This is a genomic window from Streptomyces flaveolus (assembly GCF_044765825.1).
GTDB lineage: Bacteria > Actinomycetota > Actinomycetes > Streptomycetales > Streptomycetaceae > Streptomyces > Streptomyces flaveolus.
In genome coordinates this window covers 1-57,019 of the sequence record NZ_JBIWKU010000014.1, presented here as the reverse complement: position 1 = coordinate 57,019, position 57,019 = coordinate 1, and the positions used below count along the sequence as shown (strand labels likewise).

At 74.6% G+C, this 57,019-nt stretch carries 48 protein-coding genes and 1 pseudogene (1 of these 49 cut by a window edge); 30 read left to right on the top strand and 19 right to left on the bottom strand.

The annotated features are described in order from the left end of the window. The 3 genes from ACIRG6_RS32680 to ACIRG6_RS32670 all read left to right on the top strand — a co-directional run. A protein-coding gene (locus ACIRG6_RS32680) for a protein phosphatase 2C domain-containing protein (RefSeq protein ID WP_403325274.1) crosses the window boundary here: on the top strand, positions 1-1,838 show its 3' portion. 85 nt of this gene lie to the left of the window's left edge; the window shows 1,838 of its 1,923 coding nt (coding positions 86-1,923); its start codon lies beyond the left edge, outside the window; the stop codon is at positions 1,836-1,838. A 27-nt stretch (positions 1,839-1,865) separates the two neighbouring features. Further along, entirely contained in the window at positions 1,866-3,608 is a 1,743-nt protein-coding gene (locus ACIRG6_RS32675) for a pyruvate dehydrogenase (RefSeq protein ID WP_350715616.1), read from the top strand. 174 nt (positions 3,609-3,782) lie between these two features. Then, positions 3,783-4,181 (top strand): ATP-binding protein, encoded by a 399-nt coding sequence (locus tag ACIRG6_RS32670; protein ID WP_381688732.1) that lies wholly within the window; start codon positions 3,783-3,785, stop codon positions 4,179-4,181. Between the two features lie 71 nt (positions 4,182-4,252). Here the strand turns inward: ACIRG6_RS32670 and ACIRG6_RS32665 are convergent, their stop codons facing one another. Further along, positions 4,253-5,305 (bottom strand): DUF2637 domain-containing protein, encoded by a 1,053-nt coding sequence (locus tag ACIRG6_RS32665; protein WP_350715611.1) that lies wholly within the window; start codon positions 5,303-5,305, stop codon positions 4,253-4,255. A 305-nt stretch (positions 5,306-5,610) separates the two neighbouring features. Beyond that, the gene (locus tag ACIRG6_RS32660) at positions 5,611-6,456 is read right to left on the bottom strand and encodes a (2Fe-2S)-binding protein (RefSeq protein ID WP_364678872.1); all 846 of its coding nucleotides are present in this window, start codon (positions 6,454-6,456) and stop codon (positions 5,611-5,613) included. Between the two features lie 169 nt (positions 6,457-6,625). On the opposite strand from ACIRG6_RS32660, the gene ACIRG6_RS32655 reads away from it, so the two are divergent. After that, entirely contained in the window at positions 6,626-7,444 is an 819-nt protein-coding gene (locus ACIRG6_RS32655; protein WP_364678875.1) for a GntR family transcriptional regulator, read from the top strand. Positions 7,445-7,490: 46 nt separating this feature from the next. Here ACIRG6_RS32655 and secD read toward each other — a convergent pair whose 3' ends face one another. The 4 genes from secD to ACIRG6_RS32635 form a co-directional block, all read right to left on the bottom strand. Continuing rightward, on the bottom strand, positions 7,491-9,866 hold the full coding sequence (gene secD, locus ACIRG6_RS32650) for a protein translocase subunit SecD (protein WP_403325270.1): 2,376 nt from the start codon (positions 9,864-9,866) through the stop codon (positions 7,491-7,493). Positions 9,867-9,941: 75 nt separating this feature from the next. Beyond that, positions 9,942-10,382: a hypothetical protein gene (locus ACIRG6_RS32645; RefSeq protein ID WP_365022529.1), complete on the bottom strand. Its 441-nt coding sequence runs from the start codon at positions 10,380-10,382 to the stop codon at positions 9,942-9,944. A gap of 456 nt (positions 10,383-10,838) precedes the next feature. Beyond that, positions 10,839-11,573 carry a response regulator gene (locus ACIRG6_RS32640; protein ID WP_225637335.1) on the bottom strand — a complete coding sequence of 245 codons (735 nt, stop codon included), beginning with the start codon at positions 11,571-11,573 and terminating at the stop codon, positions 10,839-10,841. A 2-nt stretch (positions 11,574-11,575) separates the two neighbouring features. Then, positions 11,576-12,535, bottom strand: coding sequence for a HAMP domain-containing sensor histidine kinase (locus tag ACIRG6_RS32635; protein ID WP_350715599.1), 960 nt, complete (start codon positions 12,533-12,535; stop codon positions 11,576-11,578). A 348-nt stretch (positions 12,536-12,883) separates the two neighbouring features. Here ACIRG6_RS32635 and ACIRG6_RS32630 point away from each other — a divergent pair, with 348 nt between their 5' ends. From ACIRG6_RS32630 to ACIRG6_RS32615, 4 genes are all read left to right on the top strand, one after another. Then, the gene (locus tag ACIRG6_RS32630) at positions 12,884-13,207 is read left to right on the top strand and encodes a TraR/DksA C4-type zinc finger protein (RefSeq protein WP_239764211.1); all 324 of its coding nucleotides are present in this window, start codon (positions 12,884-12,886) and stop codon (positions 13,205-13,207) included. 44 nt (positions 13,208-13,251) lie between these two features. After that, positions 13,252-13,620 carry a TraR/DksA family transcriptional regulator gene (locus ACIRG6_RS32625; RefSeq protein ID WP_364678885.1) on the top strand — a complete coding sequence of 123 codons (369 nt, stop codon included), beginning with the start codon at positions 13,252-13,254 and terminating at the stop codon, positions 13,618-13,620. Continuing rightward, complete coding sequence (locus ACIRG6_RS32620) at positions 13,617-14,453, top strand: rod shape-determining protein (protein WP_364678888.1); 837 nt, start codon at positions 13,617-13,619, stop codon at positions 14,451-14,453. Before ACIRG6_RS32625 ends, ACIRG6_RS32620 begins: the two co-directional genes overlap by 4 nt. Before the next feature lie 123 nt (positions 14,454-14,576). Then, positions 14,577-15,212, top strand: a complete 636-nt coding sequence (locus ACIRG6_RS32615) for an Rv1733c family protein (RefSeq protein ID WP_318214974.1) — start codon at positions 14,577-14,579, stop codon at positions 15,210-15,212. Positions 15,213-15,249: 37 nt separating this feature from the next. Here ACIRG6_RS32615 and ACIRG6_RS32610 read toward each other — a convergent pair whose 3' ends face one another. Both ACIRG6_RS32610 and ACIRG6_RS32605 read right to left on the bottom strand, forming a co-directional pair. Continuing rightward, entirely contained in the window at positions 15,250-16,038 is a 789-nt protein-coding gene (locus tag ACIRG6_RS32610; RefSeq protein ID WP_350715592.1) for a hypothetical protein, read from the bottom strand. 150 nt (positions 16,039-16,188) lie between these two features. Beyond that, the gene (locus tag ACIRG6_RS32605) at positions 16,189-17,859 is read right to left on the bottom strand and encodes a PucR family transcriptional regulator (protein WP_364678891.1); all 1,671 of its coding nucleotides are present in this window, start codon (positions 17,857-17,859) and stop codon (positions 16,189-16,191) included. 364 nt (positions 17,860-18,223) lie between these two features. On the opposite strand from ACIRG6_RS32605, the gene ACIRG6_RS32600 reads away from it, so the two are divergent. From ACIRG6_RS32600 to ACIRG6_RS32580, 5 genes are all read left to right on the top strand, one after another. After that, on the top strand, positions 18,224-19,114 hold the full coding sequence (locus tag ACIRG6_RS32600; protein ID WP_364678894.1) for an FAD binding domain-containing protein: 891 nt from the start codon (positions 18,224-18,226) through the stop codon (positions 19,112-19,114). Further along, on the top strand, positions 19,114-19,701 hold the full coding sequence (locus ACIRG6_RS32595; RefSeq protein ID WP_318214978.1) for a (2Fe-2S)-binding protein: 588 nt from the start codon (positions 19,114-19,116) through the stop codon (positions 19,699-19,701). Before ACIRG6_RS32600 ends, ACIRG6_RS32595 begins: the two co-directional genes overlap by 1 nt. A gap of 2 nt (positions 19,702-19,703) precedes the next feature. Next, positions 19,704-22,088, top strand: coding sequence for a xanthine dehydrogenase family protein molybdopterin-binding subunit (locus ACIRG6_RS32590; RefSeq protein ID WP_403325265.1), 2,385 nt, complete (start codon positions 19,704-19,706; stop codon positions 22,086-22,088). A 202-nt stretch (positions 22,089-22,290) separates the two neighbouring features. Then, the gene (locus tag ACIRG6_RS32585; RefSeq protein ID WP_239764222.1) at positions 22,291-23,748 is read left to right on the top strand and encodes an NCS2 family permease; all 1,458 of its coding nucleotides are present in this window, start codon (positions 22,291-22,293) and stop codon (positions 23,746-23,748) included. Positions 23,749-23,798: 50 nt separating this feature from the next. Next, entirely contained in the window at positions 23,799-24,980 is a 1,182-nt protein-coding gene (locus ACIRG6_RS32580; protein WP_365022533.1) for an XdhC family protein, read from the top strand. On the opposite strand, the gene ACIRG6_RS32575 is transcribed toward ACIRG6_RS32580, so the two are convergent. Both ACIRG6_RS32575 and ACIRG6_RS32570 read right to left on the bottom strand, forming a co-directional pair. Continuing rightward, entirely contained in the window at positions 24,967-25,407 is a 441-nt protein-coding gene (locus ACIRG6_RS32575) for an SRPBCC family protein (protein WP_364678901.1), read from the bottom strand. The genes ACIRG6_RS32580 and ACIRG6_RS32575 overlap by 14 nt on opposite strands. A gap of 56 nt (positions 25,408-25,463) precedes the next feature. Beyond that, positions 25,464-26,252, bottom strand: a complete 789-nt coding sequence (locus ACIRG6_RS32570; RefSeq protein WP_403325262.1) for a polysaccharide deacetylase family protein — start codon at positions 26,250-26,252, stop codon at positions 25,464-25,466. A 129-nt stretch (positions 26,253-26,381) separates the two neighbouring features. Here ACIRG6_RS32570 and ACIRG6_RS32565 point away from each other — a divergent pair, with 129 nt between their 5' ends. The 12 genes and pseudogenes from ACIRG6_RS32565 to ACIRG6_RS32510 all read left to right on the top strand — a co-directional run bounded on the left by ACIRG6_RS32565 (position 26,382) and on the right by ACIRG6_RS32510 (position 39,365). Then, entirely contained in the window at positions 26,382-27,359 is a 978-nt protein-coding gene (locus ACIRG6_RS32565) for a UDP-glucuronic acid decarboxylase family protein (RefSeq protein ID WP_318214983.1), read from the top strand. Positions 27,360-27,513: 154 nt separating this feature from the next. Next, on the top strand, positions 27,514-29,154 hold the full coding sequence (locus tag ACIRG6_RS32560; protein ID WP_364678910.1) for a carbamoyltransferase family protein: 1,641 nt from the start codon (positions 27,514-27,516) through the stop codon (positions 29,152-29,154). Continuing rightward, positions 29,151-30,170, top strand: a complete 1,020-nt coding sequence (locus tag ACIRG6_RS32555; protein WP_364678913.1) for a glycosyltransferase — start codon at positions 29,151-29,153, stop codon at positions 30,168-30,170. The genes ACIRG6_RS32560 and ACIRG6_RS32555 overlap by 4 nt, the downstream gene beginning before the upstream one ends. Further along, positions 30,167-30,688, top strand: a pseudogene (locus ACIRG6_RS32550) (D-glycero-alpha-D-manno-heptose-1,7-bisphosphate 7-phosphatase); the annotation flags it as partial. The gene ACIRG6_RS32555 and the pseudogene ACIRG6_RS32550, both read left to right, overlap by 4 nt. A gap of 365 nt (positions 30,689-31,053) precedes the next feature. After that, positions 31,054-32,043, top strand: a complete 990-nt coding sequence (locus ACIRG6_RS32545; RefSeq protein WP_364678916.1) for a glycosyltransferase family 9 protein — start codon at positions 31,054-31,056, stop codon at positions 32,041-32,043. Continuing rightward, positions 32,040-32,990 carry a glycosyltransferase gene (locus tag ACIRG6_RS32540; protein WP_364678918.1) on the top strand — a complete coding sequence of 317 codons (951 nt, stop codon included), beginning with the start codon at positions 32,040-32,042 and terminating at the stop codon, positions 32,988-32,990. The genes ACIRG6_RS32545 and ACIRG6_RS32540 overlap by 4 nt, the downstream gene beginning before the upstream one ends. Then, on the top strand, positions 32,987-34,204 hold the full coding sequence (locus ACIRG6_RS32535) for a glycosyltransferase (protein ID WP_318214988.1): 1,218 nt from the start codon (positions 32,987-32,989) through the stop codon (positions 34,202-34,204). The genes ACIRG6_RS32540 and ACIRG6_RS32535 overlap by 4 nt, the downstream gene beginning before the upstream one ends. Beyond that, on the top strand, positions 34,204-34,803 hold the full coding sequence (locus ACIRG6_RS32530) for a D-sedoheptulose-7-phosphate isomerase (protein ID WP_364678921.1): 600 nt from the start codon (positions 34,204-34,206) through the stop codon (positions 34,801-34,803). The genes ACIRG6_RS32535 and ACIRG6_RS32530 overlap by 1 nt, the downstream gene beginning before the upstream one ends. Before the next feature lie 8 nt (positions 34,804-34,811). Continuing rightward, the gene (gene rfaE2, locus ACIRG6_RS32525; protein WP_364678924.1) at positions 34,812-36,179 is read left to right on the top strand and encodes a D-glycero-beta-D-manno-heptose 1-phosphate adenylyltransferase; all 1,368 of its coding nucleotides are present in this window, start codon (positions 34,812-34,814) and stop codon (positions 36,177-36,179) included. A 320-nt stretch (positions 36,180-36,499) separates the two neighbouring features. Next, the gene (locus ACIRG6_RS32520) at positions 36,500-37,471 is read left to right on the top strand and encodes a glycosyltransferase family 9 protein (protein ID WP_364821061.1); all 972 of its coding nucleotides are present in this window, start codon (positions 36,500-36,502) and stop codon (positions 37,469-37,471) included. Then, on the top strand, positions 37,468-38,472 hold the full coding sequence (locus ACIRG6_RS32515) for a glycosyltransferase family 2 protein (RefSeq protein WP_403325257.1): 1,005 nt from the start codon (positions 37,468-37,470) through the stop codon (positions 38,470-38,472). The genes ACIRG6_RS32520 and ACIRG6_RS32515 overlap by 4 nt, the downstream gene beginning before the upstream one ends. Then, positions 38,469-39,365, top strand: coding sequence for a glycosyltransferase family 2 protein (locus ACIRG6_RS32510; RefSeq protein WP_403325255.1), 897 nt, complete (start codon positions 38,469-38,471; stop codon positions 39,363-39,365). Before ACIRG6_RS32515 ends, ACIRG6_RS32510 begins: the two co-directional genes overlap by 4 nt. 77 nt (positions 39,366-39,442) lie before the next feature. Here ACIRG6_RS32510 and ACIRG6_RS32505 read toward each other — a convergent pair whose 3' ends face one another. Genes ACIRG6_RS32505 through ACIRG6_RS32495 form a run of 3 tightly spaced genes read right to left on the bottom strand, consistent with a single transcriptional unit; the run spans position 39,443 to position 41,538 of the window. Beyond that, positions 39,443-39,751: a DUF3040 domain-containing protein gene (locus tag ACIRG6_RS32505; protein ID WP_318214993.1), complete on the bottom strand. Its 309-nt coding sequence runs from the start codon at positions 39,749-39,751 to the stop codon at positions 39,443-39,445. Between the two features lie 56 nt (positions 39,752-39,807). Beyond that, positions 39,808-40,755 (bottom strand): polysaccharide pyruvyl transferase family protein, encoded by a 948-nt coding sequence (locus ACIRG6_RS32500; RefSeq protein ID WP_365023397.1) that lies wholly within the window; start codon positions 40,753-40,755, stop codon positions 39,808-39,810. A 54-nt stretch (positions 40,756-40,809) separates the two neighbouring features. Next, positions 40,810-41,538, bottom strand: coding sequence for an MgtC/SapB family protein (locus tag ACIRG6_RS32495; protein ID WP_364678936.1), 729 nt, complete (start codon positions 41,536-41,538; stop codon positions 40,810-40,812). 283 nt (positions 41,539-41,821) lie between these two features. On the opposite strand from ACIRG6_RS32495, the gene ACIRG6_RS32490 reads away from it, so the two are divergent. Further along, positions 41,822-42,928: a winged helix DNA-binding domain-containing protein gene (locus ACIRG6_RS32490; protein ID WP_403325252.1), complete on the top strand. Its 1,107-nt coding sequence runs from the start codon at positions 41,822-41,824 to the stop codon at positions 42,926-42,928. Positions 42,929-43,053: 125 nt separating this feature from the next. Here the strand turns inward: ACIRG6_RS32490 and ACIRG6_RS32485 are convergent, their stop codons facing one another. Then, entirely contained in the window at positions 43,054-43,842 is a 789-nt protein-coding gene (locus tag ACIRG6_RS32485; RefSeq protein WP_365023402.1) for a S1 family peptidase, read from the bottom strand. Positions 43,843-44,161: 319 nt separating this feature from the next. On the opposite strand from ACIRG6_RS32485, the gene ACIRG6_RS32480 reads away from it, so the two are divergent. Continuing rightward, positions 44,162-44,998, top strand: a complete 837-nt coding sequence (locus tag ACIRG6_RS32480) for an alpha/beta fold hydrolase (protein ID WP_364820980.1) — start codon at positions 44,162-44,164, stop codon at positions 44,996-44,998. A 412-nt stretch (positions 44,999-45,410) separates the two neighbouring features. On the opposite strand, the gene ACIRG6_RS32475 is transcribed toward ACIRG6_RS32480, so the two are convergent. Beyond that, positions 45,411-48,221 carry an AAA family ATPase gene (locus tag ACIRG6_RS32475; RefSeq protein WP_403325249.1) on the bottom strand — a complete coding sequence of 937 codons (2,811 nt, stop codon included), beginning with the start codon at positions 48,219-48,221 and terminating at the stop codon, positions 45,411-45,413. 399 nt (positions 48,222-48,620) lie between these two features. Beyond that, entirely contained in the window at positions 48,621-49,457 is an 837-nt protein-coding gene (locus tag ACIRG6_RS32470) for a helix-turn-helix transcriptional regulator (protein ID WP_239764243.1), read from the bottom strand. Between the two features lie 124 nt (positions 49,458-49,581). Here ACIRG6_RS32470 and ACIRG6_RS32465 point away from each other — a divergent pair, with 124 nt between their 5' ends. Together ACIRG6_RS32465 and ACIRG6_RS32460 are read left to right on the top strand one after the other, a co-directional pair. Next, positions 49,582-51,255, top strand: a complete 1,674-nt coding sequence (locus ACIRG6_RS32465) for an AMP-binding protein (RefSeq protein WP_403325247.1) — start codon at positions 49,582-49,584, stop codon at positions 51,253-51,255. Next, positions 51,252-52,859 (top strand): AMP-binding protein, encoded by a 1,608-nt coding sequence (locus tag ACIRG6_RS32460; RefSeq protein WP_364678948.1) that lies wholly within the window; start codon positions 51,252-51,254, stop codon positions 52,857-52,859. Before ACIRG6_RS32465 ends, ACIRG6_RS32460 begins: the two co-directional genes overlap by 4 nt. An 18-nt stretch (positions 52,860-52,877) precedes the next feature. Here the strand turns inward: ACIRG6_RS32460 and ACIRG6_RS32455 are convergent, their stop codons facing one another. Continuing rightward, positions 52,878-53,564: a hypothetical protein gene (locus ACIRG6_RS32455; RefSeq protein ID WP_364678950.1), complete on the bottom strand. Its 687-nt coding sequence runs from the start codon at positions 53,562-53,564 to the stop codon at positions 52,878-52,880. A 185-nt stretch (positions 53,565-53,749) separates the two neighbouring features. On the opposite strand from ACIRG6_RS32455, the gene gcl reads away from it, so the two are divergent. Then, the gene (gcl, locus tag ACIRG6_RS32450) at positions 53,750-55,534 is read left to right on the top strand and encodes a glyoxylate carboligase (protein ID WP_364820967.1); all 1,785 of its coding nucleotides are present in this window, start codon (positions 53,750-53,752) and stop codon (positions 55,532-55,534) included. A gap of 94 nt (positions 55,535-55,628) precedes the next feature. On the opposite strand, the gene ACIRG6_RS32445 is transcribed toward gcl, so the two are convergent. Together ACIRG6_RS32445 and ACIRG6_RS32440 are read right to left on the bottom strand one after the other, a co-directional pair. After that, positions 55,629-56,264 (bottom strand): TIGR04222 domain-containing membrane protein, encoded by a 636-nt coding sequence (locus ACIRG6_RS32445; protein WP_403325244.1) that lies wholly within the window; start codon positions 56,262-56,264, stop codon positions 55,629-55,631. Between the two features lie 101 nt (positions 56,265-56,365). Next, positions 56,366-56,611 (bottom strand): hypothetical protein, encoded by a 246-nt coding sequence (locus ACIRG6_RS32440; RefSeq protein ID WP_318215005.1) that lies wholly within the window; start codon positions 56,609-56,611, stop codon positions 56,366-56,368. Positions 56,612-57,019: the final 408 nt, after the last annotated feature.

Below are 57,019 nucleotides of genomic sequence, written 5' to 3'. Positions count from 1 at the left end.
CCACGGCCGCGCCCGATTCCCTGGACGACCGGTTCGCGTCGGCGGCGGGGACGGTGGGCGGCCCGGACGAGGCCCCGGACGGCAAGCCGCCACCCGACGAGGGGCCTCCCTGGTGGGCGACGCCCGAGCCGTCGGCCTTCCCGGGACAACGCGGCCACCGCGAGCAACGGGGCGTCCCCGGCCCGCGCACCGGCGACGTGCCCCGGCCGGCCGGGGCGGACGGCGGCGGTACGGCGTCCCCTCCCGTCGAGGGACCCCGCTCCGCGCGAACGCCGCAAGACCCGCCCGACGCGGAGATCCGGCCCGACGGCGGGTCGGACACGCAGACCCCGTGGGACGTGCGGAAGCCGCGAGCGCCTCAGCGTCCACCAGGACCGTGGGAGGCGCAGGGCCCCTCGGAGAGCTCACCGGACGCGCAGGGCCCCTGGGACGCGAAGGACCCGCTGACGGCGCAGGGCTCACCGGCCCCGCCGGATGGGCAGGACCCGTCCGGCGTACCGGCCTCGCCGGAGGCGCAGGTCCCCGGACGATCCGGGGCGCGCCTGCCGCGTGCCCCCTGGGAGCCGCCGTCCGGTGCGCCCACCGGGCCGGTGACCTTCCCGCCCGGCGGGACGCGGCGGACCGCCGGGACCGGGCAGCGGGCCCGCACGGAACCGCCCGCCCGGCCGATACCCCCCGATCCGGCCCCACCCACGCCCCCGCCCTCCGCCTCGCCTCCACCGCCGCCCCCGCCTCCGGCTGTCGCCTCCGCCCTGCCGCCCCCTCCACCGCCGTTCCTCCCCTCGCTGCCGCCGCAGCCGCAACCGCAGTCACCGCCGCCCCGCGACGACGTCGCCGACGGCACCCGGCCCGTCGCCGACGCGCCCGCTCCCGGTCCTGACTACGTCGGTTCTCGACCGCCCACCTACGACGCCGAGCCGACCGCCCTGCCGCCCGCCGACCCCGACGCGCTGGACGGTCTGGTCGCGGACACCGTGCTGGAGGGCGCCCGGTACGGGGCCTGCACGCTGCGCGCCGTCTCCGTGCGGGGCGACTCCGCGCGCTACCGGGGCGACCCGCGCCGCGACGCCCTGCTCGTCGCCCGGTTCGGCGCGGGGGACCAGGCCCTGGTCCTGGTGGCGATGGCGACCGGCGCCCGCGGGACGGCCGGGACGCACCGTGCCGCCGCCCAGGTCTGCCGGTGGATCGGCCGGGCCGTGGGCCGCAGCCACGCCCGCCTCGCGGAGGACCTGCGGGCCGCCCGCCGCGGCGACCTCAAGTCCGGCCTGCACCGTCTCACCGACCGCAGCCTCGGCCGGCTCCGGGCCGAAGCCGCCGAACAGGGCCTCGCCCCGCACGAGTACACGGCCACCCTGCGCTGCCTGCTCCTGCCCGCCGCCCCCGAGTGCCGCACGCGTGTGTTCTTCGGCGTCGGCGCGGGCGGACTGTTCCGGCTGCGGGACGGTGCCTGGCAGGACATCGAACCGCGCTCCGGCGACGTCACCGGCGAACCCGTCGTCGGCTTCGGCTCACCGCCGAGCGAGACGCCCGAGGACGACCGGCTCACCATGGACCTGGGCATCACCACGCCGCCCGGCCCGTACGCCGGACCGCCCGACGAGCCGTCCCACGAGCCGTTCCGCTTCCGCGCCTCCGTAGCCCGCCCGGGTGACGTGCTGCTGATGTGCAGCGCGGGCCTGGCCGAGCCGTTGCTCGGCGAGCGCGAGCTGGGCGAACTCCTCGCGCGGCGATGGGCCGGCGCCGGGCCACCCGGCCTCGCCGGGTTCCTCGCCGACAGCGGCGTCCGGGTCAAGGGCTACGCCGACGACCGTACGGCCGCCGCCGTTTGGGAGGCGTGACGCCGCGCGCTGTGCCTCCATGGACCCATGGCCAAACAGAACGTCGCGGAACAGTTCGTCGACATCCTCACCCGTGCCGGAGTGAAACGCCTCTACGGAGTCGTGGGCGACAGCCTCAACCCGATCGTGGACGCGGTGCGCCGCCACTCCGGCATCGACTGGGTGCACGTGCGGCACGAGGAGACCGCCGCCTTCGCCGCCGGCGCGGAGGCCCAGATCACCGGGAAGCTGACCGCCTGCGCCGGCTCCTGCGGCCCCGGAAACCTCCACCTCATCAACGGGCTGTACGACGCCCACCGCTCCATGGCCCCGGTCCTCGCCCTCGCCTCGCAGATCCCGTCCAGCGAGATCGGCCTCGGCTACTTCCAGGAGACCCACCCCGAACAGCTGTTCCGCGAGTGCAGTCACTACTGCGAGCTGATCTCCAGTCCCCAGCAGATGCCCCGGCTGCTCAACACCGCCGTCCAGCACGCGATCGGCCGCTCCGGCGTCAGCGTGGTCTCCCTGCCCGGCGACATCGCCGGACAGCCCGCCCCGGAGAAGGCCGCCGAGACCGCCCTGGTCACCTCCCGGCCGACCGTCCGCCCCGGCGACGAGGAGATCGACCGGCTGGTGCGGCTGATCGACGACGCCGACAAGGTCACCCTGTTCTGCGGCAGCGGCACGGCCGGCGCGCACGCCGAGGTCATGGAGTTCGCCGGGAAGATCAAGTCGCCGGTGGGCCACGCGCTGCGCGGCAAGGAGTGGATCCAGTACGACAACCCGTACGACGTCGGCATGAGCGGACTGCTCGGCTACGGCGCCGCCTACGAGGCCACCCACGAGTGCGACCTGCTGATCCTGCTCGGCACCGACTTCCCGTACAACGCCTTCCTGCCCGACGACGTGCGGATCGCCCAGATCGACGTCCGGCCCGAGCACCTCGGCCGGCGGTCCAAGCTGGACCTCGCCGTGTGGGGCGACGCGAAGGAGACCCTGCGCTGCCTGATCCCCCGGGTGCAGGAGAAGAAGAGCCGCCGCTTCCTCGACCGGATGCTGAAGAAGCACGCGGACGCGCTGGAGGGCGTCGTCAAGGCGTACACCCGCAAGGTCGACAAGCACGTGCCGATCCATCCCGAGTACGTCGCCGCCGTGCTGGACGAAGTCGCCGACGACGACGCGGTGTTCACCGTCGACACCGGCATGTGCAACGTCTGGGCGGCCCGCTACATCACGCCCAACGGCCGCCGCCGCATCATCGGTTCCTTCTCGCACGGTTCGATGGCCAACGCCCTGCCGATGGCGATCGGCGCCCAGCTCCCCGACCGGCGCCGGCAGGTCGTCTCGGTGTCCGGTGACGGCGGGTTCACCATGCTGATGGGCGACTTCCTCACCCTCGTCCAGCAGGACCTGCCGGTGAAGGTCGTCCTGTTCAACAACTCCTCCCTCGGCATGGTCGAGCTGGAGATGCTGGTGGCGGGCCTGCCCTCGCACGGCGTGGCCAACCGCAACCCCGACTTCGCCGCCGTCGCCGAGGCCTGCGGTGCCTTCGGGGTGCGGGTGGAGAAGCCGAAGGAGCTGGCCGGGGCGCTGAAGGCGGCCTTCAAGCACAAGGGGCCGGCCCTGGTCGACGTCGTCACCGATCCCAACGCCCTGTCCATCCCGCCGAAGATCAGCGCCGACATGGTCACCGGCTTCGCCCTGTCCGCCTCGAAGATCGTCCTGGACGGCGGGGTGGGCCGGATGCTCCAGATGGCCCGGTCGAACCTGCGCAACGTGCCGCGGCCGTAGCCGCGGCGCCGTACCGGGCCGGGGCGGAATTCGGCCGGTTCGACCGCCCGTGTGGCCGAACGGGCGTTGGTTGACCATTCGACATGACTGTCCCGGGTCCTATCGGGCAAGGATTCCCCCGTGAACGTGTTCGAGGAGTAGAAGGGAACCGACATCGGCACGCGGACGGGGGACATGGAGAGGCAGGCGGTGCCACAGCTCAGGCGCAGACTGGGCCGGGCGGATCTGCGGGCGGTGCCCGAGGCCCGCCGGGCGCTGCGCGAGCTGCTGCGGCACTGGGGCAGACCGGAACGGTCGGAGATCGCGGAACTGCTCACCAGCGAGCTCGTCACCAACGCGCTGGTCCACACCGACGACGACGCCGAGCTGACCGCCACGGTCTCGGAGCGCGGGCTGCGGGTGGAGGTACGGGACCGCGTCGCCCGGCTGCCCCGGCAGCGCGCCCCGGAACCGGACGAGAGTACCCACGGCAGGGGCCTGGTCCTGGTGCAGTCCCTGGCGGACGCCTGGGGCGTGCGGTCGCACGACGTGGGCAAGTCGGTCTGGTTCGAGCTGGGTGCCGGGGCCGCGTGAACGCCGGAGGGGCGTGACACGCGGGTCACGCCCCTCCGGCGGTGCGGGCCGGCCGTTCCGGCCGTGCCGTCCTAGCCGAACTGCTGCTCCAGGTCCTTGAGCTTGCGCTCCAGGGAGTCCAGGCGCGGCAGGGCCTGGGTGTCGTCCTCCGCGGTGAGGTCGACGGTGCGCTGGTCAGCTCCGCTGCGCACGGGCTGCAGCGAGGGAAGCTGGCGTACGGGCAGCTGCTCCGGGGTGGATATGGCAGGCTCCGCGGCGGCCCGGTCCGAACCGCGTTCCACCTGCTGCACGTCCACCTCGACCTGACGGCCGCCGCGGCCGGGGAAGCCCCGGCCGCCGTGGCCCCGGCTGATCGCCTTCAACTGGGCCCGCTCCAGTCGTTCCTGCTCGCGACGGCGCTGGCGGGTCTGCTCCTTCTGGCGCTTGTCGTCGCGCACCTCCTCGACCGCCTCGTCGAGGCTGCGCACACCCTCCAGGAGCATCAGCGACCAGGCGCGGTAGGTCTCCCGGGGGGCCCGCAGCCAGCGGACCATGCGGATCTGCGGCAGCGGACGCGGCACCAGGCCCTGCTCGCGCAGTGCGGCCCGGCGGGTCTGCTTCAGGGCCCGGTCGAACAGCACCGCGGCCGACAGGGACATGCCCGCGAAGAAGTGCGGGGCGCCCGCGTGGCCGATGCCCCGGGGGGCGTGCACCCAGTTGAACCAGGCGGCCGCGAACGCGAAGGTCCACACGAGTATCCGGGAACCGAGCGCCGCGTCACCGTGGCTGGCCTCGCGCACCGCGAGCACGGAGCAGAACATCGCCGCACCGTCGAGCCCGAACGGGACCAGGTACTGCCAGCCGTCGCTCAGGCCGAGGTTCTGCTCGCCGAAGCCGACCAGTCCGTGGAAGGAGAGGGCCGCGGCGACCGCGGCACAGCAGAAGAGCAGCACGTAGGAGAAGGTGCCGTAGAGGGCTTCCTTGCGCCTGCGGCGCTCCTCGGCACGCTCCCACGAGTCGTCCGCGCCCGCGTCCTTCCCCGAGGATCGCTTTCCGCGCGCGAGCACCGCCACCGCCGCCAGCATGCCCAGGAGCAGTACGGCGCCCGGAAGCAGCCAGTTCAGCGATATGTCGGTCAATCTCATCTGGGGGTCCCTTGCCTTGGGATAGGGCGTAACGCCCGCCATGGTGGCCCAAACCCGGCAGCCCTCAGGGGGTTTCGGGGCAAGAGGCCGCCAAGGGAGTGCGGGGGGATGCCCGGGGACGGCGATTTGCTCGAACTGCCGCTTGAGGGACGGGAGTTGAGTTCGAATAAGAATACCCGTACGGGTGGTTCCGCGGAAAGTTCCCGCGACGCGTGGGGAAGTTGTGAAACGTCGAGCGGGCGTCGCGTGATCCCGGCCCGGACGATCTTAGCGGGTGCCGCCGGACGGCCGGACCCGCAGGTGGCTCAACCGGCGGTGGCGAGCAACTTGTTGACACGGTCCGCGTCGCAGGTGCGCGGGCAGGTGGCGCACGTGTCCTCGGGGCGCAGCGTGTAGAACATGCAGCAGCTCGCCCGGTCCCGGGTGTGCAGCGGCTCGCCGTCCGGCCCGGTCAGCTCCCGGAACGCGGCCTTGCCGACGTACGGCCTGGTCGCCCCCGGCAACAGCAGCTCCAGCTCCTGCCGCGCCCGCTCCTGCTCGCCGAACAGATGGGCGACGTACCACAGCCCCTCCACGACCTCGTCGGTCGCCATGCCCCACAGGGCCCGTCCGCGCCGGCGCATGCGCGGCCCGAACCCCGCCAGCACCGGTTCCAGATGCTCGGCGACCGCGGCCCGCACCTCGGCCCGCAGTGCCTCCTCGTCGGCGACCACCCGGGCGCCGGGCAGCGCGGCGGCGGGATCGCCGGGCAGGCAGGCGAAGCCGGCGGGCCGCGCGGCCATGCGGCCCAGCGGCAGTCCCGCGGCGGTGCGGTCGTAGGCGACATGCGCGGCCGGGTAGCGGGGCACCCTGCGGTGCAGGAACCACGGCACCGTGATCAGCAGGCAGGCCGGCCAGGCGTACCGGTGCAGACCGAAGCTCGCGATCACGTCGGGCCGGGCCCGCTGCCCGTAGTCCCGCACCACCTGGGCGTCGTCCCAGGCGAGGAAGGCATCCAGCTCCGCCCCGCCGGCCGCGAGCGAGGAGGCGGCGACCCAGCCGCCCCCGTCGGGCAGCTCCTCCCCGGCGTCCGGCACGGTGACGCCCAGTCCCGGCAGGACCTCGGACAGACGCGCGTAGGAGTCCGCGACGGCCGGGTGGGAGACAGGCATGCGGGACCACCGATCCACATCAGGGCAACGGATTGCTTGAGGTAAGCCTTACCTTACCCAAGATCCTTGATGGGGGAACAGACGGGTCGAGCCCTTATGGTGCTTGACGGACCGAACGCCAACCCGTCGTAATGACCCCAAGTACCGATACGTCCTGGAGGAGGACCCCGTGAAGCAGAGCACGCAGGGCTCCGCCGGGACGGACGGCCCGCGCCCGGGCGCCGCGGGGCGGATCCGGGTACCGGCCCAGCCCGGTGCCGCGGACCGGGACCGCACCCGGGACCGGGACGGTGTCCCGGACCCGTCCGGGACCGCGCGCGGCGAGCACACACACGGCGAACGCCCGCTCGACGGCTCCCGCGCCCTCGTACAGCGTTCCTCCGTGCGCGGGCAGGTCCTCGACGCCCTGCGCACCGCACTGGTCGCCGGAGAGCTGCGCCCCGGCGAGGTCTACTCGGCGCCCGTGCTCGGCGAACGCTTCGGTGTCTCCGCCACCCCCGTACGCGAGGCGATGCAGCAGCTCGCCCTGGAGGGCGCCGTCGAGGTCGTCCCCAACCGCGGCTTCCGCGTCGTCGAGCGGGGCGCCCGGGAACTGGCCGAGCTCGCCGAGGTCCGGGCCCTGATCGAGGTCCCGGTGCTGCTGCGGCTGGCCCGCACGGTGCCCGCCGAGCGCTGGGCCCGGCTGCGCCCCGTCGCCGAGGCCACCGTCCGGGCCGCGTCCTCCGGCTGCCCGGCGACCTACGCCGAGGCCGACCGCGCCTTCCACCGCGAGATGCTCGCGCTCGCCGGCAACGACCAGCTCGTCCGGATCGCCGGCGACCTGCACCGCCGCGCGCAGTGGCCGCCGGCCGGCGCCCCCGCGACGCGGGGACGGGCCGGCCTGATCGCCGACGCGCACGAGCACACGGCGCTGCTGGACGCGCTGATCGCCGGCGACCAGGACGTGGTGCGGGCCCTGGTGGCGGAGCACTACGCCGCCACCCCCTGAGCCCGGTTCCGCCCGCGGCCCCCCTGCGGCCCGCTCACCACGCCTGCTACGGGACCTCCTGCGACACCTCCCCGGGCTTACGCTCCCGCGACCGCTGCCGCGCCGCCGGTTTCCCGCCGGTCCCGCCCGTGCGGTGCGAGGTGCGGCGCCCCGTGTCGCGGCCGTGCAGCTCGACGGCGAGCGGGGCGGCGGTGAACACCGACGAGTAGGTGCCGACCACCACACCGATGAGCAGGGCGACGGCGAAGTCGGTGAGCGAGTCCTGGGCGAGCACCGCCAGCGAGGCGAGGATCAGCACCGCGCCCATGCCGGTGTTGACCGTGCGCGGCAGCGTCTGCAGGATCGCCTGGTTGGTGAGCCGGTCGAACGGCGTCGCCCGGTCCTTCCCGAGCAGCTCCCGGATCCGGTCGAACAGGACCACCGAGTCGTTGACCGAGTAGCCGATGACGGTCAGCAGCGCCGCCAGGAACACCCCGTCGATGGGCTTGCCGAGCCAGGCGAACACCCCGACCAGGATGATCACGTCGTGCGCGAGCGCGCTGACCGCGGCGGCGCCGAACAGCAGACGGAAGCGCACGGCGAGGTACAGCAGCTGGGCGCCGAGGGCCAGACCGAGGGCGATGAGGGCGTTCCGACGCAGTTCCTCGCCGAGGCTCGGCCCGATCAGCTCGTCGCGGACCTTCTCCGTTTCTCCGCCGAGCCCGGCGACGGTCTCGGTGACTGTGGTCGCCTCCGCGTCGGTCAGCTCCTCGGTGCGCACGGTGAGGCCGTTGTCGCCGGAGGACTGCACGACCGCGCGCGGGAAGCCCGCGTCGGCGAGTGCGGTGCGGGCCCGGTCGGGATCGACCTCGGTCGCCGTGGAGTACTCGATGAGCCGTCCGCCGGTGAACTCGATGCCGAAGTCGAGGCCGCGGGCCACGATGCCCGAGCCCGCCAGCACCAGGACGATGCCGGAGGCGGCCAGCCAGCGGCGCGGCCGGCGCATCAGGAACGGGTCGCGGCGCAGCAGGGCGTCGCGGACCGGGCCGGTGGTGGAGATGCCGGTGATCCGCGGGCGGCGGAAGACCGACGGGCGGCCCGCGGCGAACTCGGCGAGCACCCGGGTGATCACCAGGGCGCTGACCATGGAGGCGAGGACACCGATGCCCAGGGTGACGCCGAAGCCCTTCACCGGACCGGAGGCCAGGAAGAACAGCAGGGCGGCGGCGATGAGCGTGGTGATGTTGGAGTCGGCGATCGCGCTGAAGGCGCTGCGGAAACCGGTTGTCAGCGCCGAACGCGTACTGGGCCGGGTGCGCAGGGCCTGTTCCTCCCGCGCCCGTTCGAACACCAGGACGTTGGCGTCCACCGCCATGCCGATCGCCAGGACGAAACCGGCCAGGCCCGGCAGGGTCAGCGTCGCGCCGACCGCGGCCAGGGCGGCGTAGGAGATGACGCCGTAGCAGAGCAGGGCGACGGTGGCGAGGGCGCCCATCAGCCGGTAGACGACGATGATGAACAGCGCGGTCAGCGCGGTGCCGACGACGGCGGCCCAGGCGCCGGCCGAGATGGCCTCGTCGCCCAGGGTGGCGCCGATGGTGCGCTGCTCCACGGTCTCCACCGGCACGGGCAGGGCGCCGCCCTTGACGAGCAGGGCCAGTTCGCGGGCCTCGGCGTCGTCGAAGGAGCCGGTGATCTGTGTGGAGCCGCCGGAGATGCCGGCCTTGCAGGCCACCGAGGGGTCGACCTGCGGCGAGGAGATGATCTTGTCGTCGAGCACGATGGCGACCCGGCGTTGCGGGTCCCCGGCCGGGTGGCAGGCGGCCTCGCCGGTCACCCGGGCCCACTGGTCGCTGCCCTTGTCCTCGAAGTCCACGGTGACGTGCCAGCCGGCGCCGTTCTGCTGGTCGAACCGGGCGTCGGCGCCCTTGACGTCCTGACCGGTCAGGGCGGCCGCCGCCAGCCGCAGCGGCTGGCCGGACTCGTCCGGCAGAACGCGCTCCTTCGACGCGTCGGCCGGCCGCTCGGCGGAGTCACCGGGCGTCTCGGCGGTGCCGAGCACCGGGTGGACGGTGAGCTGCGCGGTGCGGCCCAGCACGTCGGCCGCCTCCTTCGGGTCCTGCACACCCGGGAGCTCGACGACGACGCGGTTCTCGCCCGAGCGGACGATGGTCGGCTCGGCGACGCCCAGTGCGTCGATCCGGCCGCGCAGCACCTCCACGGTGCGGTCGGTGGCCTCGCGGCCGGCCTGGGTGGTGGACGTGGATCTGGTCTCCAGCACGATCTGGGTGCCGCCGCGCAGGTCGAGTCCGAGGCGGACCGGCGTGGTGACGGTGATGGCCACCGAGGCGGCCATCACGGCCAGGGCGAGCAGCGCCCGCAGACGCGGCGCCCGGGACTGCGAGCGGGAACGGGATCGGGGACGGGTACGTGAACGTTTCACACGGGCCTCCGGCAGGCACGCCGCGGCGGCGGCCTGCGCGGCCGCGACGGAAGAGGAAAGGGAGAGGACGGATCGTCAGGTGCCGGGAGGCGCGGGAGGTGCCCGCCCGCGGTCGTGGCCCGTGCGGCCGGGGGAGACGGACGGGGAGCCGGGCGTCGTCGGGGTCCGCCGCTCGTGGGCGGCCGGGACGACACCGGTCCCGTGCGCGGTGACGGCGAGGTGGTCCGGTGCCGAGGGGCGTTCGCCGAGGTGGTCGTGGCGGAGCCTGGTCTGGGTGGCGCAGGCGCTCGGGCAGCCGTCGTCGGCGTGGAACCCGTTGTCCGGGCGGGGGACGGCCGTGACCGAGTGGACCGGGAGCGGCCCGCCGGGCGCCACGCGCGCGCCGGGCGCGGGCCATGCCGGGACCAGGGCCAGCAGGACGGCCAGCAGCACGGTGAGCGCCACCGCGAGCCACGGACCGCCGGCGCGGGGACCCACCGGGAGGGCCCGCCCGACGGACAGACCGGGGGAGTGCACGCGGGGCCTGCGGTGGGGGTCCGCGTGGGGGTTCTTCGTGCGGGTCGGTCGTGGGGCGGGCTGGGGTGCCGCCGTTGCGGGCCGGGGCGTGGGCTGGTCGGGGGAGTGCGGGTGGGGGTCCGCGTGGGGGTTCTTTGTGCGGGTCGGTCGTGGGGCGGGCTGGGGTGCCGCCGTTGCGGGCCGGGGCGTGGGCTGGCCGGGGGAGTGCGGGTGGGGGTCCGCGTGCGGGTTCTTCCGGCGGGTCGGTCGTGGGGCGGGCCGTCGGGGCGTCCCGCCGGCTTCGGGCGCCGGGAGCGCGGGGACGTGCACGCCGGGCTTCGTGGCCCCGGGATCGTCCGGGTGCGGGGCGCAGGGCGCGGGGCGCATGCGCCGTCCCCTTTCGTGGTGGGGTGAGCCCGGAGCTCCGGCCGGGGAGTGGGCGGCCAGAGCCCCGGGCGGTCCGGGGGGCGGAGGGGGTCAGGGTTCGATGAGGCCGGCGCGGATGGCGTACCGGGTCAGCTCCAGCCGGTCGCGCAGCCCGAGCTTCTGCAACAGGTTCGCCCGGTGCCGCTGGACGGTCTTGATGCTGATGAAGAGGATCTCGGCGATCTCCTTCGACGAATGGCCCTCGGCGACGAGCTTGAGGACCTCCTCCTCGCGGGGGGTCAGGATGTGGTCGGCGGTCTCCTCGCCGTGCCGGACCCGGTCGAGGTAGTTGCGGATCAGGGCCGTGACCGCGCCGGGGTAGAGGAACGGCTCGTCGCGCATCGCGGCCCGGCAGGCGGCGACCAGATCCCGGTCGGCGACGGACTTCAGCACGTAACCGCAGGCGCCCGACTTCAGCGCCTGGAACAGGTACTGCTCGTTGTCGTGCATCGTCAGCATCAGGATGCGCAGGCCCGGTTTGAGCGCCGACAGCTCCCTGGCCGCCTGCAGACCGGTCAGCCGGGGCATCGCGATGTCCAGCACGGCGAGGTCCACGGCATGGGCCCGGGCCATGTCGATGGCCTCGGCTCCGTCCCCGGCCTCGGCGACCACTTCGAGGTCCGGCTCCCGGTCGAGGATGAGGCGCACACCGCGGCGTACCAGCGCGTGGTCGTCGGCGAGCAGGATGCGGATCCGGGACGGGTCGCGCGCGGGCGGCCCGGACGCGGCCGGTACGGACGCCGTCGCCTCGGGGGCGGACGGGGCGGGCAGGGACGGGTCGGACATGGTCAGGGCTGCTTCCTGGATGCGGGTACGGGTGCGGCGAGCCGGATCCGGGTGCCGGTCCCGGGCGCCGAGGTGATGTCGAGGGCGGCCCCGATCAAGAGGGCCCGTTCCCGCATGCCGCGGATCCCCGCGCCCTCGCACGCCGCCTCGATGCCGCGGCCGTCGTCGGTGATCGTGAGCACCACCGCGCCGTCGGCCCGGCCGAGGCTCACCTCCAGGCGCTCGGCGTCCGCGTGGCGGGCGGCGTTGGTCAGGCTCTCCTGCGCGACGCGGTAGAGGACCAGTTCCGTCTCGTGGTCCAGGGCGGGCAGGTCGGCCTCGAAGCGGCGGGTGACCCGCAGGCCGGTGTGGGTGGCGAAGTCGTGCGTGAGCGAGGTCAGCGCGCTGATCAGGCCGAGGTCGTCCAGGACCCCGGGCCGCAGCCGGCGCACCAGGCGGCGGACCTCGTCCAGGCTCTCCCGGGTGATCTCCTGCGCCTGGTGCAGCTCGTCGCGCAGCGGCTGGTCGGCGTCGTCCGCCGCGCGCCCCAGCACGAGCAGGATCGCGGTCATGCTCTGCCCGACCTCGTCGTGCAGCTCCTGCGCGATACGGCGCCGCTCCGCCTCCTGGGCGAGCAGGACGCGGGCGCTGCTGGTGGCGCGCTCGTGCTCCAGGCGGTCGAGCATGGCGTTGAAGGTGCGGATCAGCTCGGGGACCTCACCGCCGCCGGACACCGGGAGCCGCTGGCCGGGTCGCAGCAGGTCGACCGTGGTCATCAGCTTCGTGAGCCGGTCCAGCGGCGACAGGCCCCAGCGCAGCAGGGCACCGTTGGCGACCAGCATGACGGCCATGCCGCCGAGCAGGACGACGGCCTCGGTCAGCAGGACCGGTACGGAGACGGTCACCGGAGCCCACAGCAGCAGTGCCGTGGCGAAGCCCAGCACCACCGCGTTGAGCCCGAAGATCCGCCAGAACAGGGACACGGGGGGTACGCCTCCTTCTGCGACGCGGCAAGCCTCTACCTTCGGTCATCGCGCACCCCGGTCGGAGCTGCGGCCCTTGGTCACGACCGAGCCTGTGCCCAGCCTGCCCCTTCCGCCCCGCCGGGTCGATGGGGTCCGACCCCCATTTCCCGGGTGCCCCACACCCATGCGGACGCCCCCCGGACGCCGGGGAGTGGATGCTCCGCCCCCGGGCAAATGGGGCCTGCGCCCGATGGGAAACCGCCGCCGGCCCGGCCAGGGTTGAGGGTGACCAGGACTTCGTCGTGCCGTACTCCCGACGACCTGCTCTCCCGACGACCTGCCGTACTCCCGAGAGAAGGACTCATCGTGTCGCTCGACGCCTCCCGCATCGAACCCCGCCCCGAGCGGCTGACCGCCCACGAGGCCCGCCAGCGCCTCGAGCACGCGCGCAACACCCGCATGACCCAGCTCCAGGCCCTCGGCGAGAGCAGCCAGGACGACCAGCTGATGTCCGCGCAGAAGACGGCCATCGAACGGGTGCTCAAGGAGATCGAGGAAGCCTTCGCGCGCGTCGAGAACGGCAGCTACGGCACCTGCCTCGGCTGCCGCAAGCCCGTCCCGGGCGAGCGCCTGGAGATCCTTCCCTACACGCGGTACTGCGTCGCCTGCCAGCGCCGCGCCGCCGCCTGAGCACCGCCGTCCGGCTTACGTCTCCCGCCCTGCCGAGGGGTGAAGTGGTGAACCAACAGATCATCGACGGCGACACACGTCTGTCGCCCGAGGACCTCGCTGTGCTCCGTGACAACCTCCTCGAGCAGCGGGCGTTCCGCGAGGAGCAACTGCGGCAGATCACGACCGTCCCGACCCGCGCCGACGAGCGGCGCCGGCGGCGCTCCGCCGCGCAGACCGAGGTCCGGGGCCAGCTCGCGGCCTCCGCGCGCATGGTCCTCGCCGACGTCGAGGCGGCACTCGTCCGCATGGCCGAGGGCCGCTACGGCTCCTGCCACCTGTGCCGGCGTCCCATCGCCCGCGAGCGTCTGACGATCGTGCCGCAGGCCCGCTACTGCGCCCGCTGCCAGCAGGTGCGGGAGGCCGGACGATGACCGTGCTCCGGCGGCCCCGTGCCGCCCTGTCCCGGCACCGGCCGTGGCCCCTGTGCCGGCAGTGCAGCGGCGTCGCCCTCGACATGGGCAGCGCCCGCACCCGTGCCTGGGTCGCCGGGCGGGGCATGATCCTGGACGTGCCGACGGTCACCTTCCCCGGCGCCGGCGCGGTGTATCCCATCCAGCGCGGCTCCATCGTCGACACCGAGGGCACGGCCCGGATGCTCGACCGGCTGCTCGGTCACCGCCTGCCCCGCTTCGCCCGCCCGCTGGTCGTGGTGACCGCGCCCGTCCTGGACGGGTTCGCCTACCGCGCCGAGGCCCGTACGGCGGTGGAGGTGCTGCGTCCGCGCAGCGTGCTGACCGTCCCCAGCGCGCGGGCCGTCGCCCTGGCGGCCGGAGCGGACCTGTCCCGGCCGCTGCTGGTGGTGGACCTCGGCGCCCATCTCACCGAGGTGGTGCTGCTGGTGGACGGCGCCGTCTTCGACGCGCGCCGTACCGCGCTGGGCACGGGCGACCTGGACGCCGCCACCCCGGCGACACGGATCGCGGAGGCGGTGGTCGACATGGTGACGTCGATGCTGCGCCAGGACCGTACGTCCCTGACCGTCGACGCCCTGGGCAGGGGACCGCTGCTGGCCGGCGGGGGCGCCCTGCGTCCCGAGATCACCTGCCGTCTCACCGCCACGCTGCACGCGCCCCTGCGGGCCGTGCCGGCGCCGCACACCGCCGCCGTCCGCGGGGCCGCGAGGCTCCTGGAGGCCGCCCACGCCCACCCGTCGACCACGGACCCCGGCCCGGACGCGGACCCACCGGACCGGTGCCCCCACTGACCACGGCCGCGGCCCCACCCCCGGAGCCGGCCGCGGCGGCGACGCTCCCGTCCCCCGCCGCCGCGGCCGGCACCGGCCCACGGCCCCGCTCCGGCTGCCCGGACTCTGGAAGGAGGCATCACCGTGGCCGGCGACATACCGCGAGCGCAGCCACCCCCGGCACCCGCGCCCCGCCAGCACCCGTACGTCCTGCTGTGGCGGTGGCGCCGCAACCCCCTGCGGCGCCGTACCGACCGGATGCAGGCGTGGATCGTCCTCGGACTGCTGCTCGCCGCGCCGGCGGCGGCCCTGGCGGCGATGTTCGCGGCCGGCGACGCGGCGTACCGGCACTACCGCGACACCGCCGCGCACCAGGAACGCACCCGGGACCACGTCCCCGCGGTCCTCGTCCGCGACGCCCCGCGCCACCCGGAACCCGGGTCGGACGAGGCGCGGAAGACCCGCTACCCGGTCGAGGTCCGCTTCACCGCGCCGGACGCCGGGACGAGGACCGGGAAGGCCGACGTCGAACCCGGGCTGCCCGCGGGCAGCACCGTCCTGGTCTGGGTGGACACGGCGGGCGGGATCACCGACCCGCCGCTGGACGCCGGGCAGATCCGCAGCCGCACCATGGGCTGGGCGATCCTCGCCTTCCTGGGCGTCATCCTCACCGGTCTCGCGGCGCACGGCGTCACCGGCCTGCTGCTGCACCGGCGCAACCTCGCCGAGTGGGACAGGGCATGGGCGGCCACGTCACCACGCTGGAGCAGATCCCCCTGATCCCTTCCGGCCGGCCCGGGCCGGCGTGCCCCCGCCGTCAGGCCGTCGCCGCCCCCGCGGCCGGCGGGGTGAGCTGGCGGGCCAGCCAGGTCGGCACGCCGCCGAGCAGGCGCAGCAGTCGTCGTGCCTCCTCCCGCAGCCGTGAGGCCTCCGGCTCCGACTCCGCGTCCGCGAGCGACACCAGCGCCGGGGCCGTACCGACGAGGTACCCGAGCTCCTCGCGGATGCGGAGCGACTCGGCGAAACCGTGCCGCGCCTCCGCCAACTCGCCCTCCCTGAGCGCGAGTCCGGCCAGATGACGCCAGGTGCCCGACTGGAGCAGCGGATCCCCGTGCGCGGTCGCCCCGGCATGCGCCCGCCGGTAGGCCGCGCGGGCGGCCTGCGGCGAGCGGGTCAGGTTCTCCGCGACCAGCCCGCGCCGGAAGTCCAGCAGCGCCCGCCCCCGTGCCCCCGGTGCGATCAGCGCGGCCGCCCGGCCCAGCGCGGCCCGCGCCTCGTCGGCCCGGTCGCGCACGCCGTGCACGGTGGCTGCGTAGGCGAGCTGACCGCGTTCACAGGCGGCGGCTCCGCGCTCGTCGTCGGTGTGGGCCAGCGCCTCGGCGGTGCGCAGCGCGTCCTCCGCCTCCGCCCAGCCCTGCTCGGTGTACAGGCACCGCTCCACCAGCAGCGCCGCCCGTTGCAGCGCGCTGGCCGCGGTGACCGGCTGCAACAGCGCCACCGCGTCGGCCCAGCAGGCGCGCGAGCGCAGCCGCCACACCGCGGTCTGGAGCGGATCGTCACCCTCGGTCGTTCCCCAACCAGAACCAGCCATGGCGGAATGCGCCACGTCGCCCTCCCCAAGCACGCCATCGAGCCGTCGAGTGGTGGCCGCATCTCAGCACGGATCGAGGGGCCCGGCCAAGGGGGTGGGTGAAAGATTTCACAAAGTGGTGGGAGTTTCGGCGGCCGAGGTTTGGGACGTCTCGGACCCCGCGTCTCAGCTCATCCGCAGTGCCAGGAAGAAATCGAGCTTGTCCTCGAGGCGCGACAGGTCACGCCCCGTCAACTGCTCGATCCGCCCGACGCGGTAGCGCAGCGTGTTGACGTGCAGGTGGAGCCGGGTCGCGCAGCGCGTCCAGGAGCCGTCGCAGTCGAGGAAGGCCTCCAGCGTCGGGATGAGCTCGGCGCGGTGGCGGCGGTCGTAGTCCCGCAGCGGGTCCAGCAGCCGGGCCGTGAAGGCGCGGCGCACGTCGTCCGGGACGAAGGGGAGCAGCAGCACGTGCGAGGCCAGTTCCTGGTGGCCGGCCGCGCACACCCGGCCGGGCCGGGCCGCGGCGACCCGCCGCGCGTGCCGGGCCTCCTCCAGCGCCCCGCGCAGGCCCTCCGCCGAGTGCACGGCCGCGCTGACGCCGAGCGTGAGCCGCCCGTCGCCGTCCAGTCCGGCGGACAGCGGGTCCCTCACGGACGTCAGCAGCGCGTCGGCGAGGATCCCGGCCTCGGAGCCGTCGTGCTCGCTGGAGACCGCCGGCAGCGGCACCAGCGCGATGGCCTCCTCGCCGGTGTGCGCCACGGCGATGCGGTCGGAGGGCTCGGGGCCCGCCGCCAGCGGGTCGACGAGGATCTCCTCCAGGAGCCGCTGGGCGACCGGCCCGTCCTCGACCCCGCCGTCCTCCCACTCGACGCGGGCCACGACGACCTGCCAGTGCGGAGCCGCGCCCGCACCCGGCAGCAGCACCGGCGCCGCGACCCGCAGCCGGGCCGCGATCTCGGCGGGCGCCGCGCCCGTCTGCACCAGTTCCAGCACCTCCTGTGCGAGCCGTCGGCGCACCGTGCGCGCCGCGTCCCGACGGTCCCGCTCGACCGCTATCAGCTGGGTGACGCCGTACAGCAGGTCGAGCCGTTCCTCGGCCCACTCGCCGGCGTCCGCCTCCACGACCAGCAGCCAGTCGGACAGCACGCTCTCGCGCACGTCCCGCGGGGCCTGCGGAGTACGCCCGCTGCGCACCGGGAAGAGGCTGTACGTCGTCCCGCCCACCGTCACCCGGTGCGGTGCCCGGCGGCCCGTCCGGGTCGCGGCCAGGTGCTCCGCCGCCAGCTTCGCGCACATCTCGGCGGGCAGCGCCGGACCCGCGTCCTTGGGGACGGCGACCGGCCGCCCGGTCGGGGACAGCACCCAGGCCCGCAGGTCGAGGTCGGAACCGAGCAGATCGAGGACGACATCGGGGCCGCCGCCCGCCGGACCGGACGTCATCATCCGCCGGTGCCGGTCCACCACGGCCGCCAGGTCCCCGGCCCGCTCGCCGGACACCTGGCGCACCACGTGCTCGGTGATGGTCGCGAACGCCACCGACTCGTTCACCGCGAACAGCGGCAGCCGGTGCCGCGCGCACGCCACCACCAGGTCCTCCGGCACGCTGCCGAGCTCGGCCTCGCCGGCGGCGAGGGCCGCCACGCCGGCCTGCACCAGGATGCGGACGAACGGTTCGGAGTCGGCGGTGTCCCGGCGCCAGGCCAGGCCGGTGAGGACCAGCTCTCCGCCGGAGAGATAGCGGCTGGGGTCCCGCAGGTCGGTGGTCATCACGCCCCGCACGGAGCGGTCCAGCTCGTCCTCGCCGCCGAGCAGCTTGAGGCCCAGCGCGTCGGTGTCCAGCAGTGCGCGCAGCCGCATTCTCGTCGCCGCCGTTCTTTCGTCTCGAAATGTTCGCTTGATCTAGGGGGTCCGGGTCAAGGGACCGGTCGGCGGGCCGGCGAGCGCCGCTCGCCCGCTTCCGAGCTGTGTTCCAGGTCACGCGGCTGTTGCGCCCGTTTCCAGAGGAAGACGAGGAGGTTACTGAGGACCTCCGTTCATACGAATCTACAAGATGCCTGCCGTGGCCAGCCAACTCCTTCATGGTTTCTGCGACTGACCCAGGTGGAGCACCGGGCGGTGTACTGAGCCCACTCCACGTGAACAGCACATGAACGAACCGGGCCCGCCGCTGACGGATTGGCTCAAACCCGTACGCCCCACAAGACGATGAAGAGAGCCGGTCATGGACTTCCTTCGCCCCGCCAGTTGGGAGGAGGCGCTCGCCGCGAAGGCCGAGCACCCCACCGCTGTGCCGCTTGCGGGTGGCACCGACGTGATGGTCGAGATCAACTTCGACCACCGCCGGCCCGAGTACCTCATGGACCTGAACCGCATCGGCGATCTGACCGAGTGGGAGGTCCAGGAGGATTCCGTACGGCTCGGTGCCTCCGTGCCCTATACGAAGATCATGGAGAACCTGAGCACCGAGCTGCCGGGTCTCGCCCTCGCCTCGCACACGGTCGCCTCCCCGCAGATCCGTAACCGCGGCGGCGTGGGCGGGAACCTCGGCACCGCCTCCCCGGCCGGCGACGCCCACCCGGCACTGCTCGCCGCCGGGGCCGAGGTCGAGGTCGAGTCGGTGCGCGGCGCCCGCCGCATCCCGATCGACGCGTTCTACACCGGCGTGAAGCGCAACGCGCTGGAGCCCGACGAGCTGATCCGCGCCGTGCACATCAAGAAGGCCGACGGCCCGCAGCAGTTCTCCAAGGTCGGCACCCGCAACGCCATGGTCATCGCCGTCTGCGCGTTCGGCCTGGCCCTGCACCCCGGCACCCGCACGGTCCGCACCGGCATCGGCTCGGCCGCGCCCACCCCCGTGCGGGCGACGGCCGCCGAGGACTTCCTCGTGGCGGCGCTCGACGAGGGCGGCTTCTGGGGCAACGGAAAGATCATCACGCCGTCGGTCGTCAAGCAGTTCGCGGACCTGTGCTCCGCCGCCTGCAACCCGATCGACGACGTACGGGGCACCGCGAGCTACCGCCGCCACGCGGTCGGCGTCATGGCTCGCCGGACCCTCACCTGGACCTGGGAGGCGTACCGCGGCGCCCACCGCACCACGGAGGGAGCTGCGTAATGCGCGTCAACTTCACTGTCAACGGGCGGCCGCAGGAAGCCGACGACGTCTGGGAGGGCGAGTCCCTGCTCTACGTCCTGCGCGAGCGGCTCGGCCTGCCCGGCTCCAAGAACGCCTGCGAGCAGGGCGAGTGCGGCTCCTGCACGGTCCGCCTGGACGGCGTGCCGGTCTGCGCCTGCCTCGTCGCGGCCGGTCAGGCCGAGGGCCGCGAGGTCGTCACCGTCGAAGGACTGGCCGATTTCGCCCAGCAGCGCGCCGAGGGCTGCGCCGCCGGCGACGGCGGCGACCGGGGCACCACGCTCGACGAGGCCAAGCGGTGGCGGGCCCAGGGCACCGACTCGCATGCCGGCGAGGGCACGGAACTGGCCCCGATCCAGCAGGCGTTCATCGACGCCGGAGCCGTCCAGTGCGGCTTCTGCACGCCGGGTCTGCTGGTCGCCGCCGACGAGATGCTGGAGCGCAACCCGAACCCGACCGACGCGGACATCCGCGAGGCGCTGTCGGGCAACCTGTGCCGCTGCACCGGCTACGAGAAGATCATGGACGCGGTCCGCCTGGCCGCCGCCCGCCAGTCCGAGGGGGCGTGAGCATGGCTGCCAACGGCGCACCCACCAAGATCACCCAGGGTTCGAAGACCAAGGGCGGCATCGGCGAGTCCACGCTCCGCCCGGACGGCGTCCTCAAGGTCACCGGCGAGTTCGCGTACTCGTCCGACATGTGGCACGAGGACATGCTCTGGGGCCAGATCCTGCGCTCCACGGTCGCGCACGCCGAGATCGTCTCCATCGACACCAGCGAGGCCCTCGCCCAGGCCGGTGTCCACGCGGTCATGACGTACGACGACCTGCCGACCGACGTGCGCCACTACGGCCTGGAGATCCGGGACACCCCGGTCCTCGCCCACGGCAAGGTGCGCCACCACGGTGAGCCGGTGGCGATCGTCGCCGCCGACCACCCGGAGACCGCGCGCCGCGCCGCCGCCAAGATCAAGGTCGAGTACCGGGAACTGCCCGTCATCACCGACGAGGCCTCCGCGACCGCCCCGGACGCGGTCCTCGTCCACGAGAACCGCGACGACCACCACATCGGCCACGTCCCGCACCCGAACATCCTGCACCGCCAGCCGATCGTCCGCGGCGACGCCGACCAGGCCGCCCGGCGGGCCGACGTGATCGTCAAGGGCGACTACTGGTTCGGCATGCAGGACCAGGCCTTCCTCGGCCCGGAGTCCGGCCTCGCGGTACCGGCCGAGGACGGCGGCGTCGACCTGTACGTCGCCACCCAGTGGCTGCACTCCGACCTGCGCCAGATCGCCCCGGTCCTCGGCCTGCCCGAGAAGAAGGTGCGCATGACGCTGTCCGGCGTCGGCGGCGCGTTCGGCGGGCGCGAGGACCTGTCGATGCAGATCCACGCCTGCCTGCTGGCGATGCGCACCGGCAAGCCGGTCAAGATCGTCTACAACCGCTTCGAGTCCTTCTTCGGGCACGTCCACCGCCACCCGGCCCGGCTGCACTACGAGCACGGCGCCACCAGGGACGGCAAGCTCACGCACATGAAGTGCCGGATCGTCCTGGACGGCGGCGCCTACGCCTCCGCCTCCCCGGCCGTCGTCGGCAACGCCTCCTCGCTGTCCGCGGGCCCGTACGTGATCGACGACGTCGACATCGAGGCCCTCGCCCTCTACACCAACAACCCGCCCTGCGGCGCCATGCGCGGCTTCGGCGCGGTCCAGGCGTGCTTCGCCTACGAGGCGCAGATGGACAAGGTGGCCGCGGAACTCGGCATGGACCCGGTGGAGTTCCGCCGGATCAACGCCATGGAGCAGGGCACTCTCATGCCCACCGGCCAGCCGGTCGACTCCCCGGCCCCGGTCGCCGAACTCCTGCGCCGCGTCAAGGCGAGGCCCATGCCGCCGGAGCGCCAGTGGGAGTCCAGCGAGGGCGCCGACGTGCGCCAGCTGCCCGGCGGTCTGTCCAACACCACGCACGGCGAGGGCGTCGTACGGGGCGTCGGCTACGCGGTCGGCATCAAGAACGTCGGCTTCTCCGAGGGCTTCGACGACTACTCCACCGCCAAGGTCCGCATGGAGGTCGTCGGCGGTCAGCCCGTCGCCACCGTGCACACGGCGATGGCGGAGGTCGGCCAGGGCGGCGTCACCGTCCACGCGCAGATCGCCCGCACCGAGCTCGGCGTCACCCAGGTCACCATCCACCCCGCCGACACTCAGGTGGGCTCGGCGGGCTCCACCTCGGCCTCCCGGCAGACGTACGTCACCGGCGGCGCCGTGAGGAACGCCTGCGAGCTGGTCCGCGCGAAGGTCCTGGACATCGGCCGCCGCAGGTTCGGCTCCTACCACCCGGCCTGGGCCACCGCCGAGCTGCTCCTGGAGGGCGGCAAGGTCGTCACCGACGGCGGCGAGGTCCTCGCCGACCTCGTGGACGTCCTGGAGGGCGAGGCCGTCGAGGTCGAGGAGGAGTGGCGGCACCGGCCGACCGAACCCTTCGACCTGCGCACCGGCCAGGGCAACGGCCACGTCCAGTACTCCTTCGCCGCGCACCGCGCCGTCGTCGAGGTCGACACCGAGCTCGGCCTGGTCAAGGTCATCGAACTGGCCTGCGCCCAGGACGTCGGCAAGGCGCTCAACCCGCTCTCCGTCATCGGCCAGATCCAGGGCGGCACCGTCCAGGGCCTGGGCATCGCGGTGATGGAGGAGATCGTCGTCGACCCGAAGACGGCCAAGGTCAGGAACCCGTCCTTCACGGACTACCTGCTCCCCACGATCCTCGACACGCCGACCATCCCCGTCGACGTGCTCGAACTCGCCGACGACCACGCCCCGTACGGGCTGCGCGGCGTCGGCGAGGCACCCACCCTGTCGTCCACACCGGCGGTCCTCGCGGCCATCCGGAACGCGACCGGGCTGGCGCTGGACCGCACGCCGGTACGACCGGAACACCTCACCGGCACGGCGTGAGAAGACCCTCCGGGCGGCGCACGGAACGTCACACACTCCGCGCCGCCCGGAGCACACCCGGGGTCCCGCTCGCTCACGGGCCCCGAAGCTCCACCACCCATGCGTTCGTCTCGGGCCGTCCCCCGGGTCGTGCACGTCCCAAATCCCGCAGCCGCCCCAGCGGTTGACGCGGGTGCCCCTCTGAACCTTGGGAGACGACCCCATGACCCAGCAGTCAGTCGAGCCCAAGACCACAGCCGAGGACGCGGGCGCGGGCACCCGCGTCCCGGCCGGCCGGTCCTGGCTCGACCGCTACTTCCACATAACCCACCGTGGCTCCACGGTGGCGCGTGAGGTGCGCGGCGGCATCACCACCTTCATGGCGATGGCGTACATCGTCCTGCTCAACCCCATCCTGCTCGGCGGCGAGGACGTCGCGGGCAACACCCTGAGTCAGAAGGCCCTGATCACCGCGACGGCGCTCGCCGCGGCGGTCACCACGCTCCTGATGGGCTTCGTCGGCAAGGTGCCGCTCGCCCTGGCCGCCGGACTCTCGGTGTCCGGAGTGATCGCCGGACAGGTCGTTCCCCAGATGACCTGGGGACAGGCCATGGCCATGTGCGTGATGTACGGCGTGGTCATCATGCTGCTCGTGGTCACCGGGCTCCGCGAGATGATCATGAATGCCATCCCGCTCGCCCTCAAGCACGGCATCACCATGGGCATCGGCCTGTTCATCGCGATCATCGGCCTGGTGAAGGGCGGTTTCGTCCACCCGGGCAAGGCCACCCCGCTCACCCTGGGCCCCGCGGGTGAACTCGCCGGCTGGCCGGTCCTGCTCTTCGCGGGCACCCTGCTGCTGATCTTCATGCTCCAGGCGCGCAACACCCCAGGCGCCATCCTGATCGGCATCGTCACCGGCACCGTCGTCGCCGCGGTACTGAACGCCACCGGGGTCATCGACCCCGAGCAGTGGGCGAACGGCGCTCCGGAACTGCACGGCAGCGCGGTCTCCATGCCCGACTTCTCGCTCTTCGGCCACCTGGAGTTCGGCGGCTGGGGCGACGTCGGCGCGATGACCGTCGGCATGATCGTCTTCACGCTGGTGCTGGCCGGGTTCTTCGACGCGATGGCCACCATCATCGGCGTCGGCACCGAGGCCAAGCTCGCCGACGACAAGGGCCGGATGCCGGGTCTGTCGAAGGCGCTGTTCATCGACGGCGCCGGCGGTGCCATCGGCGGCGTGGCGGGCGGCTCCGGCCAGACCGTCTTCGTCGAGTCCGCGACCGGCGTCGGGGAAGGTGCCCGCACCGGACTCGCCTCGGTCGTCACCGGCGCGTTCTTCGCGGCCTGCCTCTTCTTCACCCCGATCACGGCGCTCGTGCCGCAGGAGGTCGCCTCGGCCGCGCTGGTCGTCATCGGCGCGATGATGATGATGAACGCCCGGCACGTGGACTGGGCCGACCGGGCCACCGCGATCCCGGTCTTCCTGACCGTCGTCCTGATGCCGTTCACGTACACCATCACCACCGGTGTCGCCGCGGGCGTCATCTCCTACGTCGCCATCAAGGTCGCGCAGGGCAGGGCGCGGGAGATCGGCGCGTTCATGTGGGCACTGACGGTGATCTTCGTCGTCTACTTCGCCCTCAACCCCATCGAGAGCTGGATGGGCGTGCACTAGCCGCCCCCGGGGGAACCCCTTTCATATCACCGCGGGCAAGGAGACCGACCATGCTGGACATCGCCGAAGAGCTGCACCGGTGGGTCGAGCAGGGACGCGACGTCGCCGTGGCCACCGTCGTGGCCGTCGGCGGCAGCGCCCCCCGTCCGCCCGGCGCCGCCCTCGCGGTGGACGCCGGGGGCACGGTGATCGGCTCGGTCTCCGGCGGCTGTGTGGAGGGGGCCGTGTACGAGCTGTGCCGGCAGTCGCTGGAGGACGGCCGAGCCGTCCTGGAGCGCTTCGGCTACAGCGACGAGGACGCCTTCGCCGTGGGCCTGACCTGCGGCGGAGTCATCGACATCCTCGTCACGCCGGTACGGGCGGACGACCCCGCCCGCCCGGCCGTCGCCGCCGCTCTCGCCGCCGCCGCGCGGGGGGAGGCGGTGGCGCTGGCGCGGGTCGTGGGCGGCCCGGCGGAGCTGCTGGGCCGCGCCCTGGCCGTCCGTCCGGACGGCTCCCGCACCGGCGGCTTCGGCACGCACCCCGAACTGGACCGCACGGTGGCCGCCGAGGCGGGCGCCTTCCTGGACGCCGGCCGTACGGGCACGCTGGAGATCGGAGAGCAGGGCTCGCGGTGCGGAGCACCGCTGACGCTGCTGGTCGAGTCCTCCGTCCCGGCGCCCCGCATGATCGTCTTCGGCGCGATCGACTTCGCCTCGGCACTGGCTCGCGTCGGCACGTTCCTCGGCTACCACGTGACGGTGTGCGACGCGCGCCCCGTCTTCGCGACGCGGGCCCGCTTCCCGGACGCCGACGAGGTCGTCGTCGAGTGGCCCCACACGTACCTGAAGCGCACGGACGTCGACGCCCGCACGGTGCTGTGCGTCCTGACCCACGAAACCAAGTTCGACGTACCGCTCCTCGAACTCGCCCTGCGTCTGCCCGTCGCATACGTCGGGGCGATGGGCTCCCGCCGCACCCACCTGGACCGCGAGGAGCGCCTGCGCGAGGCCGGCGTCACGGACCGGGAGCTGGCCCGGCTCAGGTCCCCCATCGGTCTGGACCTCGGCGCCCGTACGCCCGAGGAGACGGCCCTGTCGATCGCGGCGGAGATCGTCGCCGCCCGGCGCGGCGGCAGCGGCGTCTCGCTGACCGGCGCCCACACCCCCATCCACCACGAGGACGCCTCGCCCCCGGCCGGACGGACCGGCTCCCTCGGCGCGCGCGGCACGCATCCCGTCACGGCTGTCTGAGCAGCCGGTTCACCGCCCGTCCGAACACGTACCGCCCCGACCGGCCCAGCACGCCGTCGCACAGGGACGGCAGCAGGCGGACGTCCAGCTCCTCGCGCCAGACGACGCGCGCCCGGCCGCCGGGGCCCGGCCGGACCTCGATCTCCGCCCAGCCCCTGACCAGCCGGCCCCGCTTCTCCAGCCGGCACCGGCCGGGTGCGCCGTCGTGCGGGGGCTGCCAGACGGTCACCTCCATCGTGTCGTCGACGGCGAACGGGCCGAGCCCCGAGCGGGCGACGACCACCGTGCCCACCCCGGTGGGCGGGGGAGTGGGCACGCTGACCCGGGTCAGCGGCACCGCGTCGCCGTGACGGTGCCATGCGGTGAGCCGGCGCCATGCCTCGTCCGGGGCGAGCGGGGCGGTGCGTTCGAGCGAGAAGAAGGCCACGCGACGATCGTAGGCAGTGGGAGCCGTCCACCGCTGCGCCCGTCCGGGCCGACGGCCTAGCGGTAGACCTTGCCCGGTTCGGCCTTCCCCGGCGCGAGCAGCTGCGGCACCGTCACGAACGCGTAGCCCCGCTTCTTGAGCGCGTCGATGATCCCGGGCACGGCGGGGACGGTGCCGTCGTAGATGTCGTGCAGCAGGATGATGCCGTCCCGGGACGACTGGTCCAGGACCCGCTCGGTGATCAGGTCGGAGTCGTCCGTCGTGTAGTCCTTGGCGGTCACGCTCCACAGCACCTCCGCCAGCCCCAGCTCGCGGCAGATGTCGTGCACCGTGTCGTCCGTGCGGCCCTGCGGCGGACGCATCAGCGTGGGGCGCTGCCCGGTCAGGCGCTCTATCTCCTGGTTGGGGCGCTCCAGCTCCTCGCGTATCCGGTCCGGTTCGGCGTCCGTGAGGATCTTGTGCGTCCAGGTGTGGCTGGCCACCTCGTGTCCCTCGGCGGCCATGCGCCTGACCAGGTCCGGATACGTGTCGATGTGCCGCTTGCCGAGCAGGAAGAAGGTCGCCGGGACCTGCTTCTCCTTGAGTATGTCGAGCAGCCGGGCGGAGTTCTCGCTCGGCCCGGCGTCGAAGGTCAGGGCGATGCACTTGGCCCTGCGGCAGTCCACGGTGCCGAACCCGGCCGCCCGCGCCTGGCCGCCCGCCGCGCCCCGGACGGAGCTGGGCGAGCTCGTCTCCAACGTGGTGCAGCCGCTCAGCGCCAGTGTCAGCGAGGCGGCCGCCGCGAGAATCGCGGCCCCGCGCAACCTGGTCCCCGTTTTCGTCATCTTGCTGGTCAGCAAAGGCATGCGAGGACTATACACAGCGAGTATATACGCGGTGTATAGTACTTTCTCGTCTCTTTGTTCGAGGTAGTGGGCGCTTTGTCCGGGTTACTCAGCCGACACGTACGTGTCGGCGAGAGTGAGGAGAGACCCGTGAGCGAGAGTCCCGTGAGTGGACGCGCCTGGCGCCGGGCCCTGGTGACCGGCGGCGCCGGGTTCGTGGGATCCCACCTGTGCGGCCGGCTGCTGGACGCCGGCGCCGACGTCGTCTGCCTCGACAACCTGGCCACCGGTTCCCGGAGCAACGTGGCCGACCTGGAACGGCACCGCGGCTTCCGGTTCGTCCGGGCCGACGCGACCGACCCGGCGGCCCTGCGCGGCCTGCCCGGCCGCTTCGACCTCGTCCTGCACTTCGCCTGCCCGGCCTCGCCCGCCGACTACCTCCGGCTGCCCCTGGAGACCCTCGACGTCGGCAGCACCGGCACCCGCAACGCCCTGGAACGGGCCCACGCCGACGGCGCCCGCTTCCTGCTCGCCTCCACCTCCGAGGTCTACGGCGACCCGCTCGAACACCCGCAGCGCGAGAGCTACTGGGGCAACGTCAACCCGATCGGCCCGCGCAGCGTCTACGACGAGTCCAAGCGCTTCGCCGAGGCCCTGGTCACCGCCCACCGCCAGGTCCACGGCACGGACACCGCCATCGTCCGCATCTTCAACACCTACGGCCCCCGCATGCGCACCGGCGACGGCCGCGCCGTGCCCACCTTCATCGCGCAGGCCCTCGACGGCATGCCCCTCACCGTCGCCGGGGACGGCGGCCAGACCCGCTCCCTGTGCTATGTCGACGACACCGTCGCCGGCGTCCTCGCCCTGGCCGCCTCCGGCGAGAGCGGCCCGATGAACATCGGCGGCGCCGACGAGATCACCGTGCTGGAGCTGGCCCGGCGCATCGTGGAGCTGACCGGCTCCGGGTCCCGCATCCGGTTCGTCGAACGCCCCGTCGACGACCCGTGCCGGCGCAAGCCCGACACCACCCTGGCCCGGGAGCGGCTCGGCTGGCGGCCGCGCGTCGGCTGGAGCGAGGGGCTGGAGCGGACCATCGGCTGGTTCGCCCACTCCGTCGCCGCGTAGGGCCCGGCGGAGCGGTCGTCCGGGCATCGTCACGATGCGTGAGATGTCGGCTCATGTCCGGAATTGAGCTGTATCCAAGTGTTTGAGGCAGCTGTCCCGCGGCACCCGCGAGGCCAGACAGACCCCAGCAGTCCCCCGGGACGGAGCACACCCCATGCGCATCCTTGGTATCAACGCCCTGTTCCACGACCCGGCCGCCGCACTCGTCGTCGACGGCCGGACCGTTGCGGCCGCCGAGGAAGAGCGTTTCAGCCGCCGCAAGCACGGCAAGCGCCCGGTGCCCTTCTCCGCGTGGGAGGTACCGGAACAGTCGGCGCGGTGGTGCCTGGAGCACGCCGGGATCCGGCCCGAGGAGCTGGACGCCGTCGCGTACTCCTTCGACCCCAAACTGGCCCGGCCCGCCCGCGACATGGGCCTGGACGACCCGTGGGACCCGCTGCGCCTCGAATACGCCCGCCGGGCCCCCGAGTTCCTCGCCGACGCGCTGCCCGGGCTCGACCCCGACCAGGTCGTCTTCGTCCCGCACCACGTGGCGCACGCCGCCTCCGCCGGACCGGCCTCACCGCACCCCGACAACGACGTCCTCGTCCTCGACGGGCGCGGCGAGTCCGCCTCCCACCTGGCCGGCCGCTACCGCGACGGCAAGCTCGACACCCTCGCCGCCCAGGCCCTGCCGCACTCGCTGGGCCTGGTCTACGAGGAACTGACCGAGCACCTCGGCTTCCTGCGCAGCAGCGACGAGTACAAGGTGATGGCCCTCGCCTCCTACGGCACACCCCGCCACCTGGACCGGCTGCGCGCGCACGTCCACGCCACCGGCGACGGCGGCTTCCGCGCCCACGGCGTCGACTGGGCGGCCCTCGCCCCGGCCCGCGCCAAGGGCGAGGACTGGACCAGGGACCACGCGGACCTGGCCGCCAGTACCCAGGCGGTGCTGGAGGAACTGCTCCTCGAACTCGTCCACTGGCTGCACCGCGAGGCCGGGGGCGAGGCCCTCACCATGGCGGGCGGCGTCGCCCTGAACTGTGTCGCCAACTCGAAGATCGCCGCCCGCGGCCCGTACCGGCACGTGTGGGTGCAGCCCGCCGCCGGCGACGCCGGCACGGCCCTCGGCGGCGCCCTGCACGTCGCCGCCGCCCAGGAGGGCGCCGCACCCGAGCCGATGCCCGGCGCCGGCCTCGGCCGCGGCTGGAGCGACGACGAGATCCGCGCCTGGCTGGAGACGGCCGCGATCCCCTACGAGGAACCGGACGACATCGCCGAGACCGTCGCCGAGGAACTCGCCCGGGACGGCATCGTCGCCTGGTTCCAGGGCCGCAGCGAGTTCGGGCCGCGCGCCCTCGGCCACCGCTCCCTGATGGCCCACCCGGGCCGCGCCGAGAACCTGGAGCGGCTCAACCGCGTCAAGGGCCGCGAGGAGTTCCGTCCCGTGGCGCCGATGGTGCTGGCCGACCGCGCCGCCGACATCTTCACCGGGCCCCTCCCGAGCCCGTACATGCTCTTCGTGCACGACGTCGCCCCCGCCTGGCGCGACCGCATCCCGGCCGTCGTCCACGTCGACGGCACCGCCCGCATCCAGACCGTCGAGGAGCGCCGCGAGCCCCTCGTCGCACGGATGCTGGCCTCCTTCGAGAAGCGCACCGGACTGCCCGTCGTCGTCAACACCAGCCTCAACACCGCCGGGCGGCCCATGGCCGACGACCCGCGCGACGCGCTGGAGTGCTTCGGCTCCGCGCCCGTGGACCTGCTGGCCATCGGCCCGTTCGCGGTGCGCCGGGGGAGGGCGTTCGCATGACCGGCGCCCCCATGACCGGCTACGCCGTCGTCGTCCCCACGCTCGCCCGCGACACGCTGGCCGACTGCCTGGCCGCGCTGGCCGCGGCGCACGGGCCGCGCCCCGACGAGATCGTCCTCGTCGACGACCGGCCCGCGCCCGACGCCGACCCGGCGGCGCTGGAGCACGCGCTGAGCGTCCTCGGCGACCTGCGCGAACGCACGGTGGTGCTGCGCAGCGGGGGCCGCGGGCCCGCCGCCGCCCGCAACACCGGCATCCGCGCGGTCACCTCGCCGTGGACCGCCTTCCTCGACGACGACGTCCAGGTCGGCCCGCACTGGTGCGACCAGCTGGTCCAGGACCTCGCCGAGGCCGCCCCCGACACCGGCGCCGTGCAGGGCGTCATCGCCGTGCCCCTGCCCGGCGAACGCCGCCCCACCGACTGGGAACGCGGCACGGCGGGCCTCGCCCGGGCCCGCTGGATCACCGCCGACATGGCGTACCGCACCGACGTGCTCAAGCAGGTCCGCGGCTTCGACGAACGCTTCCCGCGCGCCTTCCGCGAGGACGCCGACCTCGCGCTGCGCGTCCTCGACGCCGGCTGGCGCATCCAGCGGGGCCGCCGCACCACCCGCCACCCCGTACGCCCCGCCTCCCGCTGGGTGTCCCTGACGCAGCAGCGCGGCAACGCCGACGACGCCCTGATGCGGCGCCTGCACGGCCCCGACTGGTGGTCCAAGGCGGTGGCCCCCCGGGGCCGTATCCGCCGCCACGCCGCGATCACCGCCGCCGGCGCCGCCGCCCTCGCCCTCGCGGCCGCCGGCCGTCCCCGGGCCGCCGCGCTCGCCGGGCTCGGCTGGGCCGCCGGCACCGCCGAGTTCGCCTGGGCCCGCATCGCCCCCGGACCGCGCACCCGCCACGAGGTGACGACGATGCTGGTCACCAGCGCGCTCATCCCGCCCGCCGCGACCTGGCACCGGCTGACCGGACTGTGGCGGCACCGCGGCGCCCGCGCCTGGCAGGAGGTGACCGCATGAGCCCCGTCGAGGCGGTGCTCTTCGACCGCGACGGCACCCTCGTCCACGACGTCCCCTACAACGGCGACCCCGAACGGGTCCGGCCCGTCGACGGCGCCCGCGAGGCGGTGGCGCTGCTGCGCGGACACGGTATCCGCGTCGGCGTCGTCACCAACCAGTCCGGCATCGCGCGCGGCCTGATCAGCGACATCGACGTCCGCCGCGTCAACCGGCGCGTCGACGAACTGATCGGCCCCTTCGACGTCTGGGCGATCTGCCCGCACGGCCCCGACGACGGCTGCCACTGCCGCAAGCCGCGGCCCGGCCTGGTGCAGTGGGCGGCCGGACGCGTCCGCGCCGCCCCCGCCGACTGCGTCGTCATCGGCGACATCGGCGCCGACGTCGAGGCAGCGCGACGGGCGGGAGCCCACGGCATCCTCGTCCCGAACGAACAGACCCGCCCCGAGGAGACGGGCGCCGCGGACCATGTCGCCCCCGACCTCCTGACCGCCGTACGCGCGCTCCTCACCGGCCTGCCGAAAGGCAGGGTCCTGGTGAACGAGCGGCCCGTCCGGGCGGCGTTCGGCACGGGCGGCGACGGCACCACGGGAACCACCGTGGTGCCGGCTCCGGCCGGCCCCACGGCAGCCGGCCGGTCCGCCTTCGACGAGGCCCCGCGGACCTCCGCCGGACCCGCGACCCGCCGCGACCGGACCCCGCCGGACCGGGACGCGCCCCGGCCGGCGCGGCACCGGCCCGGCGCCCGCCGCGGCGGGGACAGCACCGGCCCGCGGCAGGACGGACCCGGCACCGGCCGACCGGCCGCCGGCACCGGTGAGGGCACCCGCGGCGACGGCACCGCCGCGCCGAGCCCGATCGGCGCCGACACCCGTGGGAGGCCCCGATGAAGGCCCTGGTCACCCGGCTCGACAGCTTCGGCGACGTGCTGCTCGCCGGGCCCGCCGTGCGTGCCGTCGCCGCCCGCGCCGACCACGTCACCCTGCTGTGCGGACCGCGCGGCGCCCCCGCCGCCCGGCTGCTGCCCGGCGTGGACGAGGTCCTGGTGTGGGACGCGCCGTGGGGCGGTTTCCAGCCGCCCGACGTCAGACGGGAGGACATCGACGCCCTGGTGGAGCGGATCGACGCCGACACGGCGCTGGTCCTCACCTCCTTCCACCAGTCCCCGCTGCCCACCGCCCTGGTGCTGCGCCTGGCCGGCGTCCGGTACATCGCCGCGGACAGCGTGGACTACCCCGGTTCCCTGCTCGACCTGCGCCACCGGCGCGCCCCGCACGCCCACGAGGCCGAGGCCGCCCTCGACCTCGCCGAGGCGGCCGGGTTCCCGCGGCCCGACGACGGGCGGCTGCGGGTGCACCCGCCGCCCCGCACCGACGACCTCACCGGACCCGGCCCGTACGTCGTCCTGCACCCCGGCGCCAGCGTCCCCGCCCGCGCCTGGAGCCCCGAGCGCAGCGCGGAGGCCGTCCGCGAACTGGCCGCCGCCGGACACCGCGTGCTGGTCACCGGCGGCCCCGAGGAACGCGACCTCACCGCGTACGTCGCGGGCTCCCACGGCACCGACCTCGGCGGCCGCACCGAGGCACCGGAACTGTCCGGCGTCCTCGCGGGCGCCTCGGCCGTCGTCACCGGCAACACCGCGCCCGCCCACCTCGCCGCCGCCGTCGGCACCCCCGTGGTGTCCCTGTTCGCGCCGGTCGTACCGGCCGAGCGCTGGCGGCCGTACGGCGTCCCGTACGTCCTGCTCGGCGACCAGGACGCGCCCTGCGCCGACAGCAGGGCCCGGGACTGCCCCGTCCCCGGCCACCCCTGCCTGAACACCGTCACCGCCACCGACGTGGCCGCCGCCGTCGACAAACTCCTGGGGGAGGCATGAGGATCCTCATCTGGCACGTGCACGGGTCGTGGACCACGGCCTTCGTGCAGGGCCCGCACACCTGCCTCGTCCCGGTCACCCCGGACCGCGGACCCGACGGCCTCGGCCGCGCCCGCACCTGGGACTGGCCCGAGTCGGTGATCGAGGTCCCGCCGGAGCGACTGCGGGACGAGGACATCGACCTGGTGATCCTCCAGCGCCCCCACGAACTCGCCCTGGTCGACCGGTGGCTCGGCCGCCGCCCGCCCCTGGTCTACCTGGAGCACAACGCCCCCGACGGCGACGTGCCCGACACCCGCCACCCCGCCGCCGGCATCCCCGGCGTCACCCTCGTCCACGTCACCCACTTCAACCGGCTGATGTGGGACTCCGGACCGGCCCACGCCACCGTCATCGAGCACGGCATCGTCGACCCGGGACACCGCTGGACCGGCGAACTGGAGCGGGCGGCCGTCGTCGTCAACGAGCCGGTCCGGCGCGGCCGCACGACCGGCACCGACCTGCTGCCCGCGTTCTCCCGCGCCGCCCCGCTCGACGTGTTCGGCATGCGCACCGAGGGACTCGCCGAGCACCTCGGCGTCGACCCCGGGCGCTGCCGCACCCAGGACGTCGTCCAGAGCGACCTGCACACCGAGCTCGCCCGCCGGCGCGTCTACGTCCACCCCGTCCGCTGGACCTCCCTCGGCCTGTCCCTGCTGGAGGCCATGCACCTGGGCATGCCCGTGGTCGCGCTCGCCACCACGGAGGTGACCGAGGCCGTGCCCCCGGGCGCCGGAGTCGTCTCCAACCGCATCGACGTACTGACCGACGCCGTACGCGACTTCCTCGCCGACCCGCTGCACGCGCGGACGGTCGGCGACGGCGCCCGTGCGGCGGCCCTGTCCCGTTACGGGCTGTCCCGCTTCCTGGACGACTGGGAGCGGCTGCTGAAGGAGGTGACCCGATGAGGATCGCCATGGTGTCCGAGCACGCGAGTCCGCTCGCCGCGCTCGGCGGCGTCGACGCCGGTGGACAGAACGTCTACGTGGCCCGTCTCACCGAGGAGTTGGCCCGGCGCGGCCACGACGTCACGGTCTACACCCGCCGTGACTCGCTGGACCTGCCCGACCGGGTGCCGCTGCCCGGCGGCGGCAGGGTCGAGCACGTGCCGGCCGGCCCGGCCGAAGTCGTCCCCAAGGACGACCTGTTCCCGCACATGCCGACGTTCGGCGCGTACCTGGCGCGCGCGTGGAGCCGCGAGCGGCCCGACGTGGTCCACGCCCACTTCTGGATGTCCGGCATGGCGTCCCAGATCGGCGCCGGACCGCACGGCATCCCCTGCGTGCAGACCTTCCACGCCCTCGGCACCGTCAAGCGGCGCCACCAGGGCATGCGGGACACCAGCCCGTACGAGCGCATCGGCATCGAGCGGCAGATCGGCCGCACCTGCGAACGGGTGCTTGCCACCTGCACCGACGAGGTCGTCGAACTCGGCGACATGGGCGTACCGCCCCGGCAGGTGTCCGTCGTGCCCTGCGGCGTCGACGCCGGGCAGTTCCGCCCCGGCGCCGCCTCCGGCCGCACCCCCGCCCGGCGACAGCGGCACCGGCTGCTGGCCTGCGGCCGGCTGGTGCCCCGCAAGGGCTACGACCAGGCGATCCAGGCGCTCGTCGACGTCCCCGACACCGAACTCCTCATCGCGGGCGGCCCGCCGTCCGACGCCGTGGACGCCGATCCCGAGGCCCAGCGCCTGACCGCGCTCGCCCGCCGCGCCGGCGTCGCCGACCGGGTCCGGCTGCTCGGCGCGGTCGACCCGCGCGACATGCCCGCCCTGCTCGGCAGCTCCGACCTGGTGCTGTGCACCCCGGTCTACGAGCCGTTCGGCATCGTCCCGCTGGAGGCCATGTCCTGCGGCGTGCCCGTCCTCGCCACCGACGTCGGCGGCCACCGCGACTCCGTCGCCGACGGGGTCACGGGCCGCCTCGTCGCACCGCAGGACCCGGACGCGATCGCCGAGGCCGCCTGCGAACTCCTCGCGGACGAGGAACTGCGGCGCCGGTACGGGGCCGCCGGTCGCGAACGCGTCCTCAAGCACTACACCTGGCAGCGCGTCGCCGACGGGGCGGAACAGGTGTACCGCCTGACCCTCGCCGACCACGCCCTGTCGAAGGAGGTGGCGTGATGACCGTGCACCCGCCCGTCGTCGGACACTGCGACGAACTGCAGGAGGCGCTGAGGGCGTTCCGCGCCTCCGCGCACGTCACCGAACGCTGGGGCGAGCGGCTCGCCGGCGTCCTGTCCGGCGGCGGCAGACTGCTGGCCGCGGGCAACGGCGGCAGCGCCGCCCAGGCCCAGCACCTGACCGCCGAACTCGTCGGCCGCTACCGCGAGGACCGGCCGCCGTTCTCCGCGATCGCCCTGCACGCCGACACCTCCAGCACCACCGCGATCGCCAACGACTACGGCGTCGACGAGGTGTTCGCCCGCCAGGTGCGCGCACACGGCCGTGACGGCGACGTCCTGATGCTGCTGTCCACGTCCGGCGCCAGCGCCAACCTGCTCTCCGCCGCCGACGCGGCCCGCGCGGCCGGCGTCCGGGTGTGGGCCCTCACCGGCTGCGCCCCGAACCCGCTCATGGCGGGCAGCGACGAGTCCCTGTGCGTGGACGCCCCCTCCACGGCCACCGTCCAGGAGATCCACCTGGTCGCCCTGCACATGATCTGCGCGGCCTTCGACGCCGCCCTGGAACGGGGCGTGCCCGGCAAGAGGACGCGGAGGTGACGCGACACATGGCTGACAGGACCCCGCTGGTGGTGGTCGGCGACGCCCTGCTGGACCGCGACCTGACCGGCTCCGCCGACCGGCTCGCACCCGACGCGCCCGTACCGGTCGTGTCCGGGTGCGCCGAACGGGTACGGCCGGGCGGCGCCGCGCTCGCCGCCTACCTCGCCGCCCGCGACGGCCGCGAGGTCACGCTGATCGCGGGCGTCGGCGACGACCCCGCGAGCCGGGTGCTGCGCGAACTGCTGGACCCGTGGCTGACGTTGGTCGCCCTGCCGCTGACCGGCGCGCTGCCCGAGAAGACCCGCGTCCTCGCCCAGGACCGGCCCGTCGTCCGCCTCGACCGCGGCGGCGGCCGGGCCCGCGAGGCCACGGACGAGGCCCGTACCGCGCTGCGCTCCGCCCGGGCCGTGCTGGTCTCCGACTACGGCCGCGGCGCGGCGGACGCCCTGCGGGACGTACTGGCCGCCCGCCCGCCCCTGGTCTGGGACCCGCATCCGCGCGGGGGCGCCCCGGTGCCCGGCACCCGGCTGGTGACGCCCGCCGAGAAGGAGGCGCACGGCTTCGCACCCCAGGACGGCCCCGGCGGCGGCCTGCGCGCCGCCGCGCACCACGCCGCCGCGCTCGTCCGCGACTGGCGGGTGGCCGCGGTGACGGTGACCCTCGGGGCGCGCGGCGCCCTGCTGTCGTACGGGGAACACCCGCTGCTCGTCCCGGCCCCCGCCTCCCACCACGGGGACTCCTGCGGCGCGGGCGACCGGTTCGCCGCGACCGCCGCCGGGCTGCTCGCGGACGGCGCGCTGGTGGGAGAGGCCGTCGAGGGCGCGGTGACCTCCGCGACGGCGTTCGTCGCCGCGGGCGGTGCGGGCGCCCTGCCCCCGGCCGGCTCCGGCCCGGAGCCGGGCCCGCGGGGCGACACCGACGACCCGCACGCCCTGGCCGCCCGCGTCCGCGCCCAGCACGGCACCGTGGTCGCCGCGGGCGGCTGCTTCGACCTGCTGCACGCCGGGCACGTCGGCCTCCTCCAGGCCGCGCGGCGGCTCGGCGACTGCCTGGTGGTGTGCGTCAACTCCGACGCGTCGGTGCGGCGCCGCAAGGGCGACGGCCGCCCCGTCAACCCCCTCGCCGACCGCGTCCGGGTCCTGCGCGCCCTCGCCTGCGTCGACGCGGTCGCCGTCTTCGACGAGGACACCCCGGAACGCCTCCTCGGCGACCTGCGGCCCGACGTCTGGGTCAAGGGCGGCGACTACGCGGGCGCCGACCTCCCCGAGGCCGCCCTGCTCCAGGAATGGGGCGGCCAGGCGGTCCTGCTGCCGTACCTCGACGGCCGCTCCTCCACGGCCCTGATGGCCCGGGCGGCGGAGGGCGTCCGATGAACGGCCCCACTCCGCCCCGCCCTCCGGTTCCGCCGTCGGCCGGGGGCCCGGTGACGGGCGACCCGGTGCATCCGCCGCCCGCCGCCCCCGCGGGTGAGCGGACGGCGCGTGAGGCGGCAGGTCCGTCACGGGATCGCGGCCCGGCGGTACGGGCCGGTGGCCGCCGTGGCCCGTCCCGGCCGGCCGGCTCGCCCCTCGCGGGTCCCGCCGACGGGAGGACGGCGCGTTTGCCGTCGGCCGGGGGCCCGGTGACGGGCGACCCGGTGCATCCGCCGCCCGCCGATACGGCGTACGCGCGGCCGGCCGAGTCCGCGTCCGCCGTGCCCGGAGGGCAGGCGCGTCCGCGGGTGCTCGTGCTGCGTGCCCTCGGGCTCGGGGACCTTCTCGCCGGTGTCCCCGCGCTGCGCGCCCTGCGCCGGGCGTACCCCGGTCACGAGCTGGTGCTGGCCACCCCCGCCGAGCTGGCGCCCGTCGTCGCGGCGACCGGTGCCGTGGACCGGGTGCTGCCCGCCGCCGAGCCCGGCCGGGCCGTGCCGCGCACCCTCGACTGGACCGGCCCGCCCCCGGACGTCGCCGTCGACCTGCACGGCAACGGACCGCCCAGCCACCGGCTGCTGATGCGCCTGCGCCCGCGGCGACTGCTGGCGTTCGCCCACCCGGAGACCCCCGAGGTCGAGGGCCCGCCCTGGTACGCGGACGAGCACGAACGCGACCGCTGGTGCCGGCTCCTGACGGCCTACGGCATCGACGCCGACCCCACCGACCTGCGCCTGCCCCGCCCGGGCACTCCCACCCCGGCACCCGGCGCGATCGTCCTGCACCCCGGCGCGGGCGCCCCCTCCCGGTGCTGGCCGGTCGAGCGGTACGCCGCCGTCGCCGACGCCCTGCGGGCCCGCGGCCGGCGGGTCGTGGTCACCGGGGGAGCGGACGAGGGCGACCTCGTGGCCCGCCTCGCCAAGCTCGCCGACCTGCCCGACGCGGACGTGTTCGCCGGCGGTCTGCCCCACGACCGGCTCTCCGCCCTCGTGGCCGCCGCCCGCGCCGTCGTCAGCGGCGACACCGGCATCGCCCACCTCGCCGTCGCCCACGCCGTCCCCTCCGTCACCCTCTTCGGCCCCGTCCCGCCCAGCCGGTGGGGCCCGCCGGACCACCCCCGCCACCGCGCCCTGTGGCACCCCGGGCCGGACGGCGACCCGCACGGCCACGAGACCGACCCCGCGCTGCTGCGGATCGGCACCGACGACGTCCTCGCGGCGCTCGACGCCCTGGACGCCCTCCGGGAGGCACCATGAACCACGGCACCCCCCACCGCACCTCCCACGACACCGGCCACGCGCCGGACGACGGCACCGGCACCCCCGCGAACCGGGGCGCCGGCCCCGGCCGTGCCGCGGCGACCACTCGCGAACGACCGCACACCGACCCGGCGGGGCACGCCCCCGTCGGCGTCGTCATCGCCACCCGCAACCGCTCCGCGAGCCTCGCCGTGACCCTGCGTCACCTGCTCGCGCTGCCCGAGCGGCCCGAGGTCCTCGTCGCCGACAACGCCTCCACCGACGACACCCCCGCGATGCTCGCCCGCGACTTCCCCCGGGTCCGCGTCCTCGCGCTGCCCTTCAACCGCGGCGCCCTGGCCCGCACCCACGGCGTCCGCGCGCTCGACACGCCGTACGTGGCGTTCAGCGACGACGACTCCTGGTGGGCGCCCGGCGCGCTCGCCACCGCGGCCCGCCTGTTCGACGAGCACCCACGGCTCGGCCTGCTCTCCGCCCGCACCCTCGTCGGCCCCGCCGAGGACCCCGACCCGCTCAACGACGTGCTCGCCGGCTCCCCCCTCGGCCGGGCCACCGACCTGCCCGGCACCCAGGTGCTCGGCTTCCTCGGCTGCGCCGCCGTCACCCGCCGCGAGGCCTATCTCGACGCCGGCGGCTACCACCCCCTGCTGTTCTTCGGCGCCGAGGAGACCCTCCTCGCCTACGACCTGGCCGCCCGCGGCTGGGGCGTCACGCACTGCCCCGAGGTGGTCGCCCACCACCACCCGGACCCCGGCCCGCGCACCGACCGCCCGGCCGTCGTCCGGCGCAACGAAGTCCTCACGGCCTGGCTGCGCCGCCCCCTGCCGCACGCCCTCGCCCGCACCCGCGCCCTCGCCGCCGAGGCCCGCCGCGACCCGCACGCCCGCCGCGCCCTGCGGGAGACGCTCACCCGCCTGCCCTCCGCGCTGCGCGCCCGCAGGCCCCTGCCCCCGTACGTGGAACGGGGCGCCCGCCTCCTGGAGGAAGCGACCCCATGACGGACCCCCGCACGACCGTCGTCGTCATCACCCACAACCGGTGCCCCGAACTCCTGCGCACCCTGGACCGTCTCGCCGAACTCCCGGAGAAGCCGCCGGTGATCGTCACCGACAACGCCTCCACCGACGGCACGGCCGCCGCCGTGACCCGCCACCACCCGGACGTACGGCTGCTGCGCCCCGGCCGCAACCTCGGCGCCGTAGGACGGAACCTGGCGGTCCGCCAGGTCCGCACGCCGTACGTGGCCTTCTGCGACGACGACTCCTGGTGGGCGCCGGGCTCGCTGTCCGGGGCCGCCGACCTGCTCGACCGGTACCCCGCGGTCGGCACCGTCACCGCCCGCATCGTCGTGGAACCGGACGGCACCGAGGACCCGATCGTCAGGGAACTGCGCGATTCGCCCGTGCCCCGCCCGCACTGGCTCCCGGGACCCGCGCTCGGCTCCTTCCTGGCCGCCGCGACCGTCCTGCGCACCGACGCGTTCCGCGCCGCGGGCGGCTTCCATCCCCGGCTGTGGCTGGGCGGCGAGGAGGAGCTCCTCGCCGCCGACCTCGCCGCCGACGGCTGGTGGCTGACGTACGACGACGACCTGGCGATCCACCACCACCCCTCGGAAGTCCGCGACCCGACGCTCCGCCGGGCGCACGGCATCCGCAACACCCTGTGGTTCACCTGGCTGCGCCGCCCGGCCGGCTACGCCCTGCGCCGCACCCTGCACCTGGCCCGGACGGTCCCGCGCGACACCGCGTCCCTGCGGGCCTTCGCCGAGGCGACGGCCGCCCTGCCGTGGGTTTTGCGCGAACGCCGGGTGCTGCCCGCCGAGGTGGAGGCGCGCCTGCGCGCCCTGGAGCCGGCCCAGCGCGCGTCGACGGCGCGCAGCTACACAGGCTGAGGAACCGCACGCACCCGGCCTCCCGCCGAGGGGACAGGAGGCCGGGTGCGTGTGCGGCGCCGTAGGGGCCGGGGCCGTCAGCCCCGCGACCACCGGCACAGCAGCCGGAACGCCGCGAACAGCGTGGGTGGCCATACGACGGCGAACGCCCAGATCACGCCGGGTTCGGAGGTGACGATGCCGGTCACCATCAGGGTGACGGACAGCGCGAGCAGCAGAGCGACCGTCAGGGTGCGCGGACGGTAGGACGCCAGGCGCGTGAGGTCGGGACCGCGGCGCAGCCGCAGGGTGCGCAGGCGCCGGTCGAGCCGGCGGTCGCGGCGCAGCGCCCGTTCCACTTCGTCGAGTATGCGCTGTTCGTGATCGGGGAGGCGGTCGATGGTCATGAGGTCTCCTCCTGGGCACGGACCGACCACCACCGGGTGCCCGTCCGCGCGAGGAGTCAACCGGCCGGCCGCCGTCCCAGTGCCGCCACGAGAGCGTCGGCGCCGTCCGTTCGCGCGTCCGCCCGGAACCCGGCGCCGATCCGCCGCGCGGCCTCCCGCCCGTCGGTCAGACACCACCGCCACCAGCGGTCCAGCACGCCCGTCTCCAGGTGCTCGGCGGCCACCAGCGCGGGCCAGCCGCAGGCGCGGGCCTGCGCCGTCACCTTCGCGCCGCCCTCGACCGGATCCACGGCCAGCGCGGGCGTCTGGGCCCGCAGCGCCAGCACCAGCCCGTGCAGCCGGTCGGTGACGACCAGGTCCAGCCGGGACAGCACGGCCTCCAGCTGGGCCGGCGTGCCGCACAGCCGCCAGTCGTGCGCGTCCAGCCGGGTCTCCAGCTCCAGGCGCGCGCAGTCCCGGCCGGCCAGCCAGTGCGTCACCTCGGCGGCTACCTGGTCGTGCCGCCGCCGGGCCCCGTACTCGTGCTGCCCGTGCGTGAGCACCACCCCGACGACGGGACGGGCGGGCAGCGCGGGGGCGCGGGCCGCGAGGTCCAGCGTCGGTTCGGTGCCGGCGGCGTCCCGGGCCAGGACGCGGTCGAAGCCGGTGACGGCGGGGGAGCCGGGATCCACGACGGAGACGCCGACCGCGATCCGCACGCAGTGCGCGAACCGCCGGTGCAACTCCTCGACCTGCGGCCCGTGCGCCGGCCCGCACACGAACACCAGATGCGACCAGTCCGCCGGGTCCACGTCCGCGAAGTGCAGCGCGTCCGCCCGGAACCCGGGGCTCCACACGACGTCGTGGGCGAGTCCCGCGCCCCGCAGTTCCTCCTCGACCCGGCGCAGCGCCAGCACGTCCCCGGCGGTCGCCTCCCCGTCCAGGAAGCTGAACCACCCGGTCACCAGCACCCGGTCCCGCCCGGCCCGGCCGTCGCGTTCGTCCGATCCCTGTAGTCCCTGCACAGTGGCCCCGGGTGCCCGCCCGGCCGGGGGGAAACCGCGGTGTCCCCCGTTCGGCTACTCCTCCTCCGTGGCGACGTTCATGTCGGCGTCGAGCACGCCCTCGGCGTGGAACAGGTCGGAGGTCAGCCGCACCGCGTCCCCGGTGCCCTCCAGCCGCAGCAGGACCCGGGCGGCCGGATCCGTACGCCCCGGCAGCCGGTCGGCGGTCACCCGCAGGATGCGGAACCCGCGCCGCGTGCACGTCTCCATCAACTGCGGCAGCAGCGCCCGGCCGGTCAGATAGGTCAGCCGGATCTCCACCGTGGTGGCCGTCTCCTTCGCGATACGGGAGGCCAGGGCCGGATAGCCGCGCACGACCAGGAAGTGCAGTGCGGTGGTCGCCAGCGCCAGGATCGGCAGCCCTCCGCCACAGGCCATGCCGACCGCGCAGGTCAGCCAGATGGTCGCCGCGGTCGTCAGGCCCCGCACCGCGTCCCGCCGTACGAAGATCAGACCGCCGCCGATGAAACCGATCCCGGAGACGATCTGGGCCGCCACCCGGGACGGGTCGAGGGAGACGCCTTCCATGCCCAGCACGGCGGTGAAACCGTGCTGGGAGATCTCCATCATCAGCGCGCTGGCCACGCCGACCAGGGTGTGGGTGCGCAGCCCGGCGCTCTTCTGCTGGGCCTCGCGCTCCCAGCCGATCAGGCTGGACAGCACCAGGGCGAGCCCCAGCTCGGCCAGCTGACGCGGCCCCTGCCCGTTGCCCACGCCCCACAGCGACTCCGCCAGCTCGCGCATCCGCGGCCTCCCTCGCGATCACGTCGTTCTCACAGCGTGCCGGTGACCGTGACGGTCGTGCGGTCATCACCTCCGTCAGGTGTGGGCTGATCCCGACCTTCTCCGCGATCCTCTCGTACGACAGGCCGTCCAGCTCCCTGAACACCCCGCGGACCGCTGCTCGGCGGACGGCGCGACGGCGGCTGCGAGTCCGTGGCGGGGTGGCCGGTGACGAGCGTGCGGCCCCGGTGCGCGAGCTCGTCCAGGACAGAGGCTGACCGCAAGCGGCGCTACCGTGCACGGCATGACGTCCAAGGCACCCACGACGGCCCCCGTGCTCGGCATCCGCGCGCTCAACCGCGCGACGCTCGCCCGGCAGTTGCTGCTGCACCGCGCGCCGATGCCGGCCGAGGACGCGGTCGCGCACCTCGTCGGACTCCAGGCCCAGAACGTGAAGCCCCCGTACTACGCGCTCGCCGCCCGGCTCGACGGCTTCGGCCCCGAGGACCTGTCCGCGGCGATGGCCGACCGCCGGGTCGCCCGCATCGTCACCCTGCGCTCGACCATCCACACCCACACCGCCGAGGACTGCCTGACCCTGCGTCCGCTGGTGCAGGCCGCCCGGGACCGGGAGCTGGGGACCTTCCGCAAGGGGCTGGTGGGGGTCGACCTGGACCGGCTCGCCGTCGTCGCCCGCGAGCTGGTGGAGGCCGAGCCGCGCACCATGAAGCAGCTGCGGCAGGCGCTGCTCACCGAGTGGCCCGACGCCGACCCGCAGGCCCTGTCCGTCGCCGCGCGCTGCCGCCTCCCGCTCGTCCAGGTGACCCCGCGCGGACTGTGGGGTCGCAGCGGCCAGGTCACGCTCACCACCGCCGAGCACTGGCTCGGACGCCCCGCGCGGCCGGTGCCGGCGCCGGACGACACCGTGCTGCGCTACCTGGCCGCCTTCGGCCCGGCGTCCGTGAAGGACATGCAGATCTGGGCCGGCCTGACCCGGCTGCGCGACGCCTTCGAACGGCTCCGCCCCCGGCTCGTCACCTTCCGGGGACCGGACGGCACCGAGCTGTTCGACCTGCCCGACGCGCCGCGCCCCGACCCCGGCACCCCGGCCCCGCCGCGCTTCCTCCCCGAGTTCGACAACCTGCTCCTCTCCCACGCCGACCGCACCCGCGTGGTCCCGCCGGCGCACAAGGGCCGCACCTGGCGGGGGAACCTGGCGTACCGCGTCCTCCTCGTCGACGGCTTCGTGGCCGGGCTGTGGAAGCTCGAGGACGGCGCCCTCGTCGTCGAACCGTTCGACCGGCTCACCGGGGCGCGGCGGGACGAGGTCGTGGCCGAGGGCGAGCGGACGCTGGCCACGCTGCACCCGGGTGAGCCGTACGACGTCCGGTTCGGGACCGTGCGCGGCTGAGCGGCGGCGCCCGTCCGGTGGGGCGGCGGGCATGGAGAGGGGGCGCTGCGGGCCGCTCGTGGTGGCTCGCAACGCCCCCCGGTCTTGCACCTGAGGGATACTCAGGAGTCCTGCTGGGGCAAGGGCTACGAGGTGACCTGCGCGGTCACCAGGTCCGAGAAGGTGGTCAGCCGGGAGTAGACCCCCGGGTAACCGGCTCGGGCGCAGCCCTCGCCCCAGGAAGTGATCCCTGCCAGGACGCCCCCTATGAGAAGGGGCCCGCCGCTGTCGCCCTGGCAGGTGTCCACGCCGCCGGAGGTGTATCCGGCGCACACCATGTCGCTCGCGACGAAGTCGGAGCCGTAGGAGGTACGGCAGCCGGTGTCGGACACGACCGGCACGGTCGCGGTCCGCAACTGGTTGGAGGAGCTGCCGTTCTCCCGGGTCGTGCCCCAGCCGAGTACGCGGGCCTCGGTGCCGGCCGCGTAGACGGAGGTGTCCGACGAGGAGACGTACGTGACCGGCGTGTACGGCATCGACGTCGACAGGGTCAGTACGGCCACGTCGTCGCCGTCGGCGGCGTCGGTGTAGCCCGGGTGCACCCAGATCCGGCTGACCCTGGCGACCGTGCCGTTGGTGCCGTTGAGGTAGGTGCGCCCGCCGACGACGCGCACGCTGCGCGTGGTCTCGCCGGCCATGCAGTGGGCGGCCGTGACCACCTTGGTGGGGGAGACGAGGGTGCCGCCGCAGAACTGGTTCTGCGAGGCGTCGGTTATCTGCATGACGAACGGGTGGGCGCCGGTCGTGGTGGTCGTACCGCCGACGATCGGCTGGGGTGCGGCGTGGCCGGTGGGGGCGGCCAGCAGTGCGGTCGCGGCGGCGGCAGCGGTGGCCAGGGCGGCGGTGACCGATCTGGCGCGAGTGAGGCCGGACATGAGTCTCCTCGGGATTGCCGGTGGGGGGTCGCACGGGCGTGGGGGGAGCACGGGGGTCTCGGGACAGACCCCCGTATGCCCGGGCGAGCGGCACGCCCTCACGCTAGAACCGGTGGCGTCGGCGCCCCAATGAGGGAAGCCCCTAAGGGAGTCGGGCAGGGATAACCCTCGGTCGGCCCCCGGTAAACCCCGCTGCCGGATGCCCGGACCCGGCCGCCTCTCGGACGCGGCGGCGGGCCGCGCGGTTCCCCTTGACAGCCCAGGCTAACGGCATTAGCTTCTAGCTAACAATGTTAGCCAATCGGGGCCGGGGGATGTCATGACCGAGTACCTTGCCGTGGACGGCGGCACGATCGCGTACGAAGTGGCGGGGGCCGGCCCCCTGATCGTCCTCGCCCACGGCGTGGGCGACAGCCGCGCCGCCTACCGTGCGGTGATCCCCGCGCTGGTGGCGGCGGGCCATCGGGTCGCCGCCGTCGATCTGCGCGGCTGCGGCGAGTCCAGCGTCGACTGGCCGGCCTGGAGCCGCACCGACATCGCCGGCGATCTACTGGCCGTGATCCGGCACCTGGGCGGCCCCGCGGTCGTCGTCGGCCACTCGGTCTCCGGCGGCGCCGCCACCATCGCCGCCGCGCAGGAACCCTCGCTGGTCACCGCGGTCGTCGAGTTGGCGCCGTTCACCCGCAAGCAGTCGCTCCGCCTCGGCGACCTGCGGGTGAGGCGCTTCAGGCGGGGCATGCTGAGGCTGCTCGGCGCGGGCGCGCTCGGCAGCCTGCCGCTCTTCCGCTCGTACCTCGACGTGGCCTACCCCGGCGTCAAGCCGGCCGACTGGGCCGAGCGGCTCGGCCGCTTCGAGGCCCTGCTGCGCGAGCCCGGCCGGATGAAGGCCATGCAGGCCATGGGCCGCAGCGCCCCGGTCGACGCGGGCGCGCGCCTCGCCGACGTCCGCTGCCCGGTCCTGGTGGTGATGGGCACGCTCGACCCCGACTGGGCCGACCCGCACGCCGAGGGTTCCGCGATCGTCGACGCCCTGCCGGCCGGCCTCGGCCGCCTCGAGCTGATCGAGGGCGCCGGGCACTACCCGCACGACCAGTTCCCCGACCGGGTGGTGGAGCTCACCCTCGACTTCCTCCACTCGGACGCCGCCCGCGCCTAGACGGGCCGGATCCGGCGGCCGGTGCCGCCGTCACCGACGGGGCGGGTGCGGGCCACCCGACGACCGGTCTGCCGGCCGGCCCCCGCCACGTACCGCCCGCGCCCAGGACCGGCCTTGCCCGCGGCATCGGGGGCCGCGACAGGTGCCGTGCGCACCGACGGGACGCGTACGGCCGGCCCGACGACCGGTCTGCCGGGGGAGCCCGGCCGAATACCGGCGGTGGACGGGGCGGGCGGTGGCTCCCGGACGATCCGGTTTGCCGGCAGGGTCACGCGGTGTACGGCCCGCGCTCAGGCCCGGCCCTGGCGGCCGTCGCCGCCGCCGGGCGCGTGCGGCCCGCCTGACGACCGGTCCGCCGGCCGCGCCGGCGTCCGGCCGTCCCAGCCGCCCACCCTCGCCGGGCTCGTCGGCGCTAGGTCTTGCGGCCCGCCGCCAGTCTGACGATGTCGACGCGCGACCGGATGCCGAGCTTGCGGTAGACCCGGGTCAGCGTCGCCTCGACCGTCTTGACGCTGACGAACAGCCGGGCGGCGATCTCCCGGTTGGTGGCGCCCTCCATGACGAGCGACGCCACCTGACGCTCCATCGAGGCCAGCCCCGCCAGGCAGTCCGGAGCCGCGGCGAGCCGCACGGGGGCCGGTTCGGCCGCGGCCGTCCGGGCCGCGACGGCCGCCTCCAGCTGCCGCAACCAGGGCAGCGCCCGGCAGCGCCGGAAGAGCCGCGCCGCCTCGTCGTACGACACCGGCCCCGGCCGGTCCGCCCGCAGCTCCGCCAGCGCGTACGCCGCCCGCGCCTCCTCCAGACCGAACCCGAGCTCGGCGAGCCGGTCCCGCGCCGACATCAACCGGCCGACGGCCGACCGGTGTTCGCCCCGCACCGCCCGCAGCCGCGCCTCCGCCCGGTCCAGCACGGCCAGCACGCTCCCGCGGCCCAGCCGCAGCGCGTGCGCGCGCGTGACCTCGATGACCTCCTGGGCCTCGGCCGGCTGCCCGGTCCGCACCAGCGCCTCCGCGAGATCGCCCTGCCACCGGCCGCGCGCCGGGTCGGTGATGCCCGCGCCGGCCTCCAACTCCCGTACCCGGCGCAGCGCGTCCACGGCCGCACCGGCGTCGCCCGCCACCAGGTGGGCGTGGCCGAGCGCGGCCAGCGCGCGCGAGAGGTAGACGGCGTCGCCGTCCTCCTCGGCCCGCTTCACCGCCTCCCGGGCCAGCGCCAGCGCGCGTTCCACGTCCCCGCCCGCGGCCTCGGCGAGCGCCGCCTGCATCGCCCCCGCGCCCTCGCCGATGCCCGCGTCCCGCGCCAGCGTCAGGCTCTCCCGGGCCAGTTCGAGGGCCCGGCCGCAGTGCCCGGCGTGCAGTTCGGTCTCGGAGAGGAAGCGCAGGTAGTGCACCTCGCTCTCGGCCATGCCGCGCCGCCGCACCTCGCGCAGCAGCGCGGTGACGGTGGTCCGCGCCTCGGCCAGCCGGTCGCTCATCACCAGCCAGCGGAACCGGGAGGAGCCCGCCCCGTTGTGATGGCACGCCACCCGCGGGTCCTGCGGCTCCTGCCGCGCCCGCTCGATCGTCACGGGGGCGTCCGGATGACCCATCAGCGTCTCGGCCTGGGCCTGGAACGCGAGCGCGAGCAGCTCGGTGCTCCGGTCCCCGGCCCGCGCCGCCAGCCGGGCCGCGTGCGCCGCCTCCTCCCGGCCCTGAGCGAAGTCGCCCTGCACCACCAGACCGCGCCAGGCCAGCTGGTAGTGGACGAGGGCCAGCAGCCGGGGGTCGTCGCCCGCGTCGGCCAGGGCCTGCGGGAAAACGGCGTCGACGTCGCCGATGGCCTGCCCGGCCGCCTCGATGACCACCATCCAGGCCCGTACGCGCTCGCCCGGCGCGGTGGCCCGGGTCAGCACCTCGCGGGCGACGTCCCGGGCGAGGTCCACCTCGCCCGCGGTGATCGCGTCCTCGGCGGCCTGGAGCCGGCGCCCGTCGGGCCCCGGCGCACTGTCCGCCGGGGTGTGCCGGGCGGCCAGCAGCCCCAGCGAGGCGGCCACCGACGGCGCACCGCGGTCCCGGGCCAGCGCGGCGGCCTCCGCGAGCCGCGCCGCCACCTCCGGGTCGGTGCCGGTGGTGGCCAGGGCCAGGTGCCGGGCGCGCTCGATCGGGTCGGACGCCGCCGTGGACAGCGCGGCGTGCGCGGCCCGCCGTTCCGGCGCCGGCGCCTCGGCGTACAGCGCGGCCGAGATCAGCGGATGCGCGAACCGTACGGCCGGACCCTCCGGGTCGGTCGCCAGCAGGCCCAGCTCGGCCGCCTGGGCGGTCTCGGCCTCGGCGTTGACCCGGCCCGCCGCGTGCAGCAGGGCGGGGGTGGGCCGGGCGCCCGCGCTGGCCACCAGCAGGGTGCGGCGGGCCTCCTCCGACAGCATCTCCAGGCGGCTGAGCACCAGCGCGCGCAGCGAGGTCGGCACCGGCAGCGGCTCGCCCGGACGGGGCGGGGTGGGGCTCTCGGCCAGGGCGCGGCCCAGTTCCAGCGCGAACAGCGGGTTGCCGCCGCTGGTGCGGTGGATGTCGCGGACCGTGGAACGGGGCAGGCCGGGGAAGCCGCGCTGGTCGAGCAGCGCCGACACCTGGGCGCGGGTCAGCGGATCGAGGCGTACCGCCCGGGTGTCCGGCGGGGAGGCGCGCAGATGGCGGTCGTACTCCTGGCCGTCGGTCCGCACCGCGCACAGCAGCCGCACGGGGGTGTCGCCGAGGCGGCGGGCGGCGAAGCCGAGCAGTTCGGTGCTGGCCGGGTCCAGCCATTGCAGGTCGTCGGCGACGACGAGGATGGGGCCCTCGGCGGCGAGGGCGCGCAGCGCGGAGAGGACGGCGAGGCGCAGGGCGAGCCCGTCACGCTGGAGCGTGGACTCGCCCCGGCCGGTGAGCGCCGACTCCAGCGCGGTGCGCTGCGCGGCGGGCAGGGCGCCGGACACCTCGTCCAGCACCGGGCCCAGGAGGTCGGCGAGGGCAAGGAAGGGGAGATGGGATTCGGACTCCGTGGCCGAGCAGCGCAACACGGTGCGTGCCGTGCGGGCATATTCGGTGGCCAGTGTCCGCAGGACGGTCGACTTTCCAATTCCGGCGGGGCCGTGCAGGAGCACACTGCCCCCTCTGTCGAGCTGCTCACGGGCCGCGCCGAACGGTGCCTCCCGCCCGATGACCAGGTCGGAGCGGCGCCCGGCAGGCTCCGTGAAGTCCCGTCGCACGATGACCGCTCCCCTCCGCGTGTCGTGTCCCGGCCAATATTAGGCGTCGGTGCAATGAATTACGGGAGAGCGAGGAGGTGAGGGAAATAACAAGGCGGTGAACACAGAATACAAAACCTTCGAAATGCCCACGGCCGCCGCCCCCGCCATCCCGCCCGCACCGGCACCCCCCAGGGGCGCGGGGAACTGCGCGACGAGTCACGACGGACCCGCAGCCGCACGACGGCACCGGCCCTCGCGCACGGCCCCTCGGGCACACCCGTCCAAGCCCCCGCACCGGCACCCTCCAGTGGCGCGGGGAACTGCGCGACCAGCTCAGCCACGGCGGACCCGCAGCCACACGACCGCGCACCCGGCCCTCCGAAACGCCCAGCACGCCCCCGCGCCGCCGCCGGACGGCTACGGCAGCCACCCCGCCCGCCGCGCCGCGACGACCGCCTCGCCCCGCGTGCGCGCACCCAGCTTCCGCATGGCCGACCGCAGATACCCCTTCACCGTCTCCGAACCCACCCCCAGCCGCTCCGCGGCCACCGCGTTCGTCGCCCCGGCGGCGACGCACGCCAGCACGTCCACCTCACGCGGAGCGAGCCGCACCCCGCCGACGGCGGAGCCGCCCGCGGCCAGCATCCCGCACGCGCGCAGCAGCTCGTCCCGCAGCGCCGGGTCCGCGATCCTCGGCGCCAGCGCCCGCAGCGCCGCATGCGCCTCCCGCACCTGCTCCCACGCCGCGGAGCCCGCCGGATCGCGCGCCGGCTCCGGCCGGGCCGCCGCCAGCAGCTCGCCCGCCTCGTCCCGCAGCAGCAGCGCCTGCTCCACGTCCCGCGCCGCCTCCACGGCCGCGCTCAGCGTCCGGTCGCCCAGCGGCTGGGCCGCGCGCAGGGCGCCGTACAGCACGCCGCGCACCCGGCGCCGTACCACCACCGGCACCGCGACGACCGAGCGCAGGCCCTCGGCGGCGACGGGGAGGTCGTACTCGTGGCTGATCTGACGGGAGACGGAGTAGTCGGTGACGGCGCACGGCCGGGTGAGCGCGACCGCCTTGCCGCCCAGGCCGTTGCCGGAGGTCACCGCGAGGGCGCTGAGCGCGGCCGTCGCGGTGCCGCTGAGTTCGCTGATGCGCACTTGCCGCCGGCCGGACTCCACCAGCCCGCCGAACGCGACCGGCAGCCCGGTGGCGCGCCGCAGCCGCACCAGCGCACTGCGGATCTCCCCCACGTCAGCCGCGTCCACCGCCACTGCGCCCACTCCTTCGCGGCCCGTTCCGTCGCGCACACCCCCGTTCGGGGGTAGTGAGACCTGCATCACGGATTACACGATGGCAGAGAGCCGCCCGGCAATGGTCCGGCACCGAGGAGGACAGATGACGACGGCGACCGACCTGTTCCGCAGCGCACGCGATTTCCTGCTGGAACACCGTGAGGACTACGCCACCGCCTACGAGGGCTTCACCTGGCCCCGCCCCGAGAACTTCAACTGGGCGCTGGACTGGTTCGACGTCATCGCCGAGGGAAACGAGCGCACGGCGCTGCACATCGTGGAGGAGGACGGCTCCGAGGTCCGGGTCTCGTTCGCGGAGATGTCCGCCCGGTCCGACCGCGTCGCGAACTGGCTGCGCGGGCGCGGTGTCCGCGCCGAGGACCGCATCCTCGTCATGCTCGGCAACCAGGTCGAGCTGTGGGAGACCGCCCTGGCGGCGATGAAGCTACGCGCCGTGGTCATTCCGGCCACCACCCTGCTGGGCCCGGCCGACCTGCGCGACCGCGTCGACCGCGGCCGGGTGCGGCACGTGATCGCACGGGCCGAGGACGCCGCCAAGTTCGACGACGTGCCCGGCGACTACACGCGCGTCGCGGTCGGCGGCACCACGGCCCCCGGCTGGCAGCCGTACGAGGAGGCCTCCGCGGCCCCCGACGGCTTCACCCCGGACGGCCCCACCGCCGCCGACGACCCGCTGATGCTGTACTTCACCTCGGGCACCACCGCCCGCCCCAAGCTGGTCGAGCACACCCACGTGTCCTACCCCGTCGGGCACCTGGCGACCATGTACTGGATCGGCCTGAAGCCGGGCGACGTGCACCTGAACATCTCCTCGCCCGGCTGGGCCAAGCACGCCTGGTCCAACCTGTTCGCGCCGTGGAACGCGGAGGCGACCGTCTTCCTGTACAACTACACGCGCTTCGACGCGCCCCGCCTGATGGCCGAGATGGACAGGGCCGGGGTGACCACCTTCTGCGCCCCGCCGACCGTGTGGCGGATGCTCATCCAGGCCGACCTGACCCGCCTCGCCACCCCGCCGCGCGAGGTCGTCGCCGCCGGGGAGCCGCTGAACCCGGAGGTCATCGAGCAGGTCCGGCGGGCCTGGGGCGTGACCATCCGGGACGGCTTCGGCCAGACCGAGACCGCCGTGCAGGTGTCCAACAGCCCGGGACAGGTGCTGAAGACGGGTTCCATGGGCCGCCCCAGCCCCGGCTACCGCGTCGAACTCCTCGACCCGGTCACCGGCGCCCCCGGCGCCGACGAGGGCGAGATCGCGCTCGACCTGTCCGAGAGCCCCGTCGGCCTGATGACCGGCTACCACGGCGACCCGGACCGCACCGCCGAGGCCATGGCCGGCGGCTACTACCGCACCGGCGACATCGGCGCCCGGGACGCCGACGGGTACCTCACCTATGTGGGCCGGGCCGACGACGTGTTCAAGGCCAGCGACTACAAGATCAGTCCCTTCGAGCTGGAGAGCGCCCTGCTGGAGCACGAGGCGGTCGCCGAGGCGGCGGTCGTGCCGGCCCCCGACGAGCTGCGGCTCGCGGTGCCGAAGGCGTACGTCGTCCTGGCGGCGGGCTGGGCGCCGGGCCCCGACACCGCGAAGGTCCTCTTCGAGCACTCCCGCGAGGTCCTCGCCCCGTACAAGCGCATCCGCCGCCTGGAGTTCGGCGAGCTGCCCAAGGCCGTGTCCGGCAAGATCCGCCGCATCGAGCTGCGCGAGGCCACGGCGGCCGGCTCGCAGGACGAGTACCGCGAGGAGGACTTCCGGTGACCGAGCTCTCCTACGCCCACGGCACCAGCGAGACCCCCCTCCTCGGCGACACCATCGGCGCCGGCCTCGCCCGGGCGGTCGCCGCCCACCCCGACCGCGAGGCCCTGGTCGACGTCCCGTCCGGACGGCGCTGGACGTACGCCGAGTTCGGCGCCGCCGTGGACGAGGTGGCGCGCGGACTGCTGGCGAAGGGCGTCACCAAGGGCGACCGGGTCGGCATCTGGGCGGTCAACTGCCCCGAGTGGGTCCTCGTCCAGTACGCCACCGCCCGCATCGGCGTCATCCTGGTGAACGTCAACCCGGCCTACCGCGCGCACGAGCTGGAGTACGTGCTCAAGCAGTCCGGCATCAGCGTGCTCATCGCGTCCCTCGCCCACAAGAGCAGCGACTACCGGGCGATCGTGGACCAGGTCCGCGGCAGGTGTCCCGCGCTGCGGGAGACCGTCTACATCGGCGACCCGTCCTGGGACGCGCTGACCGCGGGCGCCGCCTCCGTGCCGCCGGAGCGGATCGCCCGGATCGCCGCCGAGCTGAGCTGCGACGACCCGGTCAACATCCAGTACACCTCCGGGACGACCGGCTTCCCCAAGGGCGCCACCCTCTCCCACCACAACATCCTCAACAACGGCTACTGGGTGGGCCGTACGGTCGGTTACACGGAACAGGACCGGGTCTGTCTGCCCGTGCCCTTCTACCACTGCTTCGGCATGGTCATGGGCAATCTGGGCGCCACCTCCCACGCCGCCTGCATCGTCATCCCCGCCCCGTCCTTCGACCCGGCGGCGACACTGGAGGCGGTGCAGCAGGAGCGGTGCACGTCGCTGTACGGCGTCCCCACCATGTTCATCGCGGAGCTGAACCACCCGGATTTCGCCTCGTACGACCTCTCCTGCCTGCGGACCGGCATCATGGCGGGCTCGCCCTGTCCGGTGGAGGTGATGAAACGGGTGGTCGCCGAGATGCACATGGAGGAGGTCTCCATCTGCTACGGCATGACCGAGACCTCCCCGGTCTCCCTGCAGACCCGCATGGACGACGACCTGGAACACCGCACCGGCACCGTCGGCCGGGTGCTGCCGCACATCGAGGTGAAGGTCGTCGACCCGGTGACCGGTGTGACCGTGCCCCGCGGCGAGGCGGGTGAGCTGCGCACCCGCGGCTACAGCGTGATGCTCGGCTACTGGGACGAGCCGGAGAAGACCGCCGAGGCGATCGACCAGGGCCGCTGGATGCACACCGGGGACCTCGCGATGATGCGCGAGGACGGCTACGTGGAGATCGTCGGCCGCATCAAGGACATGATCATCCGGGGTGGCGAGAACATCTACCCGCGCGAGGTCGAGGAGTTCCTCTACGGCCACCCGAAGATCGCGGATGTCCAGGTCGTCGGTGTGCCCCACGAGCGCTACGGCGAGGAGGTCCTCGCCTGCGTGATCCCGCGCGACGCGGCCGACCCGCTGACCCTCGAGGAACTGCGCGCCTACTGCGAGGGGCAGCTGGCCCACTACAAGGTGCCGAGCCGGGTGCAGAACCTGGACGCCTTCCCGATGACCGTCTCCGGGAAGGTACGCAAGATCGAGCTGCGGGAGACCTACGCCAACTAGGGCCCGTAAGAGCGAAGTTCAGCCGGCCGTGGCGTCCAGCGCCACGGCCGGCGCGTTGACGGGTCGGGCCACGCCCGAGGGGTCGAGGACGAACAGCGGGACCTCCAGCAGCCCGGCACGGGCGCGGGCGTCGTCGGCGTACCCGGCGAGGGAGAAGTAGAGGCCCTGCGCGGACTCCGCCATGGCCGTCAGCCACAGGCACTCCACGTCCCGCGCCGACGCCGGGCCCACCGTCGGGTCCACCTGGGCCACGATGCCCGGCGCGGCCAGCCCGATGCCGGCCGTGGGCCGCTGGTCGGCGCGGCGCACGTCCCGGTGACCGAGCCCGCGCAGATACAGGACGGCGGCGGTGACCGCGTCGCGGGCCGTGCGGATCGGGACGGCCCGGTGGGCCGGGACCCGTGAGCCGGGAGGCCGCCCGGTGCGGCCCGCGGCCGTCCGGTCCACCGGCACGCACAGCACCGTCCCGCACGGACAGCCCAGTTCCGGGCGCGGCCACTGGCTCTCGGTCCCGCAGGCCGAGCAGCGCACCCCGATCCACTCCTCGTCCCAGGCCCGGTGGGTGACCACCGTCGGGGCCCCGCGGGGATCCAGCGGCGGGGCGACGGGCGTGCCGCAGACGCACGGGTACGACGGTGCCGTGTAGCGGTGCCGGCGCCCGCAGGCGGCGCAGCACACCGAGATGGTCTCGGACATGACCCCCATCGTCCTCCGGACACCCCCGTCCTGTCCGTGTCTTGGCCGCCCCGGTCTCTTGACGGCCCCCAGCCGCCCACTTACATTACTTCCAGATCGTAGAAATCAAATTTCGCTATACGGAAAAGCTAAGGATCTGCTCACCGCGGGGCGCGCCGGGAGTGCGAATCCGACAGCCGAAGCAGGAGTACTCGATGGCTCGTATGACCGCTGCCCGAGCGGCAGTTGAGATCCTCAAGCGCGAGGGCGTCACCGACGCGTTCGGTGTGCCGGGCGCGGCGATCAACCCCTTCTACGCGGCACTCAAGGCCTCCGGCGGTGTCAACCACACCCTCGCCCGTCACGTCGAGGGCGCTTCGCACATGGCCGAGGGTTACACCCGGACCCACGCCGGCAACATCGGCGTCTGCATCGGCACCTCCGGACCGGCCGGCACCGACATGATCACCGGTCTGTACTCGGCGATCGGCGACTCGATCCCGATCCTGTGCATCACCGGCCAGGCGCCGACCGCGGTGATCCACAAGGAGGACTTCCAGGCCGTCGACATCGCCTCCATCGCCAAGCCGGTGACGAAGATGGCGGTCACCGTCCTGGAGGCCGCGCAGGTCCCCGGCGTCTTCCAGCAGGCGTTCCACCTGATGCGCTCCGGCCGGCCCGGCCCGGTCCTGATCGACCTGCCGATCGACGTCCAGATGACGGAGATCGAGTTCGACCCCGAGACCTACGAGCCGCTCCCGGTCTACAAGCCGGCCGCGTCCCGCGCCCAGATCGAGAAGGCGATCGGCATGCTCAACGCCGCCGAGCGCCCGCTGATCGTCGCCGGCGGCGGTGTCATCAACGCCGACGCCGCCGACCTCCTCGTGGAGTTCGCCGAGCTGACCGGCACCCCGGTCGTGCCGACCCTGATGGGCTGGGGCCTGCTGCCCGACGACCACGAGCTGAACGCCGGCATGGTCGGCCTGCAGACCTCGCACCGCTACGGCAACGCGACGTTCCTGGAGTCGGACTTCGTCCTCGGCATCGGCAACCGCTGGGCCAACCGCCACACCGGCAAGCTGGACGTCTACACGGCCGGCCGCAAGTTCGTCCACGTCGACGTCGAGCCCACCCAGATCGGCAAGATCTTCGCCCCGGACTACGGCATCGCCTCCGACGCCAAGGCCGCGCTGGAGCTGTTCGTCGAGGTCGCCAGGGAGCTGAAGGCGGCCGGGAAGCTGCCCGACCGCTCCGCCTGGGCCGCCTCGGCCCAGGAGCGCAAGGCCACGCTCCAGCGCCGTACGCACTTCGACGACATCCCGATCAAGCCGCAGCGCGTCTACGAGGAGATGAACAAGGCCTTCGGCCCGGAGACCCGGTACGTCTCCACCATCGGTCTCTCCCAGATCGCCGGCGCCCAGATGCTCCACGTCTACCGGCCGCGGCACTGGATCAACTGCGGCCAGGCCGGCCCGCTCGGCTGGACCGTCCCGGCCGCGCTCGGCGTCGCCAAGGCCGACCCCGAGGGGCAGGTCGTGGCGCTCTCCGGCGACTACGACTTCCAGTTCATGATCGAGGAACTGGCCGTCGGCGCGCAGCACAAGATCCCGTACGTGCACGTCCTGGTCAACAACTCCTACCTGGGCCTGATCCGTCAGGCGCAGCGAGGGTTCGACATGGACTTCCAGGTCAAGCTGGAGTTCGAGAACATCAACTCGCCCGAGCTGGGCGTCTACGGCGTCGACCACGTCAAGGTCGCCGAGGGCCTGGGCTGCAAGGCGATCCGGGTGACCGACCCGAACGAGCTGGGCGCGGCGCTGGAGCAGGCCAAGAAGCTGGCCGCCGAGTTCCAGGTCCCGGTCGTCGTCGAGGCGATCCTGGAGCGCGTCACCAACATCTCCATGTCGGGCACCAACGACATCAGCAACGTCGTGGAGTTCGAGGAGGTCGCCACCGAGCCCGGACACGCCCCGACGGCGATCCGGACGCTCAAGGTCTGACCCGTACGACCCGTAGGACCCGCACGATCCGTGCGGCCTTCGCGAGGGCGGTCCGTCACCTGGACGGGCCGCCCTCGCGCATGTCCGGGGCCGCTCAGTCCACGCCGCCCCCGCCGCAGCCGCCCGACTGGTCCCCGTGGCCCGCGCCCCAGTCGCCCGAGACGGAGTCCTCGTACTCGTCGCGCCACCTCAGGAACCTGCCCCGTCCCAGGGAGAAGCGCACTCCCTCGGCCGGGGCGCCCGGGTGCATGAGCCCGGCCCGGAGCGCGAAGCGCGGCAGGAGCAGGCGCAGGGCGGCATCGCCGTGCAGGGCGACGGCGAGCAGCGTGTCCTCGTCCGTCAGCCCGTGCCTGGCCGCCGGCAGCGGGTACCGCTCCCGCCAGAACGCCACGCGGCGGCGGGCGCCGCGGGTCGGCCCCAGCCGGGGGTAGCGCAGCAGCCCGTCCTCCGCGAGCGGAATGCGCGTCAGGGCCAGTGCCAGACGCACGTCGGGGTGCCGGACCAGCTCGCGCGCGGTGAGCGGCTCCCGCAGGCAGTCCAGGACCGTCCCCTCGAACGGCCCCAGCCCCTGCGGCTCCGGCCCTGTCGCGCACAGCGTCCTGCGCGGGCCGGTCTCGACGGCGCCCCGCAGATGCAGCGCGACCAGGGCCACCGTGACGGCGGCTCGCGGCCCGCCGCCCAGCAGCGCGATCTCGTGCGGCTCCCAGCCGATGTCCGTGTCACTGTCCATGGCCTCACCCCCCGTGTGTCCGGGGATGTGCCCGGCGCGGGGGGTGGTTCAAGCGTGCGGCCGCGTTCTCGGAGGAAGACGTGAGGGAGACCCACGCGCGTTCAGCTCCCGTGGGGCTCGTGATGCTCGTGCAGCCCCGGCCAGTCGTCCGGGCCGCCGCCCTGCCACTCGACGAGATCGCTGGTGGCGACGTCGGTCACGTACAGGTCGGCCAGCCGCAGGATCTCGGCGACGTCGTCGAGGTGCGAGGCGACCCCGAGCGTCTCCTCGCCCGAGGTGACCCGGCGGGAGCCGTCCAGCGCCGCGGGACGGACCACGATGTGGGGATGCTCCGGTGGATGTGCCATGACTCCAGACTGCTGCGCCCGGGAGACACCCGCACCCCGGCCCGCACGGGACGCGCGGCGGCGCCGGACACGTGTGGAGCACTGGGCGCGGAGCGGCACCGGGCAGGAAGAAGCGCCGGGCACGGAAACGCCCCGGACACAGAGAAGCGGGGGGGGGGGGGGGGGGGGGCGGCGCGGGGGCGGGGGGGGCGGGGGGGGGGGGGGTGGGGGGGGGTGTGGGCGGGGGGGGGGGGGGGGGGGGGGGGGGGGGGGGGGGGCGGGGGGCGGGGGGGGGGCCGGGGGGGGTGGGGGGGGGGGGGGCCCCCCCCGGGGGGGGCCGGGGGGGGGGCCGGGGGGGGCGGGGGGGGCCGCCCGCTACGGTGAGGCGCATGCCCGACACCCCCTCCGAGACCGCTCCCGTCATCCTCG

Excerpts from the sequence above, each read along its gene's own strand:
- ACIRG6_RS32675 (WP_350715616.1), top strand. The coding sequence starts at position 1,866 with ATGGCCAAACAGAACGTCGCGGAACAGTTCGTCGACATCCTCACCCGT.
- ACIRG6_RS32670 (WP_381688732.1), top strand. The coding sequence starts at position 3,783 with ATGGAGAGGCAGGCGGTGCCACAGCTCAGGCGCAGACTGGGCCGGGCG.
- ACIRG6_RS32665 (WP_350715611.1), bottom strand. The coding sequence starts at position 5,305 with ATGAGATTGACCGACATATCGCTGAACTGGCTGCTTCCGGGCGCCGTA.
- ACIRG6_RS32660 (WP_364678872.1), bottom strand. The coding sequence starts at position 6,456 with ATGCCTGTCTCCCACCCGGCCGTCGCGGACTCCTACGCGCGTCTGTCC.
- ACIRG6_RS32640 (WP_225637335.1), bottom strand. The coding sequence starts at position 11,573 with ATGTCCGACCCGTCCCTGCCCGCCCCGTCCGCCCCCGAGGCGACGGCG.
- ACIRG6_RS32620 (WP_364678888.1), top strand. The coding sequence starts at position 13,617 with ATGACCGTGCTCCGGCGGCCCCGTGCCGCCCTGTCCCGGCACCGGCCG.
- ACIRG6_RS32605 (WP_364678891.1), bottom strand. The coding sequence starts at position 17,859 with ATGCGGCTGCGCGCACTGCTGGACACCGACGCGCTGGGCCTCAAGCTG.
- ACIRG6_RS32600 (WP_364678894.1), top strand. The coding sequence starts at position 18,224 with ATGGACTTCCTTCGCCCCGCCAGTTGGGAGGAGGCGCTCGCCGCGAAG.
- ACIRG6_RS32595 (WP_318214978.1), top strand. The coding sequence starts at position 19,114 with ATGCGCGTCAACTTCACTGTCAACGGGCGGCCGCAGGAAGCCGACGAC.
- ACIRG6_RS32590 (WP_403325265.1), top strand. The coding sequence starts at position 19,704 with ATGGCTGCCAACGGCGCACCCACCAAGATCACCCAGGGTTCGAAGACC.
- ACIRG6_RS32585 (WP_239764222.1), top strand. The coding sequence starts at position 22,291 with ATGACCCAGCAGTCAGTCGAGCCCAAGACCACAGCCGAGGACGCGGGC.
- ACIRG6_RS32580 (WP_365022533.1), top strand. The coding sequence starts at position 23,799 with ATGCTGGACATCGCCGAAGAGCTGCACCGGTGGGTCGAGCAGGGACGC.
- ACIRG6_RS32570 (WP_403325262.1), bottom strand. The coding sequence starts at position 26,252 with ATGCCTTTGCTGACCAGCAAGATGACGAAAACGGGGACCAGGTTGCGC.
- ACIRG6_RS32560 (WP_364678910.1), top strand. The coding sequence starts at position 27,514 with ATGCGCATCCTTGGTATCAACGCCCTGTTCCACGACCCGGCCGCCGCA.
- ACIRG6_RS32555 (WP_364678913.1), top strand. The coding sequence starts at position 29,151 with ATGACCGGCGCCCCCATGACCGGCTACGCCGTCGTCGTCCCCACGCTC.
- ACIRG6_RS32545 (WP_364678916.1), top strand. The coding sequence starts at position 31,054 with ATGAAGGCCCTGGTCACCCGGCTCGACAGCTTCGGCGACGTGCTGCTC.
- ACIRG6_RS32540 (WP_364678918.1), top strand. The coding sequence starts at position 32,040 with ATGAGGATCCTCATCTGGCACGTGCACGGGTCGTGGACCACGGCCTTC.
- ACIRG6_RS32535 (WP_318214988.1), top strand. The coding sequence starts at position 32,987 with ATGAGGATCGCCATGGTGTCCGAGCACGCGAGTCCGCTCGCCGCGCTC.
- ACIRG6_RS32530 (WP_364678921.1), top strand. The coding sequence starts at position 34,204 with ATGACCGTGCACCCGCCCGTCGTCGGACACTGCGACGAACTGCAGGAG.
- rfaE2 (WP_364678924.1), top strand. The coding sequence starts at position 34,812 with ATGGCTGACAGGACCCCGCTGGTGGTGGTCGGCGACGCCCTGCTGGAC.
- ACIRG6_RS32515 (WP_403325257.1), top strand. The coding sequence starts at position 37,468 with ATGAACCACGGCACCCCCCACCGCACCTCCCACGACACCGGCCACGCG.
- ACIRG6_RS32510 (WP_403325255.1), top strand. The coding sequence starts at position 38,469 with ATGACGGACCCCCGCACGACCGTCGTCGTCATCACCCACAACCGGTGC.
- ACIRG6_RS32505 (WP_318214993.1), bottom strand. The coding sequence starts at position 39,751 with ATGACCATCGACCGCCTCCCCGATCACGAACAGCGCATACTCGACGAA.
- ACIRG6_RS32495 (WP_364678936.1), bottom strand. The coding sequence starts at position 41,538 with ATGCGCGAGCTGGCGGAGTCGCTGTGGGGCGTGGGCAACGGGCAGGGG.
- ACIRG6_RS32490 (WP_403325252.1), top strand. The coding sequence starts at position 41,822 with ATGACGTCCAAGGCACCCACGACGGCCCCCGTGCTCGGCATCCGCGCG.
- ACIRG6_RS32485 (WP_365023402.1), bottom strand. The coding sequence starts at position 43,842 with ATGTCCGGCCTCACTCGCGCCAGATCGGTCACCGCCGCCCTGGCCACC.
- ACIRG6_RS32480 (WP_364820980.1), top strand. The coding sequence starts at position 44,162 with ATGACCGAGTACCTTGCCGTGGACGGCGGCACGATCGCGTACGAAGTG.
- ACIRG6_RS32465 (WP_403325247.1), top strand. The coding sequence starts at position 49,582 with ATGACGACGGCGACCGACCTGTTCCGCAGCGCACGCGATTTCCTGCTG.
- ACIRG6_RS32455 (WP_364678950.1), bottom strand. The coding sequence starts at position 53,564 with ATGGGGGTCATGTCCGAGACCATCTCGGTGTGCTGCGCCGCCTGCGGG.
- gcl (WP_364820967.1), top strand. The coding sequence starts at position 53,750 with ATGGCTCGTATGACCGCTGCCCGAGCGGCAGTTGAGATCCTCAAGCGC.
- ACIRG6_RS32445 (WP_403325244.1), bottom strand. The coding sequence starts at position 56,264 with ATGGACAGTGACACGGACATCGGCTGGGAGCCGCACGAGATCGCGCTG.
- ACIRG6_RS32440 (WP_318215005.1), bottom strand. The coding sequence starts at position 56,611 with ATGGCACATCCACCGGAGCATCCCCACATCGTGGTCCGTCCCGCGGCG.